Below are 42,305 nucleotides of genomic sequence, written 5' to 3'. Positions count from 1 at the left end.
TGCTGCCTGATGCCATGCTGGCGGCGATCCGCGAGGAGTTCGACGCCGGTCGCGCCGACGAGACCGAGACGGCGGCCGCGATCCGCGCCGCCTGGCGCGAGGCCGGCGATCTCGTCGATCCCCACACCGCGGTCGCGCTCGCGGTCGCCGACCGCGACACCTCGGACTCGAAGATCCCCAACATCGTGCTCTCCACCGCGCATGCCGCGAAATTCCCCGATGCGGTGGAGGCGGCCTGCGGCGTGCGTCCGCAATTGCCGGCCTGGCTGGACGGGCTGATGACCAGGCCCGAACAGGTCAAGGTGATGAAGAACGATGCCGCCGAGATCGAGCGCTTCGTGCTGTCGGTCAGCCGCGCCGCCAGGCAGGGGGTGGCCGGATGAGCGTCGCAGTTTCGAAACTCCCGTCCGGCCTCACCGTCATCACCGACACCATGCCGCATCTGGAGACGGCGGCGCTCGGCGTCTGGGCCGGCGTCGGTGGCCGCGACGAGAAGCCGAACGAGCACGGCATCTCGCATCTGCTCGAACACATGGCCTTCAAGGGCACCAGCAAGCGCAACGCGCGCGAGATCGTCGAGGAGATCGAGGCGGTCGGCGGCGATCTCAACGCCGGCACCTCCACCGAGACCACGGCCTATTATGCGCGGGTGATGAAGGCCGACGTGACCCTGGCGCTCGACGTGCTCGCCGACATCCTCGCCAATCCCTCCTTCGTGCCGGACGAGCTCGAGCGCGAGAAGAGCGTGATCGTGCAGGAGATCGGGGCTGCGCAGGACACGCCCGACGACGTCGTGTTCGAGCATCTCAACGAACTCTGCTTTCCGGAGCAGCCGATGGGCCGCTCGCTGCTCGGCACGGCGAAAACGCTGAAATCGTTCAACCGCGACATGCTGCGCGGCTATCTCTCGACGCACTACCGCGGGCCCGACATGGTGGTGGCCGCCGCCGGCGCGGTCGAACACTCCCGCGTGGTCGACGAGGCTGCAAAAAAGTTCGCAAGTTTCGAGGCCTCTGCCGGGCCGAAGCCGCAAGCAGCACAGTTCGGCAAGGGCGGATCGCGCGTGGTGCACCGCGATCTCGAGCAGGCGCATCTGACGCTGGCGCTGGAGGGCGTGCCGCAGAGCGACCTGTCGCTGTATTCGCTTCAGGTCTTCACCAATACGTTGGGCGGCGGGATGTCGTCGCGCCTGTTCCAGGAAGTCCGGGAAAAGCGCGGGCTCTGCTATTCGATCTACACCTTCCACGCGCCCTATGCCGACACCGGCCTGTTCGGGCTCTATACCGGCACCGATCCTGCCGACGCGCCGGAAATGATGGAAGTGATCGTCGACGTCATCAACGAGGCCGCCGTGACCCTGAGCGAAGCCGAGGTCGCCCGCGCCAAGGCGCAGATGAAGGCAGGGCTGTTGATGGCGCTGGAGAGCTGCTCCTCCCGCGCCGAGCAGCTGGCCCGCCATGTGCTGGCCTACGGCCGTCCGCTGGCGGTGGAAGAGCTGGTGGCCCGGATCGACGCCGTCAGCGTCGAATCCACCCGCAAGGCGGCGCAGGGGCTGCTCACGCGCAGCCGGCCCGCCGTGGTCGCCCTCGGCGGCGGCAGGGGTCTGGACACGGCGGTGTCTTTTGCGGAAGGATTGACGCGTTCGAAGGCGAAGACCCTGTTGCACTGAGCATGATCCCGAAAAGTGGATGCCGGTTTTCGGACAAGATCATGCTCAAACCAAAGTAAGGGCGGGGAGCTATGGCGCTGTTTCGTTTGCCATCCAGCGGGCCGGCCGCGCTGATGCCGCGCGGCCAGGGACTGCTCTTGCGCGCGCCGCAAATGACGGACTATCCGCAATGGGCGCTGCTGCGCGAAAGCAGCCGTGCCTACCTCACGCCCTGGGAGCCGATCTGGCCGTCCGACGACCTGACCCGCGCGGGCTTCCGGCGAAGGCTGCGCCGCTATGCCGAGGATATCGCGGCCGACCGCTCCTACCCCTTCATCGTTTTCCGCGAGGCCGACGGCGTCATGCTCGGCGGCGTCACCCTCGCCAACGTCCGGCGCGGCATCGTGCAGGCCGGCACCATCGGCTACTGGATGGGCGAGGCCCATGCGCATCGCGGCTACATGACCGCGGCCTTGCGGGTGCTGCTGCCGACGCTGTTCGGCGAGCTCAATCTGCACCGCATCGAGGCGGCCTGCATCCCCAGCAATGCGCCCTCGATCCGGGTGCTGGAGAAATGCGGCTTCGCCCGCGAGGGGCTGGCGCGGCGCTACCTCTGCATCAACGGCGTCTGGCAAGACCACCTGCTGTTCGGCCTGCTGCACGAGGATTTCCGGGGGTAGGCATGATCCCGGAAAGGTGTGAAGCGGTTTTCCCGCGACAAACGCGAAGCGTTTGCGCTGGGATCGTGCCCAACAAGGACCCGAGCGCGCCGCGCCGGCGGCGCCTTGGGTTCGCCGACATTGCCTTGCTATAAGCGCGGCCCGGGGGGAGACGTCGATGAAACGATCGAGGACATCCATGGGTGACAAACCTGTGATCAGGCGTGCCATCGCTGCGGCGACTGTTGCGGCCGTCGGCTTGACCCTCACTGCTGCGCCCGCGGGAGCGCAATCGCTGACCGACCGGTTCAAGAACCTGTTCGGCGGCGGCAGTTCCGAGGAGAAGCCTGCGCAGGCGCCGGCCGAGGTGACCGGCGAGAACGATTTGACCTGTCCGCCGGTCACCGTGCGCGCGGGCGCTGCGACCTTCAAGGTGGGTGCGCCGGGCAAGGAGGCGGTCGGCAACGACCTGCGCTATCAGGCCACCATCGGCAAGATCGCGCGGGAATGCACTATCAATGCCGGCCAGATCACGGCGCGGATCGGCATCCAGGGCCGCGTCATCGCCGGGCCCGCCGGAGCGCCGCCGAGCGTCCAGGTGCCGCTGCGCGTTGCCGTGGTGCAGGGCGGCGTCGGCGAGAAGGTGATCGCGACCAAGGCCTACCAGACCACCGTGGAGATGACGGAAGACGCCAGCGTCCCCTTCGTGCTGGTTGCCGAGGACCTGGTCTACCCGGCGCCCTCAGGTGCCGTCGGCGACAGCTACATCTTCTATGTCGGCTTCGACCCGCAGGCCCTCAAGCCCGAGCCGAAGGCCAGGACGAAGAAGAAATAGGATGCCTGTCGTCGCCCGGCTTTGACCGGGCGACCCAGTACGCCGCGGCCTCTCGATCGATCACAGATGTCTCTGGAATACTTGATCACCTGCGCGGGCGATCACAACAAACAAAGAAGCCGGCGTTTCCGCCGGCTTCTGGCAACGAGATTTATGAGGCGGTCAGTTCAGCTTCGACTTCACTTCGGCGATGCCCCTGGCGAGCAAATCGTCGGCCACTGAGCCCTTCACCGACTGCGACAGCACGGTCGAGGCGGCGGCAACCGCTGCTTCCGCCGCGGCGGCGCGGACGTCGGCCAGCGCCTGGGCCTCCGCAAGAGCGATCTTGTTCTCGGCGGTCTTGGTGCGGCGGGCGACGAAGTCTTCCATCCGCGTCTTGGCCTCGGCCGCGATGCGCTCGGCCTCGGCCCTGGCGTTGGTGACGATTTCCTGCGCCTCGCGCTCGGCGCTGGCGCGGCGCGCCTGGTAGTCGGCGAGCAGCTTGGCGGCCTCTTCCTTCAGGCGGCGCGCGTCGTCGAGCTCGGCCTTGATGCGCTGGGCGCGGTGGTCGAGCGCCGTCAGCACGGTGCGGTGAATGCCGAGCCAGACGAACACCGCCATCAGGATGACGAAGGCAATCGCGACCCAGGTTTCCGGTTGGGCGAACATCACTTATCCCTTCAACGAGGCGTCGACGGCTTTGGTGACCGCGGCCGCATCCGGCGCGGCGCCGGTCAGCCGCTGCACGATGGCGCCGGCCGCGTCCGCCGCGATGCTGCGGACATTGCCCATCGCCGCGGTGCGCGTCGCCGCGATCTGCTTCTCGGCATCGGCCAGCTTGCCCGCGAGCTTCTCTTCCAGCGCCTTGCGCTCGGCTTCCGCGGAGGCATTGAGCTTTTCGCGGGTTTCGTTGCCGATCGCCTGCGCCCTTGAGCGGGCGGAGGCCAGTTCGCCTTCATAGGCCTTCAGCGCCGCGTCGGACTCGTCCTTCAGCTTCTGCGCCTGCGCCAGGTCGCCCTCGATCGCGTTCGCACGCGCCTCGATCACGCCGCCGACTTTCGGCAGCGCAAAGCGCGACACGAGGATGTAGAGCGCGACAAAGGCGATGGCCAGCGACACCAGCTGCGAGGCGAAGTAGGTCGATTCGAACGGCGGAAAGCCGCCGCCGTGATGACCGCCGTCGGCCTCGGTGTGTGCACCGGTCTTCTGGCCTTTTGCATCGCTGGCCATGGAGTTCTCCTGTTGCTGTCATGCGCGCCGCCCTGTGGCAGGCGGCGCGAAAGGGTGCCGCTCAGAGCGGAACGAACAGCAGGAGCAGCGCGATCAGCAGCGAGAAGATGCCGAGCGCTTCGGTCACGGCGAAGCCGAAGATCAGGTTGCCGAACTGGCCCTGGGCAGCCGACGGATTGCGCACGGCCGCGGCGAGGTAGTTGCCGAAGATGATGCCGACGCCGACGCCCGCGCCGCCCATGCCGATGCACGCGATGCCCGCGCCGATGAGTTTAGCTGCTGCCGCTTCCATTTTTAGCTCCTTGAGAGAAAGAAAGGTGAGGGGTGGTAATCCCCGGAACCGCTTAGTGTCCCGGATGAATGGCGTCGTTGAGGTAGATGCAGGTGAGGATCGCGAACACATAGGCCTGCAGGAACGCGACCAGCAGCTCGAGCGCGGTGAGCGCGACGGTCAGCGCCAGCGGCATCACGCCGCCGATCCAGCCGACGGTGCCGAGCGAGACGCCGAGCATGGCGACGAAGCCTGCGAACACCTTCAGGGCGATGTGGCCGGCCAGCATGTTGGCGAACAGACGCACGCTGTGCGAGACCGGGCGCAGGAAGAACGACAGGATCTCGATGAACATCACCAGCGGCAGGATGTAGACGGGAACGCCGTGCGGCACGAAGATCGAGAAGAACTTGAGCCCGTTCTTGTAGACGCCGTAGATCAGGACGGTGAAGAACACCAGCAGCGCCAGCGCCGCGGTGACGATGATGTGGCTCGAAACCGTGAAGGTGTAGGGGATGATGCCCACCAGGTTCGAGACGCAGATGAACATGAAGAGCGAGAAGATCAGCGGGAAGAACTTCATGCCTTCCGAGCCGGCGGTGGAGCGGATCGTGGAGGCGACGAACTCGTAGGAGATTTCCGCGATCGACTGCATCCGGCCGGGGATGAGCTGCCGGCCGCTCGCCAACATCAGGAGGCCGATGATGCCGACGGCCACGAACATGTAGACGGTCGAGTTGGTGATGGCGATCGTGTGCTTGCCGATCTGGCCGAGCGTGAGGAGGGGCTCGATGTTGAACTGATGAATCGGGTCGATTTTCATCCGCGCGGGCCTTGGTCCGCCGGCATGCTGCCGGCAATCGAATTGCAAATGTCCTGACTTCCGCCGGCGCTTGAGCGCTTGCCCGGGGTCAGGCGCGCCGCGCCGACCTCACCACGTTGACCACGCCGGCGACGAAGCCGAGCAGAAAGAACACGATGAGACCGAACGGCGATGTCGACAGCAACTTGTCGAATCCCCAGCCAATCGCAGCCCCGACGACAACGCCCGCGATCAGCTCCGAAGAAAGCTGGAAACCGCGCGCCATGGCCGATGCCCTGGCTGCACTGTCTCCGTTTTCGGTTCCGGATTGATCAGTCTCGACTTTGCGGTTGTCGCGAATTTTGGACAATCGCTGGTCCAGACTTCCGAGCCTTGCGGAAAGCGCGGCTTCGTCGGAAGACGTTTTGTTTCCATTCGCCTTGTCGTCGGTGTCCTTGGCCATGTCGGCCGGACACTAAACGATGCTGCGGTTGATGGAAATTACGCCGCCACCCTCAAAAGCCGCGCGGACCATACTGACGGTGTCTTAGCAAGTCAAGATTGCGTAATAACCGTCTATATATCTGATTTTATTGGTATTATTAGAACAAGGCGACGCCGCCTGTGGAGCGGTCGCCGCAGTGCAGCAGTCGGCATAACGGGAACGTCGGCGGCAGACCTCCGATGAATCGGCCGGGATGGCCGAAATCGCTCCACCGCCCGGCCCGCCCGAGCCTTCTCGCCGCGCCGAATCGACTGTCGTTTCCGCTCTTCGGGGGACACATTGAAGTCGGGCCGCAAGCCCATAGCTCACTGGGTGTAGGGTACGTCACGTTACCCATTGAGGCGGAGCAAGCCGATGCGCATCGCGACGTTGCCTTGGAAGTTGCCTTGGAAATTGTCGATCGCCGCCGCGGCGTTCCTCCTCGGCAGCGCGCCGTCCTTCGCGCAGACCAGACCCGACACCGAGAACGGCCGCTATGCGCTGTCGCCCGCCGGCGATGGCGGCGTGCTGCGGCTCGACACCAAGACCGGCACGGTCTCGACCTGCACCAATTCCGGCGCCGGCTGGGCCTGCTACGCGGTGCCGGACGAGCGCGCGGCGCTGGATGCGGAGATCGGCCGGCTGCAGGCCGAGAATGAAAAACTCAAGGCGCAGCTCGCGGAGCGCGAGGGCCCGGTGGCTGGCAAAAGCGAGGATGCGTTGCCGAAATCGGACTCGCTCAGGAAGCCCGAGCCCAAGGTGGCCGAGGGCGAGCGCAAGATCGAAATCCCCTTGCCGAGCGATCAGGACATGGACCGCGTGATGTCGTTCCTCGAGCGCGCCTGGCGGCGGCTGATCGAAATGGCCAACCGCATTCAGAAAGACGTCTCCGGGGGCAAGATTTGACGCGGCCGCGATCGGTTTCCCGCTCCTTACCCACCGCCGTCGGCGCAGTCACGATTACCTCGTCGCAACTCGTCGTGGAGACGCCCGGAGCCGGCTTCTTCGATATCACCGGCGAGGTCGCAAAATTTCTGCGCGAGGTCGGCGCCACCGGGGGCACGGTGACGCTGTTCATCCGCCACACCTCGGCCTCGCTGACCATCCAGGAAAATGCCGATCCATCGGTGCTGAAGGATCTGACCACCGCACTGGACCGCCTTGCGCCCGAGAACGCCGGATGGCTGCACGATACGGAAGGCGCCGATGATATGCCGGCGCACGTCAAAACCATGCTGACGGGAACCTCGCTGCAGATACCCGTGCTGAACGGCGACATGGCGCTCGGCACATGGCAGGGGATCTACGTCGCCGAGCATCGCGCGCGCCCGCACCGGCGCGAGATCGTGCTGCAGTTCATGGGATCGACTGGAGCATAGACCCAGCAGGATCGCACGGCCAAATCGGCGCGCCGATACCTCGGGTGCAGGCGGGATCAAAGTCCAAGGAGCGAGAACAGCAACGCCGCCGTCCACAGGATCACGGAAATCAATGAGCTCCATCGCGCGAAGGTAAGATAGGTTTCGCGCATCACCGCCGAGATGGTCTGTTGCGCGTGGGCCTGCGGTGGCCGCCGTTCCTTGGGGAGATAGAGCCACATCTCCATGCGGCGGTGGTCCTTGGTCCTCGCCTCATAGGCTTTCAGCAGAAGCACGAGCGTCATGACCATGCTGAGGAAGCCGCCTGCCTGGAACGCCGATCGCGGGGCGAAGGACAGACCGATCATCACGCAGAAGATCGCAAGCGAGCCAAATCCACAGGCGCGGAGCACAATCGCGTAGGCAACACGGCGAATTTCTTCCACGATTCGGACTCCACGCCCCGAGCCGGGTCCTTCCAAAGCTGCGATGCAATCCATGGCTGCGCGGCAATGCGACTAAAGTTTAGGCCCTGAAGGCGCGCCCCTCAACCCGGACAGACCCATTTTACAGGCCGATCTGGATGAAGTTGCCCACAGCCGGCAAGGTCGCGATCGCCGTCCCGGCGAGCCAGATCCATAGCGACACGTTGCTGGATTCCTTGGCGCCGGTGACCCTCTCGTAGATCGCAGCCGGTATGCCTCCGAGGATCACCGTCGCCGTCGAGACCATCAGCGAGGCGAACATCAGCGTCAGCGAGAGGTTGTCGAACAGCAGCGGTCCGGCCAGCGGCTTCACGTAGAGCAGCGCGAATATCAGCGCGAGCTGGTTGAAGATGCCGTTGATCATCCCGAAGAAGGCGATGCCGATGAAATAGAATTGGCGGTTCATGACGCTGCTCCGGCGGCGCGAGGAGCAAGGTTGAGCAGCAGCAGCGTGTAGTGAAAGGCCACACGCAGCCAGAACATCCAGACGAAGCCGAACAGCCAGAGCAGCGCCGGAGGCACGACCTTGGGGGTGACGGCCGATATCACCGACATCACCGGATCGGTGAGGCGGCAGAACGCGCGCCAGATGTAATTGGGCGAATCCGCATCCACCATCAGGCCGAGCAGGAAACGGCCGAGCATGGTGTACATCAAGACTGCCAGCACGAAGTTCGGCAGGTGGAAGTACCAGTAGCTCGCGATCGAAGTTGCGGTATCCAAGAATATCTCCCCTCGGCAGTTCCGTCACGCCACTCGCCGTTCCATGGTCGGGGTTTGCGGACTGCCGGCGCCCGGCTCCCTCACCATGTCAATCGCCGGGTTCTTCGGCAAGCCGTGTGTGGGCCGTTTGAAACGAAACGGGGCCCCGAAAGGCCCCGTTGGTCACAAATTGCGAGAACCGCGCTCTCAGGTCGTTTTCTCTTCGAGCACCGTCCGTCCCCGCGGCTTGCGGATTTCGTCGACGTAGGCCTGCATCTCTGCCGACGGCTCCTTGCCCAGCAGGCTGACGACGATGATCGTCAAGAAACCCACCGGCGCGCCCAACAATCCGCAGTTGATGTTGTTGAGGTTGAACCAGCCGACCTTGTTCGCGAGCGGATGGGCCAGCGTCGGGAAGCTTTCCATCGCGTTCGGCAGCGCCATGGCTTTGACGATGTCGACCAGCGGCGCCCCGCTCACCGGGTTGAGCAGCGACGTCATGCCGAAGAACTTGACGCCGGCGCCCGGGAAGTACCGGCTCACCACCAGGTAGAATATGCACAGCCCGAACCCGGCGATGATGCCGGCGACCGCGCCCGTTGACGTCGTGCGCTTCCACCACACACCCATGACGAGGGCAGGGAAGTTGCCCGCCATCGCCAGGGAGAACGCCCACCCGACCATGGCCAGGATGTCCGCCGGCTTGGTCGCAGCCGTTGCCGCGGCGACGACCGCGACGACCAGCAGCAGGACGCGGGCGACGATCAGCCGGCGCGCCGTCGGCGCGTTGGGGTCGATCATCTTGTAGTAGACGTCGTGCGACAGCGCGTTGGCGATCGCGAGCAGCAGCCCGTCCGCGGTGGAGAGAGCTGCGGCGAGACCGCCGGCGGCGACCAGGCCCGAGATCACGTAGGGAAGTCCCGCGATCTCCGGCGTGGAGAGCACGATCACGTCCGTATTGATCACGAAGTCCTGCAGCCGGACGACTCCGGGGTGACCGGCGATCGCCTTGCAGGCGGCAATGATGGCATCGAGGTTGGCCGCGTTCTGTCCGCAGATCTTGATCAGTCCCAGTTCGCCCCAGTTGAACAGCCAGGGTCGGATGGCCGACAGGTCGCGCCCGATGATGTTGGTGTACACTTCGAGCTTCGAGAAGGCAGCGTAGGCGGGGGCCGAGAAGTACAGCAGGAAGATGAACAGCAGCGACCAGCCGACCGAGACGCGCGCTTCACGCACGGAAGGCGTGGTGAAGTAGCGCATCAAAATGTGCGGCAGCGACGCCGTTCCCACCATCATGCAGAGGATGATGCCGAAGAAGTTCAGCGGGCTGTAGTTGATGAAGGGCGAAATGTGCGGCTTCAGGCCGGCTGCGGTCGCAAGCCCCGTCTTGAGCATCTCCTGCTCGCGCGCCGTGATGTCGGCGATCGCCTGCCCGTAGGTGAGTTCCGGAATCGGGATTCCGTAGTTCTTGGTGGACAGGATCACGATCGGCGTCAGGTAGGCGATGATCAGCACGATGTACTGCGCCACCTGGGTCCAGGTCACCGCCCTCATGCCGCCCAGCATCGAGCAGACGAGGATGCCGACCAGGCCGGCGAACACGGCGAGCTCGAACTGCATGCCGAGGAACCGCGAGGCGATCAGGCCGGTGCCGTAGATCTGCGCCGTCACATAGGTGAAGGAGCAGGCGACCAGCACGATCACACCGAGGGCGCGGGCGAAGTTGCCGCCGTAGCGGAACGACAGGAAGTCCGGCACGGTGTAGGCGCCGAACTTGCGCAGGTACGGACCGATCAGGATCGAGACCAGCACGAAGCCGCCGGTCCAGCCGAGCACCCAGGCCAGGCCGTCATAGCCGAGCAGGAACAGGGTGCCGGCCATGCCGACGAACGACGCGGCCGACATCCAGTCGGCGCCGGTCGCCATGCCGTTGTAGAATGCCGGCACGCTGCGGCCTGCGACGTAGTATTCAGAGACCTGCGCCGTTCGCGACAGCACGCCGATGATGGCGTAGACCGCCAGCGTGAAGAACACGAACAGGTAGCCGAGGATCTTGTTCGGCACGCCGACTTGCTCGAGCACCGCGAGCAGGATGATGAAGGCGAGGAATCCGCCGGTGTAATAGCCGTAGACCTTGCCGAGATTGTTGAGGAAGTCGGAGCTTCCCTTTGCTGCCGTAGCCATTTCGGAGCTCCCTACTCTTCTTCTTCAAAGCCGAATTCGCGGTCGATATTCTCCTGCTGTCTTGCGAAGACGAACAGCATGACCACGAAGACGATGAGTGAGCCCTGCGCAGCCATGTAGAAGCCGAGCGGGAACCCGAGGACTGGAATGACGATCTTGTTCAGCGGCGTCACGAACATGTGGATGATGTAGCCGAAGAAGAACCAGATACCGAGATGCGTCAGCATCAGGCGCGTCGTCTTGCGCCAGTGGGCTTCTTCCCGTTGTGTAAGGTCGGTGGATTCAGGCATGGGCTGCGATTCCTCTATAAGCGACGGCAAGCGAGTGCCGTGATTCAAAGTCGAGGGGTAAAGCAACTCCCACCACGGCCCCCCCATGCCGCCGCTCCCACCCGCATTCCGCGGGCGCGAGCCCTTCCGGCCGTTCTTGTTTTTGGACGGCTGTCGGATTTCGCAAAAGCTAACATCTGGAACGGCAAAGCCTTTATAATACTTTCGACGATAACGGATGTTGCGGCTGCGAACAGCAGTCACGGCCACAACGGCAAGGCTTTGCAGTCGCCGCCGAAACGCGGGATAAGCCGGAATACACCAGCAGGATCGAACCACGATGAAGTTGTTGAAAAGGCTGTTTCAGCGGCCGCCTCCCATCCGCGACCTCGATGCGCTGGCGGATTTCATCGACGCTCAATCGGCATTCATCACCCAAAAAGGGATCTACGAATATTCGCGCGCCCGGGCCGGGCATTATTCGAAAGTATTGTTCGCCGAGGAGGGGTTCGCCTGGTCCGTGGAGCGCGCGCGCTGGCAGGCGTTTCCGCTCGGGCTGTCCATGGTCGGCGAAATGATCGAGGGTGTGATGGCTCCGGGGGCGGGGACGCAGCGCCGCGAGCTTCTCGACCGGTTGACGCAGATCGTCGTTTCGGTTCTCGACCGCTACCCGATATCCCCTGCGGTCGGCGAGGAAGCCTGGCACAAGGCGCGAAGCGAGCTGGCTCACCGGCTCGACCTAGTGGCAGGGCATGCGCCCAAGCGCGTCATGGACATTCCCGACCCGCTTGCGCAAGCCTATTTCTCCATGATGCCGATTCACGAGAAGCTGCGCGGCCGCGACTTTGCGACCACGCGCAACTATCTCAGCGTCAGCCTGTGCAATATCCATGACGAATTCGTCGCGCGTGCGGATCTGCCGGCGCTGCGACAGGCATTGAGCACGGTCGATTCGGCCTAGGCGCCAACGGCGACGGCCGGGATGGAGGGGCGATGGACCGCACGCTAGGAGGCGCACCGCTTCTGGGCCTCGACGCCGTCGTCATCGATACCGAAACGACGGGGCTCGACCCGCGCAAGTCGCGGGTCATCGAGCTGGCGGCGGTGCGCCTCGAGGCCGGCCAACTGGTCGATGGGGATTCATTTCGCCAACTGATCCGGCCGGGCGATGAGGCGATCCCCGGAGGCGTCACGAAGATTCACGGCATCGACGATACGGCGGTCGCCGGGGCGCCGACCTTCGCACAGGTGTGGCCGCGCTTCCTGGAATATCTCGGCGCCAGGATCGTGATCGGGCACACGATCGGATTCGACCTCGCCGTCTGGAAGCGCGAGTGCCAGCTGGCCGGCCTGCCGTGGCAGCGCCCCCGAACGCTCGACACCCGGCTGCTCGCACAAATCGCCGCGCCGGAATTGGCCGGATACGCGCTGGAGAAGGTCGCGATCTGGCTCGGAGTTGAAATCCTCGATCGGCACACGGCGCTGGGCGACGCTGCGATTTCGGCGAAGGTGTTCCGGGCGCTGGTGCCAAAGCTGCGCGATCACGGTATCCGCACCGTCGCCGAGGCCGAGCGGGCCTGCCACGCGCTCACCGCCCTGCTCGACGATCAGACCAGGCTCGGATGGGTCGAAGCCGTCGAGCCGCCGTCCCGGGTGGACGCCGAGAGGACGTTGCGGCGCCTCGATGCCTACGCCTTTCGCCGCCGCATCCGCGACATCATGCGGGCTCCGGTGATTTTCGTGGCACCGGATATCCGGGTGCGGGAGGTCGTGACCCGAATGGCGGGCGAGAAGATATCGGCCGTCTATGTCGGCGGGTTGCACGCCGCGACGCACGGTATCAAGGCCGTCGACGCCGGCATCCTCACCGAGCGCGACGTATTGCGCGCGATCGACCGTCACGGTGCTGCCGCGCTCGAATTGCCTGCCGAGCGAATCATGGCGAGCCCTCTGATCTCGGTTTCCGCGGACGCCTTTCTCTATCGGGCCATCGGCCGGATGAGCCGGCGCAGGATCCGCCACCTCGGGGTGATCGACGAGGGCGGCCGGATCGTCGGCGCATTGTCGGCGCGCGATCTGCTGCGCTCGCGCGCCGGAGCGGCGGTGTCGCTCGACGACGAGATCGAGGATGCCACGGATGCGCACGGGCTTGCCGCAGCCTGGGCGAAGCTGCCGCACCTTGCGGCAAGCCTGCTTGAGGAAGGCTTGTCCGGCCGCGAGATCGCGGAAGTGATTTCGCGCGAACTCGGCGAACTCACGCGTCAGGCCGCGGTGATTGCCGAGCAGATCATGCAGCGGCACGGCCACGGCGAGCCGCCGGTGCCCTATGCGCTGGTCGTGCTCGGATCCGCCGGCCGCGGCGAAAGCCTGTTGGCGATGGACCAGGATAATGCCGTGATCTTCGAACGCGGCGCGCCGGACGGCCCCGAAGACCGCTGGTTTGCCGCGTTCGGCGAGCACGTGGCCGATATCCTGCACGAGGCCGGCGTGCCCTATTGCAAGGGCGGGGTCATGGCAAAGAACGCGGCCTGGCGCGGTTCGCTCGCCACATGGCAGGGCCGTGTCGAGCACTGGATCTCCCGTTCCAGTCCGGCGGATCTCCTGTCCGTCGATATTTTCTTCGACTTGCGCGCCGTGCATGGCGATGGGGCGCTTGCGGTGGCCGTCAGGCAGGCGGCCTACGATGCTGCGGAAGGGCAGGCGGCGTTCGCCAAGCTGCTGGTCGACACCGTGAGGATTCCGGCCAGCCTCGGATGGTTCGGCGGAATCCGCTCCGAGGGCGGGCGCATCGATCTCAAGGCAGCCGGCCTGTTCGGCCTCGTTGCCGCGGCGCGAGCCATCGCGCTCCGCTACCACGTGATGGACCGATCGACGCCCGCGCGGCTGGCGGGCGTCAAGGCCCTCGTGAACGCCAGCCAAAGCGATCTCGATGCCCTGATGGAGGCGCAGAATATATTTCTCGACCTGATCCTGGCCCAGCAGGTTGAAGACGTCGGGCATGGCCTGCCGCCCTCCAACGCGGTCATGCTCAAGCAATTGTCCCCCCGGGCTCGCGAGCAGCTGCGGACAGCGCTCAACGCGGTGGCACATGTGGATGATCTCGCGCGCGATCTCCTGTTCCGAAATTGAATCTGAAGTTGCCACGCCGGCGACATCCGTCCGATTGTGCGTCGCACAAGAAAGGGGTTAACCGCTTCTCGGCGATGGAGATTTGCATGCTTGCATAGGGACGCCCGGCGGAGGACAATCGCAATTGCAATCGCAGACAGCCTTTTGTGGCGAGGTCATGCGCGCTCGGACGCCCCAAGACATCATGACCACCAGCACCCGCCTTATCATTGCCGACGACCACCCACTGTTCCGCGACGCGTTGCGGCAGGCGGTGGCAAGTGTCGTCGCCTCGGCGAGGATCGAGGAGGCGGGATCGTTCGACGACCTCACCGCTCTCCTTGAACAGGATTCCGACGTCGACCTGATCCTGCTCGACCTCACCATGCCCGGCATTTCCGGCTTCTCGGGCCTGATCTATCTGCGCGCCCAGTATCCGGCGGTCCCCGTGGTGGTGGTCTCCGCCAGCGACGATGTCGGAACCATCCGCCGCTCGCTCGACTTCGGCGCTTCCGGCTTCATTCCCAAGCGCCTCGGCGTGGAGACGTTGCGCGATGCCGTCACCAGGGTGATGGACGGCGACGTGTTCATTCCGCCGGATACCGATCTTTCCGCCGCCGCCGATCCCGACATGGCGCGGCTGCGCGACCGCCTGGTGACGCTGACGCCGCAGCAGGTGCGGGTCCTGATGATGTTGTCGGAAGGGCTGCTCAACAAGCAGATCGCCTACGAGCTCGGCGTCTCCGAGGCCACCATCAAGGCGCACGTCTCGGCGATCCTGCAGAAGCTCGGCGTCGAAAGCCGCACCCAGGCCGTGATCGCCGCCGCCAGGATCGCGGGCGGCCAGTGGAAGCAGGGCACGCCGACGGCGTAGCTCCAGCCGTCAGTCCGGGGCGATGCGCAGCATCGAACCCGGAATCTCGAGATTCCGGGTTCGGCTCTGCGAGCCGCCCCGGAATGACGATGATGAACGTCTACTCCGCCGCCACCATCTGCTGCGTGCGCCACTGCCCGAGCACGGCGCGCAGCGAAGCCGGCTTTACCGGCTTGTTGAGGATCGCGATGTTGTCCTCGCGGGCCGCGGCGCGCACATTCGGGCTGCGGTCCGCGGTGATCAGCGTCGCCGGCATGTTCTCGCCGAAGCGACGGCGGATCTCGCGGATCGCGGCAACGCCGTTGCCGCGGTCGAGGTGATAGTCGACCAGCAGTCCGGTGACCTTTCCGCCGACATCTTCCATCGCCGCGATCGCGCCTTCCGGATCGGTGACGGCGATGACTTCGGCATCCCAGCCGGTCAGCAGCGTCTTCATGCCGTCGAGGATGGCCGGGTCGTTCTCGATGCAGACGATCAGCGCGCCGCTCATCGGCGTGCGCGACGGCGTCGTGGAGATAACGGCGGCGGTGTGGTTGACCGCTTCGGCCACCGGCACCGTCACCGAGAAGACGGAGCCGCCGCTCGCCAACGAATCGATGGCGATGCCGTGGTTGAGCACCCGCGCCAGCCGCTCGACGATCGATAGCCCGAGGCCGAGGCCGCGCGCGATCCGCGCGCCCTGCTCGAGGCGGTGGAATTCCTTGAAGATCTCGCCGCGCTTCAGCGCGGGGATGCCGACGCCGGTGTCGTAGACGCCGATCCTCAGCGATTGGCCGCGGCGGCGGCAGCCGACCAGCACGCGGCCGCGCGGGGTGTATTTGATGGCGTTGGAGATGAAGTTCTGCAACAGCCGGCGCAGCAGCGCGCGGTCGGACTGCACCGCCAGCGAGCAGGGCACGAAGGTCAGCTCGAGTCCCTTGGCGCGCGCGATCGGCGTGAACTCGATCTCGAGCGAGCGCATCAGATCCGCCATCTTGAAGCTCGAGATCGACGGTGTCATGGCGCCGGCGTCGAGCCGGGAAATGTCGAGCAGCGCGCCGAGGATCTCCTCGATCGCCTCCAGCGAATCGTCGATGTTCTCGGCGAGCTTGGCGTCGTCGCCGCCGCTCTGCTTCTCGACCAGACTGGTCACATAGAGCCGCGCCGCGTTCAGCGGCTGCAGGATGTCGTGGCTGGCCGCGGCGAGGAATCGGGTCTTGGAATTGTTGGCGTCTTCCGCGGAAATCTTGGCCAGCGCCAGCTCGGAATTGAGCCGCGTCAGCTCTTCGGTGCGGTCGCGCACCCGCTTTTCCAGCGTGGCATTGGCGCGCTCCAGCGCTTCGGCCGCCTCGAAGCTCGGCGTGACGTCGGAGAAGGTGATGACGAGGCCGCCGCCGGGCATCCGGTTGGTGCGCACCTCGATCACCGTGTGGCGGTCCGGGAAACGCTCCAGATAGGGCTCGCCCTCGGTCGTGTAGGCGGCGAGCCGCTTTTCCAGCAGCGCATCGGCATCGCCAGACTCCGGTGGGGAGATCGCGCCCATGTATTCCAGGATTTCGCGCAAGGGGACGCCGAGCTGCACGAGGTGCGGCGGCAGCGCCAGGATTTCGCCGAAATGGCGGTTGGAGCAGATCAGCTGCAGGTCGGCGTCAAACACCGCGATGCCCTGCCGCACATGGTTCAGCGCCGTCTGCAGGATTTCGCGGTTGAAGTGCGCGGCCGCATGGGAATCGTCGAGCAGTTTCAGCGCGGCCTTCGCCGAGACGGCGCGCTTGCGCAGCAGCAGCGACATCACGAGGCGCGATGACGCCGCGCCGATCGAGGAGGCGATCAGGCGCTCGGCATGCTGCAGCAACTCGAAATCGGCCGCCGCCGACGGTTCGAGATTGCCGGGATGGCGGGCGGCGAAGGCCTCGAAGGCCAGGCGCGCGCGTTCGGGGCCGAGATATTGCGCCACCGTGCTCTGGATGTCCTGCACGGTCACCGTCGAGCGCCAGCGCCGGAAGGTCGGCGCGATCGGCGCCAGCGACGGCACGAAGATATCGGCCTGCACATGCTCGATCGCCGACGGCCGCCGCGCCAGCGACAGCACGATATAGGCGAGGATGTTGAGCGACAGGCTCCACAGCACGCCGTGCAGCAGCGGCGGCAGGTCGGCGCCGAGCAGGGCGCGCGGACGCAGCGCCTCGATGCCGAACGGCCCGTGCTGCAGAATCTCCAGCCCCGCGGGGCTGCCGTCGAGGAAGCTCGGCACGAACAGCGTGTAGGCCCACACCGCAAAGCCGACCGTCATGCCGCCCATGGCGCCGCGGGCGGTGGCGTTGCGCCAGAACAGGCCGCCGAAAAAGGCCGGCGCGAGCTGGGCGACTGCGGCAAAGGACAACAGTCCGATCGCCGCCAGCTGCGTGTTGCCGAGGGCGCGGTAGTAGCAGTAGGCCATCACCATGATGCCGAAGATGGCGAAGCGGCGCACGCGCAGCAGGAAGTCGGTGAAATCCTTGCCGCTCATCCGGTTGCCGTCGCTGCGCGGCAGCACCAGCGGCAGCACGATGTCGTTCGACACCATGATCGACAGCGCGACGCATTCCACGATCACCATCGCGGTCGCGGCCGACAGGCCGCCGACGAACACGATGACGCTGAGCGTCGGCGAATTGCCCTGCATCGGCAGCGCCAGCACGAACATGTCGGGCTCGACCGCGCCGAACGGGAAGATGACGAGGCCCGCAATCGCGATCGGGATCACGAACAGGTTGATGGCGACGAGGTAGAGCGGGAACAGCCAGCGTGCGCGGCCGACCTCGGCGTCGGTCGAGTTCTCCACCACGCTGACGTGGAACTGGCGCGGCAGCAGCATGATCGCGCAGAACGACAGCAGCGTCAGGGTCAGGAAGTTGCTGACCGAGGGCGTGTACTCGATGGCGCGCACCGCCTCCGGCGTCTTCATGGCGCGCTCGTACAATTCGTGCGGCGAGAACATCCAGAAGGTCACGAAGATGCCGACGGCGAGAAAGGCCACCAGCTTGACGATGGATTCGGTGGCGATCGCCAGCATCAGGCCGTGCTGGTGCTCGGTGGCGTCGGCCTGGCGGGTGCCGAACAGCACGGCGAACACGGCCATCGCCAGCATCACCACCAGCGCGATATCGCCGATGATCGGTATCTGGGAGAACAGCTTGTCCTCGCTCAGGATGGTTCCGAGCGAGGAGGCCATCGCCTTGAGCTGCAGCGCGATATAGGGCACCGAGCCGACGATCGCGATCAGCGCCACGGTGGCGGCGACCGCCTGGCTCTTGCCGTAGCGCGCGGCGATGAAGTCGGCGATCGAGGTGATGTTCTGCGACTTGGCGAGCTGGATCACGCGGCGCAGCAGCGGCGTGCAGAGCCCGACCATCAGGATCGGGCCGACATAGATCGCGAGGAAGTCGATGCTGGTGCGGCTGGCGAAGCCGACCGAGCCGAAGAAGGTCCAGGAGGTGCAGTAGATCGCCAGCGACAGCGGATAGATCAGCGCCGAGGCCCGGCTGCGCTTGAGCGGCGACAGCCGGTCGCCATGGCTTGCGACCAGGAACAACAGGCCGATGTAGCCGAACGCGGCCGCGATCACGCCCCAGTCGTGCAGCATCTGCTGAAGGTCTCCCTCAGGCGGCCGCCATGAGCCCCCTTGGGGCCACTATAGACGGAACGGGCCGGCGGCGCACTGCGCGGCCGGCCCGTTTTCGGCTTTTCGAGCGAGTTTAGGGTTATTCGGCTGCCAGCGACTTCCGTTTCAGCGGCAGGCCGAGGCGCTCCCAGACCTGCAGCAGCGCCTCGGCGAGCTGATCGATCAGGACATCGTCGTGATAGGGCGAGGGCGTGATGCGCAGCCGCTCGCTTCCCTTGGGGACGGTCGGGTAGTTGATCGGCTGGATGTAGATGCCGTGCTCTTCCAGCAAGAGGTCGGAGGCCTGCTTGCATTTTTCAGGGTCGCCGACGAACAGCGGCACGATATGGGTGTCGCTCGACATCACCGGCAGGCCGGCGGCGATGAGGATCGCCTTGAGGCGGGCGGCGCGGTCCTGGTGGCGCTCGCGCTCCCAGCTCGAGGTCTTGAGGTGGCGGATCGCGGCCGTCGCGGCCGAGCAGATCGCCGGCGGCAGCGCGGTGGTGAAGATGAAGCCCGCCGCATAGGAGCGCACGGCGTCGATCACCTCGGCCTTGCCCGCGATATAGCCGCCGAGGCAGCCAAATGCCTTGGCAAGCGTGCCTTCCAGCACGTCGATCCGGTGCATGACGCCGTCGCGCTCGGCGATGCCGCCGCCGCGCGGGCCGTACATGCCGACCGCGTGCACCTCGTCGACATAGGTCATGGCGCCGTATTTCTCGGCGAGATCGCAAATCTTCGAAAGCGGCGCCACGTCGCCGTCCATGGAATAGAGGCTCTCGCAGACGATCAGCTTGGGCCGGTTGCCGGCGGCGATCAGCAGCTCTTCCAGATGGGCCATGTCGTTGTGGCGGAAGATCTGCCGCTCGCAGCGCGCCTCGCGCACGCCCTCGATCATCGAGTTGTGGTTGAGCGCGTCCGACAGGATCAGGACATCGGGAATGAGCTTGGCGATGGTCGAGATGCCGGTGTGGTTCGACACATAGCCCGAGGTGAACAAGAGCGCGGCCTCCTTGCCATGGAGGTCGGCGAGCTCTTCCTCGAGCTGTACCAGCGGATGATGGGTGCCGGCGATGTTGCGGGTGCCGCCGGCGCCGGTGCCGACCCGGGTCGCGGTCTCGACCATGGCGCCGACCACCTTGGGGTGCTGGCCCATGCCGAGGTAGTCGTTGGAGCACCAGATCACGACATTGCGCTTGCCCTTCGGCGAGTGCCACACCGCGTGCGGGAAACGGCCCGCGATCCGTTCGAGATCGGCAAAAACCCGGTAGCGCCGCTCGTCATGCAGGCGGTTGAGGGCATTCTGGAAGAACTGGCTGTAATCCATCGCAAGACCTGAAAACGGGAGCTGGCCGGAGCGGCCAGTCTTTTTAGAGCGTTTCCAGCTTTGATGTCGAGCCGAAATCACCCCTTTGGGCGGGGGTAAGGAATGAACCGGAGGCGGGGCAAAACTTGATCCCGGTCAATGCAATAGGCCGGCTTTTCCGGCAACCGCAGCACGCCGGAGATCAGGTGGTGCGGAACTGCAGCACGCCGCCTTCTTCCCGCGCCGTCAGCCGTCCCTCCACCAGCATGTAATTGACGTGGGCGATCAGCTCGCCCGCGGCAAATCCCATCTGGTGCGGGTCCAGCGTGTGCTTGTGGAACACCACGGGCACGAGATCCTTGGAGGTCTGCGGCACCTCCCGGCAGGCTTCCGCGATCAGCCGGCAGCGCTCCTCGTGGTGATCGGCGAGCTGCTTGATCCGGGTTTTCAGCCCGTAGAACGGCACGCCGTGGCCGGGCAGCACCATCACGTCGTAGGGCAATGTGGTGGTGAGGCTCGCCAGCGAGAACAGGTATTCGCCGAGCGAGTTCTGCTCGGGCTCGACCGCCCAGACGCTGACGTTGGGCGAGATCTTGCTCAGCACCTGGTCGGCGGAGAGGAACAGCTTGTCGTCGGCGCAATACAGCATCACCTGGTCGAGCGCGTGGCCGCCGCCGGTGATCACCTTGAAGCGGCGCTCGCCGATCACGATCTCCTCGCCGTGCGAGATGCGCCGGTAGGACGGCGGCAGGATCGATACCCGCTTCAGGTAGTCCTGGCCGCGGCTGAGCAGCTGCTCGGCCAGGTTCTCGTCCATGCCGTGGCGCAGGAAGAACTTGCGCTGCGCATTGCGCCGTTCCTCGGTGCCGCGGTTCTGGTGATAGACCGACTGCAGATACTCCACCTGCGACATGTAGAGCGGGCAGTTGAAGCGCTCGGTGACCCAGCCGGCGAGGCCGACATGGTCGGGATGCGAATGGGTCACGATCAGGCGGCTGATCCTGACGCCCTGGAGCGGCCCTTCGAACAGCGTGGTCCAGGCCGCGATCGACTCTTCGTTGCCGAAGCCGGAATCGATCATTGCCCAGCCGTCGCCGTCGGCGAGCAGGTAGATGTTCACATGGTTGAGGCGGAACGGCAGCTTCAGCCGCGCCCACAGCACGCCCGGCGCCAGCTCCACGACCTGGTCGTGGCCGGGGTGGCTTTCGTAGGGGTATCGCAATGCCTCGGCGGAGGACAGGATGCTGTCGACTTTGGTGTGCATGGCTACGGCTTAGCGGGACAAGCGGCGCGGCGCCAGCCGAAAAAGCGCAGGGCGGTCGTGGGGAAAGGACGACCTTGACAGCACATATATGTAGTAACATATCTGTAGTTACAACAGGGGGCGCAGGTGCGCTGGACGTAGGACCCGGGCAAGGCGGCGGCAAACCGCCTCAAGCACGGCCTGTCGTTCGAAACCGCGGTGCTCGTATTTGACGACCCGCTCCAGGCATCAAGACCGGACCACACCCGGACGGCGACCGCTGGCACACTATCGGACTCGTTGGGCCGGTGTTGTTGCTGGTCGTCCATACCTGGCCGGAAGACTCAGAAGAAGGCGAGCAGATCGGTCGCATCATCAGCGCCCGCAAAGCTACCGCGCACGAAAGGAGCGCCTATGAAGAAGGGAACTTCTAAGCGGTTGACGCCCGAGCAGCGAGCGGAGCTGAGGTCGCTCGCGGCGCTTCCCGACGATGCCATCGATACATCGGACGCGCCGGAGCTGCTCGACTGGTCCGGGGCCAAGCGCGGCCTTTTCTATCGGCCCGTCAAGCAGCAACTAACCCTCCGGCTCGATGCCGATGTCGTCGCCTGGTTCAAGAGCCACACGACATCCAATGAAGGCTATCAGACGCGGATCAATCGAGCGCTGCGCGAATACGTGCAGGGGCAGGCAAGCCGAACCCGGCGATCCAGAGCTTAGTTGGCATCGGGGCAAAACACGCCGCCGAGATTCGCTACTCATACCGTTCGACCACGTAGATCGAGCAGTTGATTTGGCCAGCGCCGGTGTAAGAGTTCAGCGTACATGCTTCCACGATAGATCAGAGTCTTCGGAGTCCCGTCAGACTCGATGAAATGCGTTGCATTTTGCATGAGCTTGTAGCCGTTGCTCTCGTAAATTCGAGGCTCATAGGCAAACAAGACCGAGAACGGAATGTCCCGTTCCTTCAAATGTTCATGGGCGTGTTGAACAAGAATGCGACTGTGGCCCCTTCGCCTGCGATCGGTTGCGACGACAATTCCCCCGAGCATCCCGATTCTCACAGACTCGTCTCCAATTCCCACCTCGCGTGTATAGAGCCCCAGATGCCCAAATACCCGCGGCCCGTCACAAAGGAGCATCGCAACTTCCGGCGCTCCGAGCGTGCGATAATAGTCGCCCTCGTTAGGCCCATCGTCCGGGAAGGCGTCCCTGAGCAGTCTGCAAACGCCTGAAGCGAGGTCGCCGCCGAGATCATCTGGTCGAACGTCGAACAATCTCATCATCGGCCCAATTCCGACTGGAAAATCGGTGGCAACGTATCAATCCCGCTGCTGATGTCCCGCCCTGTACCCAGCTTTCGACACGGCGAGCAATCTCCCGCGTCCGATGAAGACGGGCACTACTCGTTCGTCGTGCGCTATGACGTTGCACGACGCGGATAGACATAGCCGCCGCGGCTACGCTGCTCCATCCGCAAGTAATTTCCGCATGACCTGCGGATCGCGCTCGATGGCCAGCAACAACGCGCGGGCGGGCGCGTCCGGCGTGCTGCGGCGCTGCTCCCAGTCACGCAGCGTCGTGATAGGCAGGTGGAAGGCCTCGGCAAATTCCGCCTGCGTCATGCCGAGGCGCTGTCGCAGCACCTTCACGTGCGACACCCGGCGCATCTTGGCGAGTTGTTCGGGCGTGAGCGGCTGTGCATCAGGGTCGGCCCGCGAGGCTGCCATCGCTTCCTCGTCGCTCATCGCATCGAGTCGTGTCCAATCGGTGCGGCCCCGTGGAAGGGGCTCACCATGTTTCACGGTCACCCGCGTAGTACCGGTCTTGCTCATGTCGTGTGGCCTTTCGGGCCGAAATGATTCTGCAGATGTCGTCGTCACGTACGGTCACAACCACGAACAGGACGTCTCGGTGCGCCATTCCGATGACCTGCATCCGCTCCTCGCCGTAGACGAACCGCGCGTCGGGGCCCTGTCGATCAACCCCGGCATCGACGTAATGTGCCATAGTAAACCGCACCGACCGCTCCCGATCAACCGCCACCCGCGATGGAGGCCCCTGTGACCGTCAAGATGGCCGTGCCCCGGGGCCACGATGTGGACCGTGGTTCTGGCTTCGCGCGCTTCACCAATCCGCGCGCCGCATCACCGCCGAGCTGGCGAGGGCACTGAGCGTCTCGAACCACCTGAACAAATCCGGCCTGTTGCTCTTCAACCATTCCGGATCACCGACGTAGAGCGCGAACGTCTCCGGCAAGAATTCGTCCATCGGGTTCGAGGCCGCATACCAGGTCACCGGCTTGATCCCTTTCGATCTCACTAACCCCTCGAAGGACTCCTTCGCGCCGGGCGTCGCCGCCAGGACATGACCGAGTTCGTGCGCGAAAGTCCAAAGCAACTGGGCCGCGACCTCGGGCTTGCCGTTGACGCCCGATCCGCCCGTGAACAGCGCGTCGGAGTGCATACTCGCCGCGTCGAAGATCACGATCAGCCGATCTTTGCCGTGGAGCCTCGCGATGCCGCCCTCGCGCCAATCGCTGACCGCCACTTTGGTGGCGGTGACGCCGATCAGCTCCACCGCGGTCTTCTGGCGCGCCATTACCAGCCCCCGCAGCCGCGGCACCAGACTGTCGCTCATCCTCTCTAGGGTCGATTCCAGCGTCTGCAGTTCGGACGGCGTGAAATCCTGCAAGTTCCCCAGCGCTTGCGTCTTGTACTCGAACGTTCGCGTCAGCCGGCCCGGCGCGTCCGCGGCGGTGAGTACGTCGATCCCATAGTTCTCCTTGAACCAGGCCGGCGTCCCGCCCCGCCGCTGGATTTCTGCCGTGACGCTCTCGGCCAGTTCCGCCACCGTGCTGCCTTTCGGCGGCACGCCCGGATAACGCTTCTTGAGCCACGCCACCAATGCGGAGGGGGTCGCGGAATTGGCGGCAAAACCATTCACCCGGCGCACATCGCCGGGGTCTCCGAGCATCGATCCCTTTCTGGACTCCCCGACGTGCTGGATGCTGACGTTGTTGCGTGCGCCGAACCGGAGGGTCACCAGGGCTCGCCGATCCGTCTTCGGGATGGGAACGATAGCGTCGACCTCGCCGTCGCGCGTGCCGGCCGCGAAATACTGCCACACCGCAACTTTGGCCGGAAACCGCTCGTCGGCAGGTAGCGCGTCGAGCCCGGTGATGTCGCCAATCCTGTCGTGCGCGCGAGCCTCGGCCTGCAGCTTCTCAATCTGGAGGTCGGCAATGTCCCTCGCGCCCCGTTGTTCCGGCGGTCGCGCCGTCATCGGTGCGGCGTCGCCGAGAAACATGATGGCCAGTCCTGCGACGGTTCCGGAGGGGATCTTCGTTCCCGCAACATGGAAATAGGCCGAACGGATCCCCCCGGCTTGGGCGACGCTGGTCCTCAGGATCTGGTTGAAGGCCGGGCCGGCGCTGGCGGCGATCCAGGCGAGGACGCCTTTCATTTCGCCGGGGTGCTCGGCCCAGTAGCGATTAATGTTGTTCTGCGGAAATCCCGCATATCCAAACGACGATGGCGGCCGCGGACCAGGCCCCGGTGGTTCCGGCGCGGCGACGGGCATGGCCGCCGGCCCTTCTGCGATGAACCGGGTTTCGACGGCGTCTTTCTCCTTCGGGTTTGCTCGCGGGATGAACGAGATCAGATAAGCGAGATCCTTCGACCGCGGTTTCGCGGACCGCTTCGGAATGAACGTCAGGATTTTCGTCTCCGCGTTGACGGACTCGCGCTTGACCTGCCAAACCGTCGCCAGCACGGCGTCGCGTTCCTCCGCGTCGTCCTGCATCCGGGGGTCGACAATCAGCTTAAACGCTTCCGCAACCTTTTGCTCCCAGTAGCTGGCGCTCGCCCAACGGTCCATCTCCTTCGGATCGAGGAATATCCCCCGGGTCTGGTATATGGATTCCTGCGGATGTGTGCGGCCGGCGGGTTGTGCGGTCGCATCGACGGCGCCGATCATCGCCGCGAAGACGCCCGCAACGGTCACAAGCAAGACGCCGATAGCCCCTAAAAGCAGCCGTCGCACGAAGTCCGTCGCGTCTGTGAACCCGGCAAAACGTGAAATGTGCCTTCCGCGGTCCGGCATGTGGAATCCCTATACGCGGTAGATGACGACGTGATGTCGGTGCCGATCCGCGCAAACGCGGATGTTCGATACCATTTCGGCCCAACGAGCCCGTTGCTATGATGGCGCCCGCCTTCAGCTGGCGCGGCCGTAATGATCATGGACTGGCTGACCCACAACCCGATCGCTGACCTCCCCGGACCGCAGTTTCTTCTCGTCTATGGCGCAACCGCCGTTGCCGTCATCGCGGCAACGTATGGCCTCATCCGGCTGCTCGACCGGACCGACTGGCGCAAACCGCCACGGGTGCCGGGGACGTTCGATCCGTACGAGATGGCGTATCTCTGCGGTGGGAAGAATGCGGTCATCCGCACCGTCCTCTACGCAGTCTATCGGCGCGGCCTGGTGCTATGCCCTCCCGTCAGCTGGTTCAGAGCGAGTCGGATCGTTACCAAGGCCGATCTGTCCGGCAGGACGCTGACCGGCCTGGAGGAGCGCGTCCTCAAGGCGATTCGTAGGCCATCCGTGCCGTCGCGCCTGTTCCGGGACGAGATGCTCGCACGCGACGTCGAGAGGCTTTGCAAGCCGTTCCGAATTAACCTGAGGTCCGAGCGGTTGCTGCGCTCCGGCATCCTCAGGGCGGTCATCGGGCTGGTCCCATTAGTGGCGACCGCAACTCTCGTCTCGCCCGTCGCGTACAAAGCGGTGGTGGCGGCGCCCAAAGGGCGGCCTGACGTCCTTCTGATGTTCATAACGTCCGTCGCACTCGTCATCTTGTGGAGTCTGGTCGGACCGCTCGCCAGAATGCGCGGGTTGTCCGGTCATCTCTCGATACCGGCGATGAATACGGGCACTATTCCTTCGCCGTGGCACTATGGTGCCGTAGTCCGCCATGCGCTCCAATCGGCAAAACTGCGACGACCTGCGATCGTGTACCGCGCCTCGTGGGCGACCGTCTTCTCCGATCTCGCAAGCCGGTTCCGTTACGCCAAAGGAGGCCTTCATCCTCAGGCGATTGCGGGGGGTCGAATGTGTATGGTAAGATCAGAGTATACACATAGCAACCAGAGCCCTGCCAATGCGCACCAATATCGATATCGATGATACCCTCATGGCAGAAGCCCAGAAGGCCTCTGGCGACGGCACCAAGAAGCAGACGGTAGAAAAGGCGCTCCGTTTGATGATCAGATTGCGGCGGCAACAGGAGGTCGGGCTGGCTTTCGGCAAATATCGTTGGCGCGGCAGCCTGGCCCGGAGCCGCAAGGGGCGAGGAACCCGGTGATCGTTGTCGACAGTAGCGTCTGGATCGACTTCCTCAATGGCCGCAATGCGCCGCATGTCCGGCGCCTCCGCGAGATCCTCGGTACGGACGAGATCACAGTTGGGGACCTGATGCTTTGCGAGGTGCTCCAGGGCCTTGGTAGCGAGGGGGCAGCTCGAGAAGTCGAGTCTCTACTGCGCCGGTTCGAAATTGTGTCCATGGCCGGAGATGCCATCTCCGTGGTGGCGGCGCGTAACTTCCGTTCCTTGCGGCGACGAGGCATCACCATCCGCAAGACGATCGACATGCTGATTGGCACTTGGTGCATCGAGAACCGCCGGCCGCTTCTTCACAACGACAGCGATTTTCAACCGATGGCGAGGTACCTGGGGTTGGTGCAGGTGCCGGTGACCACGGTGTGAAAGCGCGCCTTGCAGCAAATCGGCGGTTGGCTGACGGCCGCGCAAATTCGTCTGGCGGCGCGCAAATCCGCGCTCAGGGGGCGGTTGTGGCGAGTTCGGGCATAGATGCACGACTGGCGCTTCACGGCCGGTGAAGATGGGTACTATTGCTTCGCGGTGGCCCTATGTTGTGGCAGCCGAAACTGCGGTCACGACGACGACCGCGCGCGGCGGTTGCCAGGGTATGCGCAAACATTCGGGTTGAGGCGATCAAGCGTATGGCATATTATGCCAATGGATCCCGCTCTCGAACGACCTGAGAGGATGCCAATGCCCACCAGAAATGTGGTGTTGACGGAGCGCCAGGAAGAACTCCTTGAGACCCTCGTCAAGTCCGGTCGTTACCAAAATGCCAGCGAAGTGCTGCGTGATGGGTTGCGGCTGGTAGAGCAACGCGAGGCGGAGGATGCTGGCAAGCTGAAAGCCCTGCGGGCCGCGGCTCGCGCCGGTGTCGGGGCGTTGGATCGAGGAGACTTCAAAGAGTTTGGGAATATCGAGGAGTTGCAAACCTATTTGAATGACCTCTCTGAGAGGGTCATCTCTCGAACCGCCGAATAGCACGCTCATGGCCGAGCGGAGATGGCGCGTTCGTCTCGGCGCCGCCGCAGAAGTCGACTTTGCCAACGTCCTCAAATGGACCACGGCGAACTTTGGCGCGCGACAATCTCGCGTCTATCGGGACACCCTTGTTCAGGCGATTGGCGAACTTGCCGACGGTCCCAATGTCGCGGGCTCCAGGGCCCGGGACGAGATTATGGCAGGCCTTCGCACACTCGACGTTGCGCGCCGCGGCCGCCGGGGAAGCCATTTCCTGATGTACCGGGTCGCGCCGAACAGCACGATCGAAATCGTGCGCATCCTCCACGACAGAATGGACCTTTGGCGCCACGTCCCATTCGCCCCCGACAAGAGCACCGAATAGGGTTGTAGCACTGCAAGGGAGCGCCGGCGCGCCTCTGGATGCGCCAGCGTGCTCTGGCGTAGAATTGTAAGTGGCGCGCCGCCCGATGAGGGTCGAACCCGGAATCTCGAGATTCGCAGGCGCGCAAGGGCGCGCCCCATGGTTCGATGCTGTCGCTCGCCCCGGAATGACGGCGTGTGTCGCCCTACGCCGCCCTTATGTTCGACAGGAACGCGTCGATCTCCGACTGCAGCACGTCGGCCTCGCGGCGCAGCGCGTCGGAGGCAGAGAGCACTTCGCCGGCGGCGGTGCCGGCCTCGTTGGAGGCGTTGCTGACGCCGACGATGTTGGAGGATACCTCGCTGGTGCCGCCGGCCGCGTGCTGGATGTTGCGGGCGATCTCGCGCGTCGCCGCGCCCTGCTGCTCGACGGCCGCCGCGATGGCGGTGGTGACGTCGTTGATCTCGCCGATGGTCGCGGAGATGTTGCGGATCGCCGTGACCGCCGTCGTGGTCACGTTCTGCATGCCGCCGATCTGCTGGCGGATTTCGTCGGTCGCCTTCGCGGTTTGGCTGGCGAGGTTCTTCACTTCGGAGGCGACCACCGCAAAGCCGCGGCCGGCTTCGCCGGCGCGCGCCGCCTCGATGGTGGCGTTGAGCGCCAGGAGGTTGGTCTGCGAGGCGATGGTCTGGATCAGGTCGACCACCACGCTGATGCGCGCGGCGTTGTCGGCAAGGCCCTGCATGGTGGCGTCGGTGGCGCCGGCCTCCTCCACCGCCTTGCGGGCGATCTCCGCCGACGTCACCACCTGGCGGCCGATCTCCGCGATCGAGGACGACAGCTGCTCGGTGCCGGCGGACACGGTCTGCACGTTGACCGAGGTTTCCTCGGCGGCGGAGGCGACCGCGCTGACCAGCGCGCTCGACTGGTCGGCGGACGCCGACATGCCCTGCGCGGTCGACTGCATCGAGTTGGCCGCGCTCTGCAGGCTGCCGAGGGCGTCGCGCACGGCGGCCTCGAACTCGGCGATGCGGCTTTCCATGCGGGAGGCGCGCTCGGCCTTGGCGATGCGGTCCTTGTCCTGCTCGGCGGACAACGTGCGCGCCGATATCATGCTCTCGCGGAACACCTGCAGCGAGTCGGACATTTCGGCGATCTCGTCATGCTGGCTGGAGCGGTAGATCTCCGCTTCCAGGTCTCCGCTGGAGAGCACTTTCATCGAGTTCTGCAGGCTGCGGATGCGGCGCAGGATGCTGCGGCCGACATAGAGCCAGACGAACAGCACCGAGCCGACCAGCGTGGCGACGCCGAGCGCCAGCATGACGATGGTGGCAAGCGAAATCTCCTCGCGCGCCTTCGCGGTCGCCGTGTCGGTCTCCTTGCGCACGCCGTCGACCAGCTGCTCCACGCTGATGCCGAGGCCCACATTGAGCTTGCGGGTTTCCTCCAGGATGGTCTCGCCGTAGTCGGCGGCGTCGAGCTCCTTCTGGCGGATCCTGAAGATGCGCTCCTTGCCCTCGCCGAGCGCCTGCAGTTTCGCCACCGCCTCGCCCATGGTCTTGCCGCCGGCGCCTTTCGGCAGCATTTCCAGGTTGCTCCTGGCGCGCTGGACGCCTTCCTTGAAGTCCTTCTCGATCGCTTCCAGCGTGTCGCTGCTGTTGGCGGACAGCGCGGCGGCGAGGTTGGAGGCCATCAGGTTGCCGCTGGCGATCACGTTGCCGAGCTGCTCGACGATGCGCGCCGCGGCGGTCGCGTCGTCGATCGAGGGATCGACGGCGGTCAGCATGGCGTTGAGCCGGCTCTGGGCATCCACCATTTCCGGGATCGAGGCGGCAACGAAATCCGCCTGCGCCTTGCGCAGCGCCTCGTACTTCCTGTCGTGCAGCGCCTGGGCCTCGAGCCGCTCGCGCGCCGCCGACCCCAGGCTCTTGGTCATGTCGTCGATGCTCTTCACCGTTTCGGTCAGTGCGCCGGCGATCGACTTGTCGGCACCGAGCGCGATGACCTCGTTGAGCTTGGCGACCGCCGCCGACTGCGTCTCGTTCATCTTCTTGGTGCGCTCGTTCAGCGCTTCCTCGCTGCGCGCGGCGAGCAGGCCCGGGCCCTGGCTTGCGAGGGCCGCGCTCTGCGCCGACAGCTGCAGGCTGGCGGCAAGCCGCGGAATGTCCTTGCCGCTGAGATCGCCCATCGCCCCGCCGAGATGGCCGAGCACCATGCCGGCGAAGGCGGAGATCAGAATCGCCATGCCGGCGATGACGGCGAAGGCGGAGAACAGGTTGCCCCTGACGCCTAGTCTCGGCAGTCGGAATTTGGGAAATGAGAGTTTGCCGACCTTGAACCGCGATGCCATCTGACCCGAGCCCCATACGCTACCTGAAGGTGGCGGCAGTATCGCGATACCCGGTTAACAAGTAGGGAAGACCTGAGGCGGCGTGCCGCAATTTTCACGCCGACCGACAAAAAAAGGCCGGCTTGCGCCGGCCTTTTTCCGCAGGGCGAAACTGCAATGCTCAGTACTTCGCAACCACCGGGCCGGGACCGCCGACGTTGAAGCGGTAGTTGATGCCGACCTTCACGGTGTGCTCGTCGTTGCGGAAGCTGCCGAAGCCCGCCAGCGCCGCCGGCGTCACGAACCGGCTGTCGCCGAAATCGTAGTACTGGTACTCGACCTTGCCCGACCAGTTCTGCGCGAACATGTATTCGAAGCCCGCGCCGACGGTCCAGCCGTCCTGATGGTCGCCGTCGAAGCTGAAGCCCTGCGGAACGCCAGCGAGCAGCAGGGTCTCGTTGTTGTCGGCGAAGGCATAGCCGCCCTTCACGTAGAGCAGGCCCGGACCCCAGGTATAGCCGAGGCGGCCGGTCACCGATCCGATGCCGCGGCGGTCGTTGGTGTAGACGTAGCCGTTCGGGAACACGGCATTGACTGCGTTGCCGCTGAGCCAGGAGTACTGGGCTTCGGCGCCGAGCACCCAGTTCGGCGCGAACTGGTAGTCGAAGCCGCCCTGCACGCCGCCGAGGAAGCGCGCATCGTTGTTGCTGCCGACGACGAGGCCGTTGAAGTTGTCGTCATTGCCGAAGGCGACGCCGAGGTGACCGCCGATGTAGAAGCCGGTCCAGTTGTAGATCGGTGCGGCGATCGGCGGCGGCGCCTTGGTGTAGGGGCGAGCCCGAAGGTCGGCGGCGAGCGCAGGCGCGCCGAGTGCAACGAGCGCCACGGTAGCGAGAAGAAGCTTCTTCATTTCGTCTTGGTCTCCAAACAGAGCTATCGAGAAGCGCCGTTCGAAGGGCGCCCATCCGAGGGCGCGCTGAATAGCTGCGTTCGCGATGAAATGCTGTCACCCGTTGGGCACAGTTCCGCCCGCGTAATGCGGACGGAAACAAGCCGGAAAGCTGCCGCAATTCGCAGGCGATTCACCGCGCAAGCGCATCGATTTCGCGAAAACGGGCCCGCGTTGCCACGGCTGTTCAAGAACTCTTGATGACGGCGTGAACGCACCGGTCGCCGGGCGACTGGATTGGCCGGCGCGATCAGTGGGGCCGGTCGAGGGTCTCGGCAACTTCGTAGAGATGCGGATCGATCTGATCGGTGACGCCGCCGAATTCGCGCCAGGCCTGGCGGAAGTCGGGCGACTGATGCGCCTTGTGCAGCAGCTCGCGGCTTTCCCACTGGATGTAGTTCACGATCCGCTTGCCATCGAGGCTTCGGTGCAGGCTGATCGATACGAAGCCGGGCTGCTGCGCCATGAAGCGCGCCCGCTGCGCCATCATCGCCAGCGCCTCCCGCTGCTTCTCCGGGTCGGCGTCGATGATGGTGATTTGCGTCACCGGCTGGTTGTCGGTGTGGATGTGCGGCATGGAAATGCCTCCTCCGGCGATGCGGGCTTCCGGCCCGCTACGGCAAAACGCCCGGTCTCTGTGCCGGGTTCCTCGCCTGTTCCGCGAAACCTCCCCCGGAGAAACCTCCCTCGGAGAAACCTTTCCCGGTCATCGGGATTGGACTTTATGGCTCGGGACCGCACTCGCCGACCTGAAGCAACCGGTTCGGTGGAGAAAAACACAGACAGGGAGTTTGGGCCTGCCAGGGAGTTTGGGCCTGCGATGACTCGGGCAGGCAATCGAGCGCCACCGCCATATCCGGCCGAGAAGGCTCGCGGAGGCGAGATCATTCTGCGCACGCCGCTGCGCCGCGCGATCTTTATCGGAGGCCTGGCAGGCGCCGTGGTGTTGGCGCTTGTGCTGACCCTGCTGTCCGCACTGGCTCGGTAAGGCAAGAGTGTCCGGCGCTGACGCACCGGTCGGAGGATGCGCATGGCAATGATCAGTGCACATTCGCGTGTGGATCCGCGCGCCGCGGCGGCGAGAGGTGCCGGCCCGGCGGGCTTTGACGATCGCTTCCTGCGCAAGGTGAATCACGAATTGTCCGACCGGGGCTTTCTGGTCGCCAACGCCGAGGATCTGTTCACCTGGGCGCGTTCGGGCTCGTTGATGTGGATGACTTTCGGTCTCGCCTGCTGCGCGATCGAAATGATGCAGATGGCGATGCCGCGCTATGATGCCGAACGCTTCGGCTTTGCGCCGCGGGCCTCGCCGCGGCAGTCCGACGTTATGATCGTCGCGGGCACCCTGTGCAACAAGATGGCGCCGGCCTTGCGCAAAGTCTACGACCAGATGCCGGAGCCGCGCTACGTGATCTCGATGGGCTCCTGCGCCAATGGCGGCGGCTACTATCACTATTCCTATTCGGTGGTGCGTGGTTGCGACCGCATTGTTCCGGTCGACATCTATGTGCCGGGGTGCCCGCCGACCGCCGAGGCGCTGCTTTATGGCGTCATGCTCCTGCAACGGAAGATCCGTCGAACGGGCACGATTGAACGATGAGAAGGGCGGGCGGTCCGTCCTCTCGCTGGCCGGAGCGGCTTCATGAGCGACAAGCCAAACGCTACCAGGATCCGCCGCGGTATTCTCGCTGCGGGGGTACTTGCTGCCGGAATTATCGGGCTGGCGGCGGCCGCGTGGTTCGCGGCCTCGCCCGGCTCGAACTGGCGAGACCTGTATGGTTGGTACAGTCCGGCCGTCGGCCTTCGCTCCGCTGCCCTGCCGGTCGGCTTTGAGGATCTCGTGGAACGCGTCAAGCCTGCCGTCGTGGGTGTGCGGGCCAAGGTAGAGCAGGACGACGAGGAAGAGACGCTGCCCGGGCGCGGAACGTCGCCGAACGGGCGCGATCGTCCGCAACGCCGCATCGCCACCAGCCAGGGGTCCGGCTTCTTCATTTCGTCCGACGGCCTTGCGATGACCACCTACCACCTCGTCGCGCACAACAAGAAGATCGAAGTGGTCACCGACGGCGGCAAGGTCCATGCGGCGAAGCTGGTCGGCGCCGATCCGAAGACGGATCTGGCCTTGCTGAAGGTGGATGGTCACGAATTTCCGGTGGTCCGGATGGCAGACCGCGCGCCGCGCATCGGCGAATGGGTGCTTGCCATCGGCAATCCGTTCGGGCTGGGCGGAACGGTGACGGCCGGAATCGTTTCCGCCGGCGCCCGCGAGATCATCAGTCCGTATAACGACTTCATTCAGATCGATGCCCCCATCAACCGGGGCAACTCAGGTGGACCGACCTTCGACGTCACCGGCAAGGTGATCGGCATCAACAGTGCCATCTTCTCGCCGAGCGGAGGCTCGGTCGGCGTCGGCTTTGCCATTCCGGCCGCAACGGTGAAGTCGATCGCCGACAGGCTGAAGGAAACGGGCGGCGTCTCCCGCGGCTGGATCGGCGTCGAGGTCCAATCCATGAGTCCGGATATCGCCGAGGGACTGGGTCTCGACAAGCCGGTTGCCGGCGTCGTCGTCGCCGAAATCGCGCCTGACAGTCCGGCCATGAAGGCCGGCATCGAGCCGGGCGACATCATTTCATCCTTTGCCGGTCGACCGGCCGGCGATGAGCGCGACCTGATACGAAGGGTGGGCGACATGCCGCCCGGCAAGACCATCGAGCTCCGCCTGATCCGCCGCAATCGGGAGAAGTCGGTCCCGGTGACGCTGGGCGAGCTTCCGGTCGAGCGCGCCGAGAGCACGCCGGACGACGAAAGCAGCGAGCCCTCATCGGGCGGCGACGGGTCGAAGATGGGGCTGATGCTGATGCCCGCCGAGAAGATGGGTGTCGACGTCCAGGGCGTCGTCGTCGCCGGCCTCAATCCATCCGGCGTTGCGGCGCAGGTCGGCCTGTCGGCCGGGGACGTCATCCTCGAAGTCGGCAGCAACGGCGTGAAGACGCCGGACGATTTTTACAAGGCGCTGGCCGGCGTCCACGCGCAGGGCAAGCGGATCGCGCTGGCGCGCATCAAGTCGAACGAGGCGACACGATTCGTCGCGATACCGGTCAACTAACCGTGGCGCGTGCTCAGCGGCGCGCGCCATGCGCGGCTTCGCCACCCTCGCGCATCGACCGCAGATAGTGCTCGGCGTGCTGGAAGTAGTTCTCCGCCGCGACGTGGTCGCCGGCCATCGCCTCGGCGCGGCCAAGCGCGAGGTAGCGCTCGTAGTTCTGTCGGGCATTGTGGACCGGACTCGCTATGGCAGGGCGAAGCCCGGGAGGCCTGCTTCGGGGTTGGCTTTTTCTCGACATGGGATTGGCTGCAGGTTTCATCAGGGGTTGCGGCTTTTTCACCGCCGTCCGCGGAACGGCATGTGCCTTCCCGCGGCCTTCCGCCTCGGCGTCAGCCGGGCGGGCATCCGTTCAAGCTATAGGATATGGGAGCCCGATCCGGGGCGGCCATCAGCCTCGAACGCTGCCGCGTCGGCGGCAGGCGAAGCGGGAAGCCGGCGGATAAACGTGTGCCGGCCATGCTCGCTTGCCCCTATAACGTAGGAAGCAAGTCGTTTGTTTCAAGCTCGCGGGCGCACGGAACTAATAGCGCGCCACCACGGGGCTCGTGAAATTGAATCGGTAGTTCACGCCGGCCTTCACCGCGTGCTGGTCATTGTGGAACGAGCCGAACGACACCAGCGCCGCCGGCGCGGTGAAGCGGCTGTCGCCGAAATTGTAGTACTGATACTCGGCCTTCACCGACCAGCTCGGCGCGAACATGTATTCGGCGCCGCCGCCGATGGTCCAGCCGTGGTTGTGCCCGGAATCGAGCGCAAAGGCGATCGGCACGCCGCCGAGGGTGACGATGTCGCGGTTATCGGCATAGGCGTAGCCGCCCTTCACATAGGCCAGCGCCGGTCCGAAGGAGTAGCCGAGGCGGGCGGTGATGGAGCCGAGACCGCGCTGGTCGTTGCTGTAGACATAGCCGCCGGGGAACACGGCGCTGGCGTTGTTGCGGCTGAGCCAGCTGTATTGCCCTTCTGCGCCGACCACCCAGTTGCCGGAAAACTGCCAGTCGGCGCCGGCCTGCACGCCCCCCATGAAGCGCGCGTCGCTGTCGCTGAGCGCAAGCCCGCCGAAATTGTTGTCGTTGCCGAAGGCGCCGCCGAGATGCGCGCCGACATAGAAGCCGGTCCAGGTCCAGATCGGCGCGGCATAGCTAGGTGCCTTGTTGTAGTTGTAGCGCGCGCCGAGATCGGCGGCGGCAGCGGGCATGGCGGCGGCGAGCGCGGCGACGGCCACGGCGGCGAGCAGGATCTTCTTCATTTGCAGTCCCCGGTCATTCCAGGCGCCGCGCGCGGCGCACATCCATGCCGGAGAGTTAATTGGCCCTTGACTAACATGCGGTGACCGCGCGCCCGCCGTGTCCGGAAACGCACCGCATCGGCGCTCAAACCATTTATTGTGCCTAATGAAGTCTTAAACTACCCGGCCACTGGGGTCGTTCACCAAGGCGCCACGGAGATGCGCGCTTCCGGTCGTCCTTGTCGGCTGCTTTTCACGAAACAGACATCGCAGCGTAACCTTGTGCCAAGCCGGCGCGAAGATCTATTCGGCGAGACGCGTGCGCCCGGCTGGTCAATCTTCGCGACGAGGCAGTGTCCAATGCGATCGGCAAAATCAATTCGCATCATCCACCAACCGAGCGGCGAGGTGATCGCAGAGGGCCGGCTCGGCCTCTGGGACATTACCCCGTTCGAAGGCAACTATTACATAAGTCGAAAATGTCTGAAGACCGAGTACCTTCGGCCGAATTGGGTGCCTGGGCTGTGTGTCTACAAGTTTCTCTACGTGTGGCTTGATCTCCGCCTGCCCAACGGCATGCGGGAGCCGTTCGTCGGTTGGATGTATTGGCTGCCGAACCCGCTTCTTCCGTTCATCGCATTCCGGCCGGCGGTTCCGGCCGTATCGCCCTCGCTCGTCGTTCAGGAAATCGGTTGAGGCATTTGGTGCTGTCCGCGAAAACGTGTCGTACGGGCACGAAACACGACGCCAGCGTTCTCGTTTCGCGTCGGGACCTGCTGCTATCGATCTTGGCCACGGGTGCCGTGTCGATGCGCGGCGCTGCGGCGGCTGCGCCCGAGCGCGAAGTCCCACAGTTCTCCTCCGGTGGATATCAGTTCGCAATCGTCCAGCCGCAGCAGCGGGTGCCGTCGCTCAGGTTGTTCCGGCTCGAAGGCGGCACACTCGATCTGACCTCGTTGCGAGGCAGGCCGATTCTCCTGAATTTCTGGGCCTCCTGGTGTGCTGCCTGCCGAAGGGAGTTGCCCATCCTGGATCAACTGGCTCGAGGTCCGTGGCGAGGCAGGTTGCAGATACTGGCGGTTTCCGCAGATCGTGGCGATCGGCGAACAGTTGCTCGGTTTGTCGACTCGCTTGGTATCACAGCGCTTCCGATCTTCCTCGATCCCCACGGGTACGCTGCCTATTCGGACCGCGGCAACCTCAGGAAGGCGCCCTTTGCCTTGTATGGCATGCCCATCACCTACGCGATCACGGCTTCGGGACTGATCGTCGGGTACATGCCGGGCGCCGCCGATTGGTCGGCTCCCTCGGCGACCAGGCTGATCGAATATCTAATCGACACGTAACGGGCGCATGCCTGCCCCGCCAGGACGCCTCGTCGGAGAAAAGATTTTCCGGCGAGCTGTAACCTTTCCTCCCCCTCCGCCGAATACTGCGTCAGGGCCCGGTGCGGGCCATGTCCAGCGGAGGATAATTCACGATGTTCGGGAAGATCAGGGCAGCGTTGCTGATCGCGGGGATATGCATGCTGCCGGCGCTCGCGTGGGCAGGCCAGCCGTTCGATGCCAAGGCGTTTCAGGCCTCCCAGGCCGCAGGTAAAGCCATACTTGTCGATGTTACCGCACCGTGGTGCCCGACCTGCAAGCGGCAACGGCCGATCGTGGAGCAAATCCGGAAGGATCGCCCCGATCTGGTCGTTTACGAGGTGGATTTCGACACCGGCAAGGACGCCCTGAGGCAGCTTCGCGTCCAAAACCAGAGCACGCTGATCGTGTTCCGTGGAACCAGCGAGGTGGGCCGCTCGACAGGCGACACCGATGCCAGGTCGATCGGCGCGCTGGTCGCCAAGGCCTTCTGAAGTGCCGGCCAACCTCGCACTGGGATATGCCGCCGGCGGCTTGTCGACCCTGTCGCCGTGCGTGCTGCCGATCCTGCCGATCGTGCTGTTCGGGGCGATCGAGCGGCACGCGTGGGGGCCGCTGGCGCTTGCCGCCGGCCTGGCAACCTCGTTTGCCGGCGTCGGGATCGCGCTGGCCTCCATCGGCTTCAGCGTCAGGATCGATCCGTCGGCCGTGCGCCTGGCCGTTGCCGTGCTTCTCGCCGCGGCGGGAATCGTACTTCTTGTCCCCGCGCTTCAGGGCCTTGTTGCATCCCTTGCGGCACCCATCGCGGCAAGGGGCCAAACCATGCTCGATCGGCTCCAGCCCTCGGGAGGGCTAGGGGGCCAGTTCGCTCTCGGGGCCTTGCTGGGCATCGTCTGGTCGCCCTGCTCGGGTCCGACGCTTGGAGCGGCGGTCGGATTGGCGGCGCAGGGGGAGAATCTCGGTTCCGCCGCGCTGACGATGTCGGCCTTCGCCCTCGGCGCAGTGACGCCGATCCTGCTGCTCGCCTATGGCTCGCGGCGGGCGATTCTCGCGCGCCGCGACTGGATGGGCGAGGTGTCGCGGGTGGGCAAGCCGCTGATGGGCGCCGCGCTGGTCGGCATCGGCCTTTTCATCGTTACCGGTCTCGACAAGGTGGTCGAGACCGCGCTGACAAACGCGATGCCCGATTGGCTGGTGTCCGTGACAACGCGGCTGTGAAGCAGCCACCCGGAAGCGGGAGGTTTCCATGTTTCGAATGATCCTGGCGATTGCAGCGATCTCGTTCGCCGCTTCGGCGGCGATGGCCGGCACGGTGGCTCCGCGCCAGGGCTGGGAGGTCATCGATACCCGATATCCGTTCGCGATCCTTTCGGAACGATTGGAAGCGGCAATCAAGGCCGAAAAGATGGCCGCGGTGACGTCGGCCAGCGCGTCGGATGGCGCGAAGGCCGCCGGGATCGCCATTCCGGGCAATCGTGTCGTCGGCGTGTTTCGCAACGACTTCGCCCGGCGAATGCTCGCTGCAAGCGTCGCGGCAGGCATCGAGGCTCCGATACGCTTTTATGTCACGGAGAATCCCGACGGTACCGCGACATTATCCTACAAGCGCCCGTCCACCGTGTTTGCGCCTTACGCAGATGAGGCCAGCGGCGCCCTCAAGTCGCTCGCGGGCGAGCTGGATGCCGTGTTCGCGAGGATCGCTGGCGAAGCCACCAAGGCAAACAAGGCGCCATGATCGCGGATTCCGGCAATCGTGTCCCGCCGCTGCGGCTCGTCGCCAGGGACGGCGGCGAGAGCGAGGGGCCGGAACTCCAGGCCCGCGATATCGACTGGTCCATTCTGATGGCCCGGGCCCAGGACGGCGACCAGCGAGCCTATCATCGGCTGTTGCGCGAGGTGACGCCTTACCTGCGCGCGCTGGCGTCGCGCCGCCATCGCGACAGGAGCGATGTCGAGGATTCGGTGCAGGACATCCTGCTGACGATCCACTCGATCAGGCACACTTACGATCCCACGCGCCCCTTTGCTCCCTGGCTGGTGGCCATTGCGGATCGGCGCTGCATCGACCGCCTGCGTCGGCAAGGGCGCAAACTGAACCAGGAAGTTCCGCTGCTGCCGGAACATGAAACCTTTGCCGGGTCTGCAGCGAATGGAGATGCAGAGAATTTCCTGCAGATGCGCGATCTCGAGCAGGCGATCGACAAGCTTCCCCGCGCGCAACGGGAGGCGGTCCGCCTGCTGAAGATCAGGCAATTGTCGTTGAAGGAAGCTGCGGGAGAGAGCGGCGCATCGGTCGATTCGCTCAAGATAAGCGTTCATCGCGCGCTGAAGAGTCTCCGAAAAATGCTCGGCCGGACGTAAACCATGATCACCACCGACGAACTCATCAGATCCCTGGCGGCGGAAATGAAGCCGGTGCGGCGCTTGCGGCCACCGCTGTTCCGGGCCGCCTGCTGGCTGATGCTCGGTACCCTTGTCCTGACGCTTCTGGCGGTCAACCAGGGAATACGGCCGGACCTCCTCCAGCGGCTGCGCGAGCCGGCCTTTGCCGCCAGCATGGCCGCATCGATGCTGACGGGCATCCTCGCGGCGGTCGCCGCTTTCCTCATCAGCCTGCCCGATCGATCCAGGCTTTGGTTGTTGTTGCCCGCCCCGCCTCTGGTGATATGGCTGTCCAACATCGGCTATCAGTGCATGACCCAATGGGTCGCCATCGGCCCCGACGGCATCGACCCCGGGGAGGCTGCGCGATGTTTCGCGACGCTGGTATTGGCGAGCTTGCCGTTGTCGCTCGCGATGCTGGTGATGCTGCGCTACGCGGCATTGGTGCGCCCAACCACGGTTGCTTTCATGGGCAGCATTGCAGTCGCTGCGATCACGGCGACCGCCTTGTCGCTGTTTCATTCGACCGATGCCAGCGTGATGATCCTGATGTGGAGCGTCGGCACGGCAATCCTTTTCGGCGGCATCGGCGGCTTGTTCGGCCGACACATGTTCGGATGGGTTGCCGCGCGCGCGGAGACGGCGAGCTAAAGCATGATGAGTTGAGGTTGAACTGGAGCGGCATTGGGAGACCACCTCTCCCTTTGGGAGAGGTCGGCGCGCAGCGCCGGGTGAGGGGTCACGGTCCCTCGTGAGAGCGGATCCCCTCACCCGATTTGCTTCGCAAATCGACCTCTCCCGAAGGGAGAGGTGAACCGAGTCTGCCGGACAACCGATTCAACCAAACACACCATCACGCTTTCGATGGCGTTATCCCAGCCGCTCCAGCACCTCCTCGCGCAGCCTGTTGCGGAATTCGGCGCGCAGCGCGGGCCGGTCCTTTTCGTTGACGTCGTGGCGATCGAACACGTTGAATTTTTCCAGGATCGGATAGCGCTCGCTCGCCATGGCGAGAATGCGCAGCCGCTCGGCCACCGGCCCGATCGGCCCCTTGACCTCCCAGCGGCGGATGGTGTCGGCCCCGCCGGCCTGGGGCAGGCCGCAGAGCTTGGCCATGTCGGCGGCGGTGAGCGGCCGGCCGATCGCTTCGCCGAGGTCGATTCGGAGCTGCTTGAATTCCGGCCCGGTCACGATTGCTTGTTTCCCCAATGTCTTAAAGTGTGAAGCGCATCACATGTCCCCGGGGACTTACGGGCTAATACCGCCCGCAAATTCGCTCCATCAGGAGGCACCGATGCGCCGATTGATCGAAAGCCTGACCCCCGTCGACCGCTCGATTTCCTGGACATGGATCGGCGGCATGTTCGCCTTTTACGTCGTGGTGATGGCCGTGGCGGTCACCCTTTTTGTCGGTCACCAAACACCCGCGAATCTCGCGCAAAAAGCCGGCACCACTGTGGCGACCGGCTCGGCCGCGAAGAGCGAAGGCGGGGTGCTGCGCACCCTGCAGCAACTCGTGCAATTTCGGGACGACGCCAAGGTCGAGTGACCGCGAAGGCGATGGTTTCTACTTTGCATGGGGTTGTTTTCGATATTTCGGTTTGAGGGGAGACCCCTCCCGATCTCGCGGCTCTCTTGTGATCGTGGGATGACCTGCGAGGCTCGCCAAGCGAGCCCGACTGGTGCTGCCGGACAGGATTGAACTGTCGACCTCTCCCTTACCAAGGGAGTGCTCTACCACTGAGCTACGGCAGCATATGCCCGGGGAAATACAGAATCGGCCGCGCACGGCCCCGGCGGGCGGCCGGTTCTTGCCACAACGACCCCCCACGCGCAAGCATGCGGGAGCACGGCGGGGCCACGAAATTGGGCCGAAAGGCGCCTCTTTGTGCCCGTAAGCCAGCCGTGCCCGCCTGGCGGGCCGATCCGGTTCCACGTCGCGTGACCGGCGATTGCCTCATCGGATCGACACGCCATATTGCCGGGGAGGCGAGAGGCAATCGCGGATACCCATGAAGCAGGACGACCAGGGCAAGAATTCCTCACGGGCCGACCGGCTGAAGCTGGCGCTGCGCGAAAATCTCAAGCGGCGCAAATCGCAGGCGCGCGGGCGAGACGCCGCCGCATCTTCCGCAAGCCACAAAGCCTCCCCGGATGACGCCAACGAAGAACAAGGCTCGGGTTAGGGCAAGCGGGGTGCGGCATGGCAGACGTCGGTAGTGCGAACCCGCTCCGCGGCACCGTTTCCTTCGCCAGGTACGAGCAGACCTTCCCTGTGCTGACGGTGCAGGAAATCGAGCGCATGCGCCGCTTCGGCGAGGTGCGCCGCTACGGGCATGGCGAACTGCTGTTCGAGTCCGGCAAGCCCGGTCCCGGCATGTTCGTGGTGCTCAAGGGCACCGTCGCCGTCACCCATCGCGACGGGCTCGGCAATGTCACGCCGATCGTCGACCAGGGCGAGGGACAATTTCTGGCCGAGATCGGCCAGCTTTCCGGCCGCGTCGCGCTGGTCGACGGGCATGCCGAGGGCGAGGTCGAGACGCTGCTGATTGCGCCGGAGAGATTGCGCGCGCTGCTGGTGGCCGAGGCCGATCTCGGCGAGCGCATCATGCGCGCGCTGATCCTGCGCCGCGTCAGCCTGATCCAGGGCGGCGTCGGCGGCCCCGTGCTGATCGGCAGCGAGGCGCTCGGCGACATGGCGCGGCTGCAGAATTTCCTGGCGCGCAACGGCCAGCCGCATCATGTGCTCGATCCGGCAGCCGACAAGGACGCCGCCGATCTCGTTGCGCGCTACGCCGCAGCGCGCAGCGACTTGCCGCTGGTCGTCTGTCCCGACGGCAGCGTGCTGAAGAATCCGTCCGAGGTTTCGCTCGGGATGGCGCTCGGCATGATCAGCGTGCAGGCGCATGACAGGCTCTATGACGTCGCCGTGGTCGGCGGCGGGCCCGCGGGGCTCGCCACCGCGGTGTATGCGGCTTCCGAGGGATTGTCGGTCGCGGTGCTGGATTCGCGCGCCTTCGGCGGGCAGGCCGGCGCCAGCGCCCGCATCGAAAATTATCTCGGCTTTCCCACCGGCATTTCCGGCCAGGCGCTGGCCGGGCGCGCCTTCAACCAGGCGCAGAAATTCGGTGCGGAGATGCTGATCCCGGTGTCGGCGAAATCGCTGGATTGCGGCCGCGATG

The 42,305-nt window shown here is 65.0% G+C and carries 49 protein-coding genes, 1 tRNA gene and 1 pseudogene; 27 read left to right on the top strand and 24 right to left on the bottom strand.

Translation table 11 applies throughout. The features are described from left to right. The 4 genes and pseudogenes from ACT4OC_RS19095 to ACT4OC_RS19080 all read left to right on the top strand — a co-directional run. Positions 1–383, top strand: a pseudogene (locus ACT4OC_RS19095) (threonine synthase); the annotation flags it as partial. Beyond that, positions 380–1,669, top strand: a complete 1,290-nt coding sequence (locus tag ACT4OC_RS19090; protein WP_444840587.1) for a M16 family metallopeptidase — start codon at positions 380–382, stop codon at positions 1,667–1,669. The pseudogene ACT4OC_RS19095 and the gene ACT4OC_RS19090, both read left to right, overlap by 4 nt. A gap of 71 nt (positions 1,670–1,740) precedes the next feature. Further along, on the top strand, positions 1,741–2,328 hold the full coding sequence (locus tag ACT4OC_RS19085; RefSeq protein WP_444840586.1) for a GNAT family N-acetyltransferase: 588 nt from the start codon (positions 1,741–1,743) through the stop codon (positions 2,326–2,328). A gap of 178 nt (positions 2,329–2,506) precedes the next feature. After that, positions 2,507–3,142 carry a hypothetical protein gene (locus ACT4OC_RS19080; protein WP_444840585.1) on the top strand — a complete coding sequence of 212 codons (636 nt, stop codon included), beginning with the start codon at positions 2,507–2,509 and terminating at the stop codon, positions 3,140–3,142. Between the two features lie 162 nt (positions 3,143–3,304). On the opposite strand, the gene ACT4OC_RS19075 is transcribed toward ACT4OC_RS19080, so the two are convergent. The 5 genes from ACT4OC_RS19075 to ACT4OC_RS19055 form a co-directional block, all read right to left on the bottom strand. Next, positions 3,305–3,790 carry a F0F1 ATP synthase subunit B family protein gene (locus ACT4OC_RS19075; RefSeq protein ID WP_444840584.1) on the bottom strand — a complete coding sequence of 162 codons (486 nt, stop codon included), beginning with the start codon at positions 3,788–3,790 and terminating at the stop codon, positions 3,305–3,307. 3 nt (positions 3,791–3,793) lie between these two features. After that, positions 3,794–4,351, bottom strand: coding sequence for a F0F1 ATP synthase subunit B family protein (locus ACT4OC_RS19070; RefSeq protein ID WP_444840583.1), 558 nt, complete (start codon positions 4,349–4,351; stop codon positions 3,794–3,796). A gap of 61 nt (positions 4,352–4,412) precedes the next feature. Next, positions 4,413–4,643 (bottom strand): F0F1 ATP synthase subunit C, encoded by a 231-nt coding sequence (locus tag ACT4OC_RS19065; RefSeq protein WP_291602905.1) that lies wholly within the window; start codon positions 4,641–4,643, stop codon positions 4,413–4,415. Positions 4,644–4,695: 52 nt separating this feature from the next. Further along, positions 4,696–5,445, bottom strand: coding sequence for a F0F1 ATP synthase subunit A (locus ACT4OC_RS19060; protein WP_444840582.1), 750 nt, complete (start codon positions 5,443–5,445; stop codon positions 4,696–4,698). An 88-nt stretch (positions 5,446–5,533) separates the two neighbouring features. After that, positions 5,534–5,887, bottom strand: a complete 354-nt coding sequence (locus ACT4OC_RS19055; RefSeq protein ID WP_444840581.1) for an AtpZ/AtpI family protein — start codon at positions 5,885–5,887, stop codon at positions 5,534–5,536. Positions 5,888–6,283: 396 nt separating this feature from the next. Between ACT4OC_RS19055 and ACT4OC_RS19050 the strand changes: the two genes are divergently transcribed. After that, a complete protein-coding gene (locus ACT4OC_RS19050) occupies positions 6,284–6,814 on the top strand; it encodes a hypothetical protein (protein WP_444840580.1) in 531 nt (176 codons plus the stop codon). Continuing rightward, complete coding sequence (locus tag ACT4OC_RS19045) at positions 6,811–7,287, top strand: secondary thiamine-phosphate synthase enzyme YjbQ (RefSeq protein ID WP_444840579.1); 477 nt, start codon at positions 6,811–6,813, stop codon at positions 7,285–7,287. The genes ACT4OC_RS19050 and ACT4OC_RS19045 overlap by 4 nt, the downstream gene beginning before the upstream one ends. A 56-nt stretch (positions 7,288–7,343) precedes the next feature. Here ACT4OC_RS19045 and ACT4OC_RS19040 read toward each other — a convergent pair whose 3' ends face one another. The 5 genes from ACT4OC_RS19040 to ACT4OC_RS19020 form a co-directional block, all read right to left on the bottom strand. Further along, complete coding sequence (locus ACT4OC_RS19040) at positions 7,344–7,712, bottom strand: hypothetical protein (RefSeq protein WP_444840578.1); 369 nt, start codon at positions 7,710–7,712, stop codon at positions 7,344–7,346. 121 nt (positions 7,713–7,833) lie between these two features. Further along, positions 7,834–8,157, bottom strand: a complete 324-nt coding sequence (locus tag ACT4OC_RS19035; RefSeq protein WP_444840577.1) for a hypothetical protein — start codon at positions 8,155–8,157, stop codon at positions 7,834–7,836. Continuing rightward, positions 8,154–8,474, bottom strand: a complete 321-nt coding sequence (locus ACT4OC_RS19030) for a hypothetical protein (protein ID WP_444840576.1) — start codon at positions 8,472–8,474, stop codon at positions 8,154–8,156. Before ACT4OC_RS19030 ends, ACT4OC_RS19035 begins: the two co-directional genes overlap by 4 nt. Positions 8,475–8,660: 186 nt before the next feature. Next, positions 8,661–10,637 (bottom strand): sodium:solute symporter family protein, encoded by a 1,977-nt coding sequence (locus ACT4OC_RS19025; protein WP_444840575.1) that lies wholly within the window; start codon positions 10,635–10,637, stop codon positions 8,661–8,663. 11 nt (positions 10,638–10,648) lie between these two features. Beyond that, positions 10,649–10,927 (bottom strand): DUF4212 domain-containing protein, encoded by a 279-nt coding sequence (locus ACT4OC_RS19020; protein ID WP_444840574.1) that lies wholly within the window; start codon positions 10,925–10,927, stop codon positions 10,649–10,651. 319 nt (positions 10,928–11,246) lie between these two features. Here ACT4OC_RS19020 and ACT4OC_RS19015 point away from each other — a divergent pair, with 319 nt between their 5' ends. From ACT4OC_RS19015 to ACT4OC_RS19005, 3 genes are all read left to right on the top strand, one after another. Further along, positions 11,247–11,867 carry a hypothetical protein gene (locus tag ACT4OC_RS19015; protein ID WP_444840573.1) on the top strand — a complete coding sequence of 207 codons (621 nt, stop codon included), beginning with the start codon at positions 11,247–11,249 and terminating at the stop codon, positions 11,865–11,867. Between the two features lie 32 nt (positions 11,868–11,899). Then, positions 11,900–14,035 carry a DUF294 nucleotidyltransferase-like domain-containing protein gene (locus ACT4OC_RS19010; protein WP_444840572.1) on the top strand — a complete coding sequence of 712 codons (2,136 nt, stop codon included), beginning with the start codon at positions 11,900–11,902 and terminating at the stop codon, positions 14,033–14,035. 184 nt (positions 14,036–14,219) lie between these two features. Further along, entirely contained in the window at positions 14,220–14,888 is a 669-nt protein-coding gene (locus ACT4OC_RS19005) for a response regulator (protein WP_444840571.1), read from the top strand. Between the two features lie 100 nt (positions 14,889–14,988). Here the strand turns inward: ACT4OC_RS19005 and ACT4OC_RS19000 are convergent, their stop codons facing one another. From ACT4OC_RS19000 to ACT4OC_RS18990, 3 genes are all read right to left on the bottom strand, one after another. Continuing rightward, complete coding sequence (locus ACT4OC_RS19000; RefSeq protein ID WP_444840570.1) at positions 14,989–18,492, bottom strand: PAS domain-containing hybrid sensor histidine kinase/response regulator; 3,504 nt, start codon at positions 18,490–18,492, stop codon at positions 14,989–14,991. A 118-nt stretch (positions 18,493–18,610) separates the two neighbouring features. Then, on the bottom strand, positions 18,611–19,837 hold the full coding sequence (gene hemA, locus ACT4OC_RS18995) for a 5-aminolevulinate synthase (RefSeq protein WP_444840569.1): 1,227 nt from the start codon (positions 19,835–19,837) through the stop codon (positions 18,611–18,613). Between the two features lie 181 nt (positions 19,838–20,018). Continuing rightward, complete coding sequence (locus ACT4OC_RS18990) at positions 20,019–21,080, bottom strand: MBL fold metallo-hydrolase (protein WP_444840568.1); 1,062 nt, start codon at positions 21,078–21,080, stop codon at positions 20,019–20,021. 393 nt (positions 21,081–21,473) lie between these two features. Between ACT4OC_RS18990 and ACT4OC_RS18985 the strand changes: the two genes are divergently transcribed. Then, positions 21,474–21,779: a BrnA antitoxin family protein gene (locus ACT4OC_RS18985; RefSeq protein ID WP_444840567.1), complete on the top strand. Its 306-nt coding sequence runs from the start codon at positions 21,474–21,476 to the stop codon at positions 21,777–21,779. 38 nt (positions 21,780–21,817) lie between these two features. Here the strand turns inward: ACT4OC_RS18985 and ACT4OC_RS18980 are convergent, their stop codons facing one another. The 4 genes from ACT4OC_RS18980 to ACT4OC_RS18965 all read right to left on the bottom strand — a co-directional run bounded on the left by ACT4OC_RS18980 (position 21,818) and on the right by ACT4OC_RS18965 (position 25,163). Beyond that, positions 21,818–22,345 carry a GNAT family N-acetyltransferase gene (locus ACT4OC_RS18980; protein ID WP_444840566.1) on the bottom strand — a complete coding sequence of 176 codons (528 nt, stop codon included), beginning with the start codon at positions 22,343–22,345 and terminating at the stop codon, positions 21,818–21,820. Positions 22,346–22,519: 174 nt separating this feature from the next. Next, positions 22,520–22,807 (bottom strand): helix-turn-helix domain-containing protein, encoded by a 288-nt coding sequence (locus tag ACT4OC_RS18975; protein WP_444840565.1) that lies wholly within the window; start codon positions 22,805–22,807, stop codon positions 22,520–22,522. Positions 22,808–22,850: 43 nt separating this feature from the next. Beyond that, positions 22,851–23,081 (bottom strand): BrnT family toxin, encoded by a 231-nt coding sequence (locus tag ACT4OC_RS18970; protein ID WP_444840564.1) that lies wholly within the window; start codon positions 23,079–23,081, stop codon positions 22,851–22,853. 105 nt (positions 23,082–23,186) lie between these two features. Further along, on the bottom strand, positions 23,187–25,163 hold the full coding sequence (locus ACT4OC_RS18965; protein WP_444840563.1) for a hypothetical protein: 1,977 nt from the start codon (positions 25,161–25,163) through the stop codon (positions 23,187–23,189). A gap of 138 nt (positions 25,164–25,301) precedes the next feature. On the opposite strand from ACT4OC_RS18965, the gene ACT4OC_RS18960 reads away from it, so the two are divergent. From ACT4OC_RS18960 to ACT4OC_RS18940, 5 genes are all read left to right on the top strand, one after another. Beyond that, a complete protein-coding gene (locus tag ACT4OC_RS18960; RefSeq protein ID WP_444840562.1) occupies positions 25,302–26,246 on the top strand; it encodes a TIGR04222 domain-containing membrane protein in 945 nt (314 codons plus the stop codon). Continuing rightward, positions 26,221–26,424, top strand: a complete 204-nt coding sequence (locus ACT4OC_RS18955; protein ID WP_444840561.1) for a type II toxin-antitoxin system VapB family antitoxin — start codon at positions 26,221–26,223, stop codon at positions 26,422–26,424. Before ACT4OC_RS18960 ends, ACT4OC_RS18955 begins: the two co-directional genes overlap by 26 nt. Continuing rightward, positions 26,421–26,825, top strand: a complete 405-nt coding sequence (gene vapC / locus ACT4OC_RS18950; RefSeq protein WP_444840560.1) for a type II toxin-antitoxin system VapC family toxin — start codon at positions 26,421–26,423, stop codon at positions 26,823–26,825. The genes ACT4OC_RS18955 and vapC overlap by 4 nt, the downstream gene beginning before the upstream one ends. Before the next feature lie 309 nt (positions 26,826–27,134). After that, positions 27,135–27,422, top strand: a complete 288-nt coding sequence (locus ACT4OC_RS18945; RefSeq protein ID WP_444840559.1) for a type II toxin-antitoxin system ParD family antitoxin — start codon at positions 27,135–27,137, stop codon at positions 27,420–27,422. A 7-nt stretch (positions 27,423–27,429) separates the two neighbouring features. Further along, the gene (locus ACT4OC_RS18940) at positions 27,430–27,786 is read left to right on the top strand and encodes a type II toxin-antitoxin system RelE/ParE family toxin (RefSeq protein ID WP_444840558.1); all 357 of its coding nucleotides are present in this window, start codon (positions 27,430–27,432) and stop codon (positions 27,784–27,786) included. A 184-nt stretch (positions 27,787–27,970) separates the two neighbouring features. Here ACT4OC_RS18940 and ACT4OC_RS18935 read toward each other — a convergent pair whose 3' ends face one another. From ACT4OC_RS18935 to ACT4OC_RS18925, 3 genes are all read right to left on the bottom strand, one after another. After that, the gene (locus ACT4OC_RS18935) at positions 27,971–30,115 is read right to left on the bottom strand and encodes a methyl-accepting chemotaxis protein (protein ID WP_444840557.1); all 2,145 of its coding nucleotides are present in this window, start codon (positions 30,113–30,115) and stop codon (positions 27,971–27,973) included. A 160-nt stretch (positions 30,116–30,275) separates the two neighbouring features. Continuing rightward, the gene (locus tag ACT4OC_RS18930; RefSeq protein ID WP_444840556.1) at positions 30,276–31,004 is read right to left on the bottom strand and encodes an outer membrane protein; all 729 of its coding nucleotides are present in this window, start codon (positions 31,002–31,004) and stop codon (positions 30,276–30,278) included. A 289-nt stretch (positions 31,005–31,293) separates the two neighbouring features. Further along, positions 31,294–31,620, bottom strand: a complete 327-nt coding sequence (locus ACT4OC_RS18925) for an antibiotic biosynthesis monooxygenase family protein (protein ID WP_444840555.1) — start codon at positions 31,618–31,620, stop codon at positions 31,294–31,296. Positions 31,621–32,073: 453 nt separating this feature from the next. Here ACT4OC_RS18925 and ACT4OC_RS18920 point away from each other — a divergent pair, with 453 nt between their 5' ends. Together ACT4OC_RS18920 and ACT4OC_RS18915 are read left to right on the top strand one after the other, a co-directional pair. Next, on the top strand, positions 32,074–32,643 hold the full coding sequence (locus ACT4OC_RS18920) for a NuoB/complex I 20 kDa subunit family protein (RefSeq protein WP_444840554.1): 570 nt from the start codon (positions 32,074–32,076) through the stop codon (positions 32,641–32,643). 42 nt (positions 32,644–32,685) lie between these two features. Further along, positions 32,686–34,152 carry a trypsin-like peptidase domain-containing protein gene (locus ACT4OC_RS18915; RefSeq protein ID WP_444840553.1) on the top strand — a complete coding sequence of 489 codons (1,467 nt, stop codon included), beginning with the start codon at positions 32,686–32,688 and terminating at the stop codon, positions 34,150–34,152. A 13-nt stretch (positions 34,153–34,165) separates the two neighbouring features. Here the strand turns inward: ACT4OC_RS18915 and ACT4OC_RS18910 are convergent, their stop codons facing one another. Then, on the bottom strand, positions 34,166–34,390 hold the full coding sequence (locus ACT4OC_RS18910; protein WP_444840552.1) for a DUF4167 domain-containing protein: 225 nt from the start codon (positions 34,388–34,390) through the stop codon (positions 34,166–34,168). Positions 34,391–34,672: 282 nt separating this feature from the next. Further along, complete coding sequence (locus ACT4OC_RS18905; RefSeq protein ID WP_444840551.1) at positions 34,673–35,398, bottom strand: outer membrane protein; 726 nt, start codon at positions 35,396–35,398, stop codon at positions 34,673–34,675. A 339-nt stretch (positions 35,399–35,737) separates the two neighbouring features. Between ACT4OC_RS18905 and ACT4OC_RS18900 the strand changes: the two genes are divergently transcribed. From ACT4OC_RS18900 to ACT4OC_RS18870, 7 genes are all read left to right on the top strand, one after another. Next, complete coding sequence (locus tag ACT4OC_RS18900; RefSeq protein WP_444840550.1) at positions 35,738–36,073, top strand: hypothetical protein; 336 nt, start codon at positions 35,738–35,740, stop codon at positions 36,071–36,073. After that, positions 36,070–36,723, top strand: a complete 654-nt coding sequence (locus ACT4OC_RS18895) for a TlpA disulfide reductase family protein (protein WP_444840549.1) — start codon at positions 36,070–36,072, stop codon at positions 36,721–36,723. Before ACT4OC_RS18900 ends, ACT4OC_RS18895 begins: the two co-directional genes overlap by 4 nt. 134 nt (positions 36,724–36,857) lie before the next feature. Continuing rightward, entirely contained in the window at positions 36,858–37,235 is a 378-nt protein-coding gene (locus ACT4OC_RS18890; protein WP_444840548.1) for a thioredoxin family protein, read from the top strand. After that, positions 37,195–37,959, top strand: coding sequence for a cytochrome c biogenesis CcdA family protein (locus tag ACT4OC_RS18885; protein ID WP_444840547.1), 765 nt, complete (start codon positions 37,195–37,197; stop codon positions 37,957–37,959). Before ACT4OC_RS18890 ends, ACT4OC_RS18885 begins: the two co-directional genes overlap by 41 nt. A gap of 28 nt (positions 37,960–37,987) precedes the next feature. Further along, positions 37,988–38,476: a DUF302 domain-containing protein gene (locus tag ACT4OC_RS18880; protein WP_444840546.1), complete on the top strand. Its 489-nt coding sequence runs from the start codon at positions 37,988–37,990 to the stop codon at positions 38,474–38,476. Beyond that, positions 38,473–39,102 (top strand): sigma-70 family RNA polymerase sigma factor, encoded by a 630-nt coding sequence (locus ACT4OC_RS18875; RefSeq protein ID WP_444840545.1) that lies wholly within the window; start codon positions 38,473–38,475, stop codon positions 39,100–39,102. The genes ACT4OC_RS18880 and ACT4OC_RS18875 overlap by 4 nt, the downstream gene beginning before the upstream one ends. 3 nt (positions 39,103–39,105) lie before the next feature. Continuing rightward, entirely contained in the window at positions 39,106–39,774 is a 669-nt protein-coding gene (locus tag ACT4OC_RS18870) for an NrsF family protein (RefSeq protein WP_444840544.1), read from the top strand. Between the two features lie 219 nt (positions 39,775–39,993). Here the strand turns inward: ACT4OC_RS18870 and ACT4OC_RS18865 are convergent, their stop codons facing one another. Further along, positions 39,994–40,314 (bottom strand): hypothetical protein, encoded by a 321-nt coding sequence (locus ACT4OC_RS18865; RefSeq protein ID WP_444840543.1) that lies wholly within the window; start codon positions 40,312–40,314, stop codon positions 39,994–39,996. A gap of 103 nt (positions 40,315–40,417) precedes the next feature. On the opposite strand from ACT4OC_RS18865, the gene ACT4OC_RS18860 reads away from it, so the two are divergent. Continuing rightward, positions 40,418–40,672: a hypothetical protein gene (locus ACT4OC_RS18860; protein WP_444840542.1), complete on the top strand. Its 255-nt coding sequence runs from the start codon at positions 40,418–40,420 to the stop codon at positions 40,670–40,672. 131 nt (positions 40,673–40,803) lie between these two features. Here ACT4OC_RS18860 and ACT4OC_RS18855 read toward each other — a convergent pair. Beyond that, a tRNA-Thr gene (locus tag ACT4OC_RS18855) sits at positions 40,804–40,878 on the bottom strand. Positions 40,879–41,135: 257 nt separating this feature from the next. On the opposite strand from ACT4OC_RS18855, the gene ACT4OC_RS18850 reads away from it, so the two are divergent. Both ACT4OC_RS18850 and ACT4OC_RS18845 read left to right on the top strand, forming a co-directional pair. Further along, positions 41,136–41,309, top strand: a complete 174-nt coding sequence (locus ACT4OC_RS18850; protein WP_444840541.1) for a hypothetical protein — start codon at positions 41,136–41,138, stop codon at positions 41,307–41,309. A gap of 17 nt (positions 41,310–41,326) precedes the next feature. Then, positions 41,327–42,305: FAD-dependent oxidoreductase (locus ACT4OC_RS18845; protein WP_444840540.1), on the top strand; the 979-nt coding region annotated here is incomplete at its 3' end.

It is taken from the genome of Bradyrhizobium sp. (assembly GCF_052389815.1).
Taxonomy (GTDB): Bacteria; Pseudomonadota; Alphaproteobacteria; order Rhizobiales; family Xanthobacteraceae; genus Bradyrhizobium.
The sequence above is the reverse complement of the archived record's forward strand: the minus strand, read 5'-3'. Positions and strand labels throughout refer to the sequence as shown.

Excerpts from the sequence above, each read along its gene's own strand:
- ACT4OC_RS19085 (WP_444840586.1), top strand. The coding sequence starts at position 1,741 with ATGGCGCTGTTTCGTTTGCCATCCAGCGGGCCGGCCGCGCTGATGCCG.
- ACT4OC_RS18910 (WP_444840552.1), bottom strand. The coding sequence starts at position 34,390 with ATGTCGAGAAAAAGCCAACCCCGAAGCAGGCCTCCCGGGCTTCGCCCT.
- ACT4OC_RS18920 (WP_444840554.1), top strand. The coding sequence starts at position 32,074 with ATGGCAATGATCAGTGCACATTCGCGTGTGGATCCGCGCGCCGCGGCG.
- ACT4OC_RS19080 (WP_444840585.1), top strand. The coding sequence starts at position 2,507 with ATGGGTGACAAACCTGTGATCAGGCGTGCCATCGCTGCGGCGACTGTT.
- ACT4OC_RS19000 (WP_444840570.1), bottom strand. The coding sequence starts at position 18,492 with ATGCTGCACGACTGGGGCGTGATCGCGGCCGCGTTCGGCTACATCGGC.
- ACT4OC_RS19055 (WP_444840581.1), bottom strand. The coding sequence starts at position 5,887 with ATGGCCAAGGACACCGACGACAAGGCGAATGGAAACAAAACGTCTTCC.
- ACT4OC_RS18870 (WP_444840544.1), top strand. The coding sequence starts at position 39,106 with ATGATCACCACCGACGAACTCATCAGATCCCTGGCGGCGGAAATGAAG.
- ACT4OC_RS18875 (WP_444840545.1), top strand. The coding sequence starts at position 38,473 with ATGATCGCGGATTCCGGCAATCGTGTCCCGCCGCTGCGGCTCGTCGCC.
- ACT4OC_RS18930 (WP_444840556.1), bottom strand. The coding sequence starts at position 31,004 with ATGAAGAAGCTTCTTCTCGCTACCGTGGCGCTCGTTGCACTCGGCGCG.
- ACT4OC_RS19090 (WP_444840587.1), top strand. The coding sequence starts at position 380 with ATGAGCGTCGCAGTTTCGAAACTCCCGTCCGGCCTCACCGTCATCACC.
- ACT4OC_RS18925 (WP_444840555.1), bottom strand. The coding sequence starts at position 31,620 with ATGCCGCACATCCACACCGACAACCAGCCGGTGACGCAAATCACCATC.
- ACT4OC_RS18900 (WP_444840550.1), top strand. The coding sequence starts at position 35,738 with ATGCGATCGGCAAAATCAATTCGCATCATCCACCAACCGAGCGGCGAG.
- ACT4OC_RS18860 (WP_444840542.1), top strand. The coding sequence starts at position 40,418 with ATGCGCCGATTGATCGAAAGCCTGACCCCCGTCGACCGCTCGATTTCC.
- ACT4OC_RS18935 (WP_444840557.1), bottom strand. The coding sequence starts at position 30,115 with ATGGCATCGCGGTTCAAGGTCGGCAAACTCTCATTTCCCAAATTCCGA.
- ACT4OC_RS18985 (WP_444840567.1), top strand. The coding sequence starts at position 21,474 with ATGAAGAAGGGAACTTCTAAGCGGTTGACGCCCGAGCAGCGAGCGGAG.
- ACT4OC_RS19025 (WP_444840575.1), bottom strand. The coding sequence starts at position 10,637 with ATGGCTACGGCAGCAAAGGGAAGCTCCGACTTCCTCAACAATCTCGGC.
- ACT4OC_RS19075 (WP_444840584.1), bottom strand. The coding sequence starts at position 3,790 with ATGTTCGCCCAACCGGAAACCTGGGTCGCGATTGCCTTCGTCATCCTG.
- ACT4OC_RS18975 (WP_444840565.1), bottom strand. The coding sequence starts at position 22,807 with ATGAGCGACGAGGAAGCGATGGCAGCCTCGCGGGCCGACCCTGATGCA.
- ACT4OC_RS19070 (WP_444840583.1), bottom strand. The coding sequence starts at position 4,351 with ATGGCCAGCGATGCAAAAGGCCAGAAGACCGGTGCACACACCGAGGCC.
- ACT4OC_RS19035 (WP_444840577.1), bottom strand. The coding sequence starts at position 8,157 with ATGAACCGCCAATTCTATTTCATCGGCATCGCCTTCTTCGGGATGATC.
- ACT4OC_RS19020 (WP_444840574.1), bottom strand. The coding sequence starts at position 10,927 with ATGCCTGAATCCACCGACCTTACACAACGGGAAGAAGCCCACTGGCGC.
- ACT4OC_RS19005 (WP_444840571.1), top strand. The coding sequence starts at position 14,220 with ATGACCACCAGCACCCGCCTTATCATTGCCGACGACCACCCACTGTTC.
- ACT4OC_RS18960 (WP_444840562.1), top strand. The coding sequence starts at position 25,302 with ATGGACTGGCTGACCCACAACCCGATCGCTGACCTCCCCGGACCGCAG.
- ACT4OC_RS18945 (WP_444840559.1), top strand. The coding sequence starts at position 27,135 with ATGCCCACCAGAAATGTGGTGTTGACGGAGCGCCAGGAAGAACTCCTT.
- ACT4OC_RS18885 (WP_444840547.1), top strand. The coding sequence starts at position 37,195 with ATGCCAGGTCGATCGGCGCGCTGGTCGCCAAGGCCTTCTGAAGTGCCG.
- ACT4OC_RS18990 (WP_444840568.1), bottom strand. The coding sequence starts at position 21,080 with ATGCACACCAAAGTCGACAGCATCCTGTCCTCCGCCGAGGCATTGCGA.
- ACT4OC_RS18980 (WP_444840566.1), bottom strand. The coding sequence starts at position 22,345 with ATGATGAGATTGTTCGACGTTCGACCAGATGATCTCGGCGGCGACCTC.
- ACT4OC_RS19050 (WP_444840580.1), top strand. The coding sequence starts at position 6,284 with ATGCGCATCGCGACGTTGCCTTGGAAGTTGCCTTGGAAATTGTCGATC.
- ACT4OC_RS19010 (WP_444840572.1), top strand. The coding sequence starts at position 11,900 with ATGGACCGCACGCTAGGAGGCGCACCGCTTCTGGGCCTCGACGCCGTC.
- ACT4OC_RS18965 (WP_444840563.1), bottom strand. The coding sequence starts at position 25,163 with ATGCCGGACCGCGGAAGGCACATTTCACGTTTTGCCGGGTTCACAGAC.
- ACT4OC_RS18905 (WP_444840551.1), bottom strand. The coding sequence starts at position 35,398 with ATGAAGAAGATCCTGCTCGCCGCCGTGGCCGTCGCCGCGCTCGCCGCC.
- ACT4OC_RS18915 (WP_444840553.1), top strand. The coding sequence starts at position 32,686 with ATGAGCGACAAGCCAAACGCTACCAGGATCCGCCGCGGTATTCTCGCT.
- ACT4OC_RS18890 (WP_444840548.1), top strand. The coding sequence starts at position 36,858 with ATGTTCGGGAAGATCAGGGCAGCGTTGCTGATCGCGGGGATATGCATG.
- ACT4OC_RS19060 (WP_444840582.1), bottom strand. The coding sequence starts at position 5,445 with ATGAAAATCGACCCGATTCATCAGTTCAACATCGAGCCCCTCCTCACG.
- ACT4OC_RS19065 (WP_291602905.1), bottom strand. The coding sequence starts at position 4,643 with ATGGAAGCGGCAGCAGCTAAACTCATCGGCGCGGGCATCGCGTGCATC.
- ACT4OC_RS18880 (WP_444840546.1), top strand. The coding sequence starts at position 37,988 with ATGTTTCGAATGATCCTGGCGATTGCAGCGATCTCGTTCGCCGCTTCG.
- ACT4OC_RS18940 (WP_444840558.1), top strand. The coding sequence starts at position 27,430 with ATGGCCGAGCGGAGATGGCGCGTTCGTCTCGGCGCCGCCGCAGAAGTC.
- ACT4OC_RS18850 (WP_444840541.1), top strand. The coding sequence starts at position 41,136 with ATGAAGCAGGACGACCAGGGCAAGAATTCCTCACGGGCCGACCGGCTG.
- ACT4OC_RS19015 (WP_444840573.1), top strand. The coding sequence starts at position 11,247 with ATGAAGTTGTTGAAAAGGCTGTTTCAGCGGCCGCCTCCCATCCGCGAC.
- hemA (WP_444840569.1), bottom strand. The coding sequence starts at position 19,837 with ATGGATTACAGCCAGTTCTTCCAGAATGCCCTCAACCGCCTGCATGAC.
- ACT4OC_RS18955 (WP_444840561.1), top strand. The coding sequence starts at position 26,221 with ATGCGCACCAATATCGATATCGATGATACCCTCATGGCAGAAGCCCAG.